Origin of the sequence: Caproicibacter fermentans (assembly GCF_009746625.1) — a bacterium.
GTDB classification, from domain to species: Bacteria; Bacillota; Clostridia; order Oscillospirales; family Acutalibacteraceae; genus Caproicibacter; species Caproicibacter fermentans.
In genome coordinates this window covers 57,672-114,273 of record NZ_VWXL01000106.1, presented here as the reverse complement: position 1 = coordinate 114,273, position 56,602 = coordinate 57,672, and the positions used below count along the sequence as shown (strand labels likewise).

Below are 56,602 nucleotides of genomic sequence, written 5' to 3'. Positions count from 1 at the left end.
CGATTCATTGGAAACATGAAGAGAAACCCGTGCCCCTTCCTCACAGGCGCTGGCAAGAACCGGAGCAAAACATCGTTTCACTGTGTAATGCAGTGCCTTCCACCGGCCGCATCCGTCGATGCCGGACCAAGAGGCGACAGGCCAGCAGTCATTCAGCTGCCAGTAAATCACGCCCATGCACCTTCCGCGGCAGCGTCGCCAGTGTTCCACCCCATACCGAATTCCCTCCGCCTGAATCAGCTGGGAAAGGTAAAGCAGCGAATCAAAGTTGCCGGGATGCCTGAAATACTGAGAAATATAATACAATATTTTTTCATTGCCCGTCCCGCTCTTCTGGTGCGATTCCATAACGCGCGAAAAAATGTTCCACTCCTCCGGAGGAGCAAACGTCCTTACGGTTTTCAGGCTTGGGAAGGATTGGAGGCCGAATTCCGACATGAAGCGCGGAACGACCGACCGGTAATCCGTAAACGGCTTTTTTCCATGCCAGACGTCCCAGTCATGCATATCTCCCCTGTTCTCATCATTAGGAGCATGAAAATCACCGCCCGATGACGGCGAAGATGGCCAATACGGAGTATCGGGATCCAGCCGGGAGACAAATTCCGGCAGACTCTTTTCAAACTGCTCCTGATACTCCATCTGATACCGTTTCAGCGATGTCTCGTTTTTCCAGTTCTGAACCCACATCCATTCCATTTCGTTGTTGCCGCACCAAAGCGCAAGCGACGCATGTCCGCGAATCCGTTTGATATTGTCCTCCAGCTCATGTCTGACACTGTCCCGAAATTGTTCGTCAAAGTCATATACCCCGCACGCAAACATAAAATCCTGCCAGACCAGAAGCCCGTAACGGTCGCACAGCTCGTAAAAATAGTCGTCAGGATAGATTCCGCCGCCCCAGACGCGGATCATATTGAAATTGGCGCGAACGCAGCTTCGGATCAATTTCTCGGTTCGGGCTCTGTTTCTGCGGGAAAGAAGGTTATCCTCCGGAATATAGTCCGCTCCCATTGCAAAAATCCTTACGCCATTGATTTCAAACGCGAATGACGTTCCCCACCGATCCCGCTCCCTGACCAGTTTCAGCATCCTCAGCCCGAGTCGAAACTCTTTTTCGTCCAGCTTGCGTTCCCCCTCATACAGAAAAAGAGAAACACTGTAAAGCGGCTGTTCGCCATAGCCGTTGGGCCACCACAGGCGCGGTTCCTTCACCGAAAGGGTAATGGAATTGCGTTCGTCCAAGCTGACCGTCCGTTTTGTCAGAATACTCCCCTCGGGGGATGTCAGCACGGCTTTGACTTGAAAATCATCCCCGGCCCATTTTTCAAGGGATACGGAGATGTTCAGCACCACGCTTGAACTTTGATGAACCTGAGAAACGGAATAATCCCCGATATACGCACGATCGCGGCCGATCAGCATAATGTTCCGCCAAATTCCCATGTCCGGAATCATCGGGCCCCAGTCCCACCCGAACATATAATGCGCTTTGCGCAGATGCGAAATTCCGCCGCTGTAAGCCTCTTCCGAATTGCGAAGCGGCTGCTCTCGCTGCTTTTCCGCAACGAACCGGGTCGGGGAATGGAAAATAACGTCGATTATATTCTCTCCTGGCCGGAGCATCTTCTTACAGTCAAACTCATAGGTTCTGTGCATATTGTCGGTGTTCGCCAGAAGGCAATCGTTGACAGAAAGCGTGCAAAGGGTATCCAGCCCCTCGCAGCGAAGCTGTACCCTGTCATGCCGAAGCAATTCTTCGTCGACAAGAAACGAGCGCCGATATTCAAAATCGCCGTCGAAAATGTTCAGCGTGTCAGATTCGTTGGTTCCATAAAACGGATCTTTTATGAGACCCGCATCCAGCAAATCGGAACAAACCGAGCCGGGAACCCGGGCGTGCCTCCATTCGGGCTGCCCCACCCTGCGCATCATCCATGATCCGTTTAAATCCAGCACCATGTTACCATCACCGATTTCTTTATTCTGAATCCGGGAAACAAAAAGCATCAGAACCATTGACAAAAAGCCTCAAAACCACTTGGGTTTTGAGGCTTTCAAATCATTTTGGAGGCGTCACCCGGATTCGGACCGGGGATGAGGGTTTTGCAGACCCTTGCCTTACCACTTGGCTATGACGCCAAAAATGGAGCGAACGACGAGGCTCGAACTCGCTACCTCCACCTTGGCAAGGTGGCGCTCTACCAGATGAGCTACGTTCGCATTTTGGTGCCTCCGGGCGGAATCGAACCACCGACACGGGGATTTTCAGTCCCCTGCTCTACCGACTGAGCTACAGAGGCAAATATGGCGACTCGGATCGGGATCGAACCGACGACCTCTAGCGTGACAGGCTAGCGTTCTAACCAGCTGAACTACCGAGCCATCTGAAATGGTGGGAACAATAGGACTCGAACCTATGACCCCCTGCTTGTAAGGCAGGTGCTCTAACCAGCTGAGCTATGCTCCCGGCTGTTCGCACCGTTTCATCAGCGACGTGTTATATAATACAATATTTATCCGCAGTTGTCAACAGGAAAAACTACTTTTTTTCAAGTTTTTTACCATTTTATTCATTATGCCTCTAAGAAAAATTCATTCGCTCCAGTACTCTGCGCCGGCCTATTTTACTGCAGCGATAACCATTCGGTCCGTCTTATCCGCCGGAGGCAAAAAGCTTTGATCCGCCCAGACGCCCGCAACACGGAGCCCCGCGCGTTTTAGAAGAGAACACAGCGTCTTGGAATCATAAGCCCGCTCATAAAACCGTTCGGAAGAGCGCTCATAGGCGCTTCCGGACCGCTCGAAAAAATCCAGTGAAACGGCAACCCGGTTTGTCTTTGCCTCAAACGCGTTCTGCCACACGCAGAACAGGCTGCCTAAATCATACACAAACGTGTGGCTGCCGAGAATTTCCCGGTGTTTATAAACGGTATTCGCGTCAAAAACAAAGCATCCGCCCGGGTTCAGGCAGGCCGAGACCCGACGAAACGTTTCAAATACCTGCTGCTGCGTTTCCAAATGATTGACGGAATCGAGAGAGCTGACAACCGTGTCCACCGGGCCGCAAAGCTCCAGCTCTTCCATTCTTTGATTTAACAGCAGCACGGAATAACCCGCAGCGGAAAGCTTTTGCTGCGCAAGCGTCAGCATATCGGCGGAAGCATCCAGACCGATGACTTCGACGCCGCGCCGGGCGAGCTCCAAAATCAGGCTGCCCGTGCCGCAGGCAAGGTCCAGCGTAAGGCCCGGCTGGTGCCCAAGGCGGCTGAAAATACTGAAAAGATAATCGGCGCGTTCCCCGTAGGAAACTCCCGCAATCAACGAGTCATAATAACGCGCAAATGTCGCATATTCCATTTTATTTGGCTTTCTCTCTGTCTTCCAGCTTCTGAAAAACCATATTGTATCCATCGCAGCCGTAATGAAGGGAACGGTTTACACGGCTGATCGTGGCCGTTGAGGCTCCCGTAGTCGCAACAATATCGCTGTAAACTTTTTTATTGTTCAGCATGTGCGCAACCCACAGCCGCTGCGACATGGCCTTGATTTCCGGAACCGTGCAAAGGTCTTCAAAAAACGCATAGCATTCTTCCGGCGTCTTCAATGTAAGAATTGCGCTGAATAAAAAATCGACGCTGTCGTCCTTCAACTTTGAGTTCAATTCAACCACTCTCCCAACTTTATCAGAATATCATTTCAGCGCATAAAAGTCAAACAGGATTGATCCTTATCATTGTTTTTCCTCAACATCACAAGCCGACAAAATCCTTTTAAGGATCGCTTCGACGCCTTCCCCATTCACGGCGGAACAGGGTACCACCATGATTTCAGGGCAGGCGGCAAACTCGCTGCGGTACATCTCTTCCTGGGACCTGCGTCCGGTTTTGTTGAGCTTGTCACACTTTGTAGCGGCAATCAGACAGGGAATGCCGCTGTCGGTCAGAAAGCGCACCATTTGAAGATCATCCTGCGTCGGTGCGTGCCGAAGATCCATCAGCTGAACAACCAGGCGGATATCCCTCGTCTGATGAAAATAGCCTTCCGCCAGTTCCGCCCACCGAAGCTTTTCGGATTTCGAAACCTTTGCGTAACCGTACCCCGGAAGATCGGCAAACCGGCAAAATCCCAGATTGTAAAAATTAATGGTGGCTGTCTTGCCCGGAGCCGAGCTGGTCCTCGCCAGAGACTTTCGGGAAAGCAAGCGGTTAATCAAAGAAGATTTTCCCGCATTCGACCTGCCGGAAAAAACAATTTCCGGCAGGGTTGAAGCTGGGAGCTGATCCGCGCGTCCGGCGGATAATTCAAAAAATGCTGTTTCAATACTCATATTTTAATTACCATTACTGAGGAATCGAGGCTGCGCCGGTGGATGGGCGGTCCATGTTTTTCGGCGCCGAAAGCTGCATCGTTTCCGGCGTTTCCGAAGCCTTCTGCGGGATCGGCATCTTCGTCAGCGCAATCTTCAAAACCTGATCAATTTTATCAACAGGCTCAAACTGGATGGAGTTTTTTACCACCGTATCGATCTCTTCCAGGTCGGATACATTCTCCGCCGGAATAATGACGGTTTTGATGCCGGACCGATAAGCCGCCATTGTTTTTTCCTTCAGGCCGCCGATCGGCAGAACGCGGCCCAGCAGCGTAATTTCGCCGGTCATGGCGACGTCGTGCCGAATGGGAATATTGCAGAGTGCGGAGGTAATCGCCGTAGCCATTGCCGTACCGGCGGACGGACCGTCCTTCGGAATTGCGCCTTCGGGCGCATGAATGTGAATATCGTATTTTGTGTAGAAATCATGGCTGATTCCAAGATTGCCGGCTCTGGTTCTGATGCAGCTGATCGCAGTACGCGCGGATTCCTTCATAACGTCGCCGAGCGAACCGGTCAGTTCCAGTTTACCGGTCCCGTCCATAACGGCGACTTCAATCGGCAAAAGGGTTCCGCCGACGCTGGTCCATGCCAGGCCGTTGACCAGACCGACCATATCCTGCTTACTTGCGTTTTCCGGCTTAAACTTTTCGGGTCCGAGAAGCTCCTCGAGCTTTTTCGGGCTGATCGTGATTTTCTTTTTCGCGTCCTCAACAAAATATTTGGCGCATTTCCTGCACAGGGACGCAATGCGGCGTTCCAGAGTTCTGACGCCGGCTTCCCTTGTGTAGCCGTCAATCAGTTTGTGGACGGCCGCCGGGGCAATCTTCAGCTGCGAAGGGCTGATTCCGTGCTTTTTCAACTGTTTTGGAATCAGGTGCTTCACTGCAATATTGTATTTTTCCAGATGCGTATAACTGCCCAGAGTAATGACGTCCATGCGGTCGAAAAGAGGTTCCGGAATTGTGCTCGCGTCATTCGCAGTCGTGATAAACAGCACGTTGCTCAAATCAAAGGGCATATCGATATAGTGATCGTAAAAAGCGTTGTTCTGTTCAGAGTCCAGAACCTCCAGCAACGCGGAGGATGGGTCGCCGCGGAAATTATTGCCCATTTTATCGATTTCGTCGAGCAGGATCAGCGGATTGTTGGTTCCGGCCTGTTTCAGTGCGTTGATAATCCGGCCGGGCATGGAGCCAATATAAGTGCGGCGGTGCCCCACAATATCGGATTCGTCCCGGACGCCGCCGAGCGAAACGCGAACGTACTTGCGCCCGATCGCTTCCGCGATCGAATGAGCAATCGACGTCTTGCCGACGCCCGGAGGGCCTACAAGGCAGATAATTTGTCCCTTGATCTCCGGAGAAAGCTTTTTGACAGCCAAAATTTCAAGAATACGCTCTTTCACCTTTTCCAGACCGTAATGCTCACGGTCAAGAATTCTTCCGGCCTTTTTCAGGTCGATGTGTTCCTTACTCGAAACGTTCCACGGCAATTCCAGACAGGTTTCCAGGTAGCTGACGATCACGCTTCCCTCGTGAGAGCCCTCCGGCATTTTAGAGAGACGGTCGCATTCTTTCATCAGCTTGTCGTGCTGTGCTTTTGGCAGACCGAGTTTTTCAATGCGGTCGCGCAGATCGTCCGCTTCCTGCTGAGGATTGTCGTCTTCGCCAAGTTCATAGGAAATGGCTTTCATCTGCTCGCGCAGAAAATATTCCCTCTGATTGCGGTCGATTTGTTCTTTTGCCTTTTCACTGATCTGCGTTTCTATGGAAAGAACCTGCGTTTCCTTTTTCAGAATTGCGGCAAGCTTCTCCAGCCTGCGAACAGGGTGCAGTTCCTCCAGAATCGTCTGCTTTTCTTCAAAGTCAAACATGATATTGGATGCAATATAATCCGCCAGTTCCCCGCAATCCTTCTTCTGAACCACGCCGATGACAATATCCGGCGGAATGTGGGTATAGTTCTGGATGAACTGTTCAAACAGGTTTTGCGTATAGCGAATCAGCGCCTCCGCCCTGCGGGTAGGACGGAACGGCAGCGTTTCAACTTTATTTAAATTGACCAGCAGGAAAGGACTCACCGATTCATAGGACGAGACGGAAGCCCTGTAAAGTCCTTCAGCAAACAGCCGCACCCCGTCGTCGCTGCGCCGAATGACCTGCTTGATTTTTGCCACGACCCCCATGGAATAGATATTTCCCTCGGCGGGGTCATTGTCCGCAAGATCTTTTTGTGTGACAAGGAAAATCAGTTGATTTTCCTCCATTGCCTTTTCGAGGGCCAAAATGGACTTGCGGCGGCCGACGTCAAACTGCAGCAGCATGCCCGGAAAAATAACGAGCCCTCTCAGTGCAAGAGCCGGAATCTGGCCGGCCCCGTGCTGTATGTCAGTTTCATTCATACTCATAAAAAGCTCCTTGAAAAAAAAGCTGTTGCAGGCGAATCGTTTACCGCGCTGCAACAGGCAAATTGTTTGGTCAGGAAGCGGTGTCCTTTCTTCCCCTTTTACTTGGGGCCGTGATCTTGAGCGCGACCGGCTTTCGCTCTGGGTTATAAGTGATTTCCGGCTTTGCTCCGTTTTCCACTGCATCCTTTGTGATGATTACTTTCTCAACCGTATAATCGGACGGAACATGATACATCAAATCCGTCAGCATATTTTCCAGAATGGAACGCAGGCCCCTTGCTCCCGTGCGCCGTTCAAGCGTTTTTTGGGCGATTGCATTAAGTGCTTCCGGTTGGAACTCAAGTTCAACCTTATCCAGTTGGAAAAGCTTTTTATACTGGTTGACAAGGCTGTTTTTCGGTTCCGTCAGAATCCGGACCAGTGCGTTCTCGTCCAGGCCGTCAAGCGCCGCAATGACAGGCAGCCTTCCGACAAGTTCCGGAATCAATCCGAATCTGACAAGATCGTGCGGAATCACGTCCTTCATCCAGGAGGTGGAGTCCAGTTCGGCTTTGCTGCGCACTTGCGCGCCGAATCCGATGGAGGATGAGGCCGAACGACGCTCGATAATCTTGTTTAAGCCGTCGAACGCGCCGCCGCAGATAAAGAGAATGTTCGTTGTATCAATCTGCAGAAACTCCTGCTGCGGATGTTTTCTTCCGCCCTGTGGAGGAACATTGGAGACCGTACCCTCCAATATTTTCAGCAGAGCCTGTTGCACACCCTCTCCGCTGACATCCCTCGTAATGGATGGATTTTCTGATTTTCTGGCAATCTTGTCGATTTCATCAATATAGATAATTCCGCGTTCCGCTTTTTCAATATCAAAGTCCGCCGCCTGAATCAGGCGCAAAAGAATATTTTCAACATCTTCGCCCACATAGCCGGCTTCCGTCAGAGTCGTTGCATCGGCAATGGCGAACGGAACATCCAGTATTTTGGCAAGTGTCTGGGCAAGCAATGTTTTTCCAACGCCCGTCGGCCCCAAAAGAAGGACATTGCTCTTCGTCAGCTCAATATCGTCTTTGTCGCGGCCGTAATAAATTCGTTTATAATGGTTATACACCGCGACCGATAGGGCAATTTTGGCTTCTTCCTGCCCGATGACATATTCGTCGAGCTGTTTTTTAATCTCCTGCGGCTTCGGCAGCTCCGCGGCTGATTCGCTGTAACTTTCCTTCCTTGTGGAAAGGTTTTTTTCATCGTTCAGGATAGATGTGCAAAGCTCGATGCATTCGTCACAGATGAAAACGCCGGGTCCCGCGATCAGGCGGCGCGCCTCGCTCTGCGGTTTTCCGCAGAAGGAGCAGCAGATTTCTCTTCCTTTATTATCATCGTTATTCGGCATTCAATCACCCTATTTCGTCGAATCTTCGTGGCCTTGTATCACTTTGTCAATCAATCCGTAACGGACCGCGTCCTCCGCAGTCATAAAGTTGTCGCGTTCGGTGTCCCTCATAATCACCTCAAGAGGCTGCCCGGTGCGCTCGGAAAGAATTTCATTCAGCTTTTTCTTGATGTGCAGCATATGATCGGCCTGAATTTTAATATCCGTGGCCTGGCCCTGCGCGCCGCCGCTCGGCTGATGAATCATAATATCACTGTTGGGCAGCGCGTACCGCTTTCCTTTCGCGCCCGCCGCCAGAAGGAACGCCCCCATGCTGGCAGCCATGCCCATGCAGATGGTGGAAACATCGCACTTAATGTACTGCATGGTATCGAAAATCGCGAGGCCCGCCGTAACGGAGCCCCCGGGGCTGTTGATATAAAGGCTGATATCTTTCGTCGGATCCTGGCCCTCCAGATACAATAGCTGAGCGACCACAAGACTGGAGGTCACATCATTCACTTCGTCCGTCAGCATTACGATTCTGTCGTTTAAAAGACGAGAAAAAATATCGTAGGAACGCTCGCCCCGATTAGTTTGCTCAATTACATAGGGCACTAAACTGCTCATTTCTAAAATCCCTCCAGTTGCCAGCAATATTAGAGCATTGGCGAAATCTTATTAATTATTCCGTCATCCGGCATCTTTTTATATATGCAGGCCTTGATATTGCAATTATTCCTTTTCTTCGGCCACCACGGCGCTGCCGCGAACCAAATCAAAAGCTTTTTCCACCGCGATATCCTGAACTAAATCTTCTTTACGGATTAAGGACTTTACCTTATCGGAATCCATCTTGTAACTTTCCGCCAGTTTGGCATACTCCTGCTCAACATCTTCATCGGCCGGAACGATTCCTTCGAGCTCCGCGATTTTTTCGAGCGCAAGGCGCAGCTTGACCTGACGCTCAGCCTGCGGGCGGAACTGACCGCGGATCGCGTCCTTATCCTGACCTGTATACTTCATGTAGGTATCGACATTGAGACCCTGCGACTGAAGACGATAGCTGAAATCGCGCAGATCATCGTTAATCCTGTTTTCATACATTGCTTCCGGAATTTCAGCTTTCAGCCTGGAAACGACCTCGTCGATCAGTTTATTGTCAAGATCGTCTTTGGCTTTTTCTTCCCTTGCCTTAGTCAGTTTTTCGCGGATATCCGCGCGGTAGGCGTCCAGCGTATCAAACTCGCTGACATCCTTGACAAAATCGTCGTCGACCTGCGGGAGCTCCTTCATCTTGATTTCATGAAGCTTTATTTTGAAAACCGCTTCTTTTCCGGCGAGCTCCTCCGCGCCGTAGTCTTCCGGGAATTTTACGTTGACTTCAAACTCGTCGCCGGATTTGTGCCCGATCACCTGATCCTCAAAGCCGGGAATAAACTGACCGGAGCCCAACTGCAGACTGTAATTTTCCGCTTTTCCGCCGGAAAATGCTTCGCCGTCGACATATCCGTCAAAATCGATTACCGCGGTGTCTCCGTTCTGGGCTTCCCTGTCTTCCACGGTTACCATTCTTGAATTGCGGTCGCGCACCTTTTCAATTTCCGCGTCCACATCCGCATCGGCCACTTCTGAAATCTTTTTTGTTGCGGGAATGCCTTTATATCCCTCGATCTCCACTTCCGGCTTCGTAGTGATGGTCGCCTTGAACACAAGCCCTTCCTTATCGGCGGAAACCAGATCGAAATCAATTTTATCCTCAATCATTTCAAGCTTAGCTTCTTCAATCGCCTGTTCAAGCGCGCCCGGATATACGGAGTTGATTGCTTCATCGTAAAACACATTTTCTCCGTAGTACTTTTCGATAAACTTACGGGGCGCCTTTCCCTTGCGGAACCCAGGAATCGTGATTTTTTTGCTTTCTTTATGATAAGCCGCAGCTACGGCTTTTTCAAATTCTTCAGCATCCACAAGAACCTCCAGCTGGTAGCGGTTCTTTTCCACCTGAGTGGTCGATTTTAAACTCATTTTTCATTTCCTCCTGCAAATCTGCGATTGTCTAAGCTATTATATCACATGGAATGTAAAGTTTCTACCTTTCCCTGAAATGTTTTTAATTTATTCATTTTACTAAAATTGGCGAAAATCCAAGGTAATCACAGGAAATAAGATGCATGCGGATACCCCTGTACTCCCCGTCCGGCGCCCGTTTTGCCGCAAGGCTGCCGTGAATATGGCCGAAATAGCAGTCGCTGATTTTATGACTTGTCAAAACGTCCAAAATCTCCGTGCACTCCATTCCGTCGTAAACGGGCGGATAGTGCAAAAACACAACCGGTTTCAGGCCCAGCCTTTCCGCATCGTCCAGTGATGCATTCAGCCGGCCGACTTCACGGCTGACTATTTTTTTGTCCTGCTGACTTTCGGCATTGTAAAGCCAGCCGCGGGTGCCGCAGACAGCCCTGTCTCCCGCCGGCGCGGCGCAGTTGTGTATCAGCCCGATATCCGTAAACCCGTTTTCAGCAAAAAAATGCTCGATTTTTTGTCTGGTGGACCACCAGTAATCATGGTTCCCTTTCAGGATCAGTTTTTTTCCCGGCAGCTCATGGATAAAGCGGAAATCCCGCTGCGAATCCTCCAGCTTCATGGCCCAGGAAATATCCCCGGCAATAACGACGGTGTCTTCCCCGCCGACGACGCTGCGCCAGTTCTTTTGGAGACGCTCGGTATAATTTTTCCAGCCCTCAAACACATCCATCGGCTTGTCGGCACCAAGGGAGAGGTGAAGATCGGCTATCGCATACAATGACATAACGGCACGCTCTCAGACGGATTCAGAATCCAATATTTTCAGCACCGCCGCGCCCATCTCCTCCTTTTTGCAGGAGGAAGAAAAGCGCACCGTCTTCGATTCCAGCGCGGCGATCGGCGCGGGAACCCGGGTGGCGGTCAGTTGTGAAAGGCGGCTCACCGCCTGAAATTCATCGCCGGCCGGGGCATGGTCTTCCAGCGCCCGCAAAACCTCCGGCGCGAATTTGTACGGGCTTGCGGTGGAAACAATCACGGCAGGGGTTTTGCTGTCGCCCGTATCCCGCAGATACTTTTCATAGACGCGGGCTGCAACACCCGTGTGAGGGTCGCAAAGATAATTTTGGTTTGCAAACAGTGATTTTATTTCTTCTCTGGTTTCGTCGTCGCTGCAGAATCCGGCGTAAAACAGCTCTCTGATTTTTGACAGAACCGCTTCGTCCACCTGATATTCACCGGTTTCGTTCAGCCGGCGCATCCAGTCGGCAACCTTTTCGTCGTTTTGGTCCGTCAGATCGTATAACAGACGTTCCAGATTGCTGGAAACAAGAATATCCATCGACGGAGAAATCGTCGTGTAGAATTCGCGGTTTCTGTTGTATTTGCCCATGGTCAGGAATTCCGTAAGCACGTTATTGGCGTTGGAAGCGCATATCAGTTTATGAACCGGCAAACCCATCTTTTTGGCGTAATAAGCGGCGAGAATATCGCCGAAATTTCCCGTGGGAACAATAAAGTTGACCGGTGCCCCCCGCTGAACCGAGTGCCCGGCACACAGGTCGCAGTAAGCGGAAAAATAGTACACGATCTGCGGCAGAAGCCGGCCCCAGTTGATGGAATTCGCGCTCGAAAACATCATGCCCTTTTTCGCGAGGAGCTCCCTCATCTCCGCATCGCCGAAAATCCGTTTGACCCCGGTCTGCGTATCGTCAAAGTTTCCCTCCACCGCACAGACGAAAACATTTCCGCCGCTCTGCGTGCGCATCTGCCTTTCCTGCATCGGGCTGACGCCGTCCTTCGGATAAAAAACAAGGATGCGCGTTCCTTCCACATCCTGGAATCCTTCCAGCGCCGCCTTACCGGTATCGCCGGAGGTTGCGACAAGAATCAGCGCCTCCCGGTCCGACCTGATTTTTTTCAAAGAACGGGTCAGCAGAAGAGGAAGAATTTGAAGCGCCATATCCTTAAACGCACAGGTTGGGCCGTGCCACAATTCCAGATACGAAACATTTTGGTCCAGCTGAAAGACGGGCGCCGGTCCTTCCGGAAAGCGGTCCGGACGGTATGCAAGCTCCACGCATTCTCTCACTTCTTCGACGGTAAAATCAGTCAGATAGCGGGATAGAATGCGCGCGGCGCGCTGCCGATAGCTTTCATTTTCCATCAAAGCCAGTTCCTCTTCGCCGACAGCCGGAAACTGTTCCGGGACAAAAAGGCCGCCGTCCCCGCAGAGTCCCTGAGAAATCGCCTGCGCAGAGGTCGCTTTGCCTGTACGGCTTCTGGTTGACTGATAATTCAATTTCTGTTCCCCCTTGCCAAAATATAGGTTCCGGTTTTGCAGTTTCAATAAAAGGACGAAAAGCAGAATGCGTCTTTGATATGATTCAGGGAGACCACGGAGCGGCCGCTGCCCGAAGTCACAATCCCAATTACGTCAAAACGAGGCTGCAGCAGGGTTTTGTTTTTTTGCAGATACAAAAGGGCCGTCTTTGCGATTTTTCTCTGTTTGCCCGGCGTGACGGCATATTCGGGGCCAACCAAGGAAAATGCCTCTCTTGTTTTGACTTCGGCAAATATAATATACTGACCGTTTTCCGCGATTATGTCGATCTCACCGAACCGGCTATGATAATTCCGTTCCAAAATCCGATACCCGTTTTCGGTCAGATAATCGGACGCAGCCTTTTCCCCAAAGGGCCCTGACGAATTATTCATTGCCGGACCCGGCCAATATCTTTTTTAAAAAGGTTCTGCGGTGCACCGGGCAAGGGCCCTTTTCCCGGAGTCTGTCCATATGCAGCGCGGTCCCGTAACCCTTGTGCTTTGCGAATCCATAGTCCGGATAAATTTCGTCAATCCGGCACATCACCCGGTCACGGCTGACCTTGGCAAGAATGGAAGCCGCCGCAATACTGGCGGAAAGAGAATCGCCCTTTACAATTAGTCTCGTCTCTACGCCGAGGTCAGGCATTCGGTTGCCGTCGACCAGAGCGCAGTCCGGGCAAAGATTCAGCTGATCGAACGCTCGCCGCATGGCGAGGAAAGTCGCCCGAAGGATATTGATTTCATCGATCTCGCCTTCGGTTGCAAATCCGACGCCGTATGCCTGCGCCGTACCGCAAATGACATCATAGAGCTCTTCCCGCTTGTTGGGACTTAACTTTTTAGAATCGTTGAGGCCTTCAATTTGAACCTGCGGCGGGAGGATAACCGCTGCGGCAAACACGGGCCCGGCAAGCGGTCCGCGCCCCGCCTCGTCGATCCCGCACACAAGCGGATAGCCGTCGCGCCGTGCTTCTTCTTCGTAAAAATGCCAGTCAGTCATGCCCTTCACCGGCCTTTTCCAATGTGATCCTTCCGATTTTACCCGCCCGAAATTCATCCAGAAGCATGATGGCGGCACGTTCCGTATCGATTGCTCCGCCGCCCGCGCGCATTCCGCGTTTTCTGCCGATCATCTCCAGCAATTCATAACCGCCAAGGCCCGAAATGTCGTTTTCCAGACAGTACCGCTTCGCCAGAAGCCCCGCATAGCCGGCGGCCAGAACCTCCAGCAGCCGGCATGCCAGAGTTTCAAGATCGATGACGTCATCCTTGATCGCACCGGTAAACGCCAGGCGTTCCCCTACGGCGGGGTCTTCAAATTTCGGCCACAGAATGCCGGGAGTGTCAAGGACCTCCATCTCTTTTCCCACCGGAAACCACTGGCTGCTGCGGGTGACGCCGGGCCTGTCTTCCACCGATGCACGGCTGTTGCCGGAAAGACGGTTAATCAGCGAGCTTTTCCCAGCGTTCGGGATTCCGGCGACAAGAATTCTGATTCTGCGCCCCGCCATCCCTTTTTCCCGCCAGGCCTCCAGCTTTTCCGCAAGGATGCGTTTGGCCAGCGGCAAAAACCCGTTCAGGCCGTTTCCCGAACGGCAGTCCACAGCAATCGCCCCCATGCCGTGCTCCTGAAAAAACGCAATCCATTCTCTGGTAAAGACGGGGTCCGCAAGATCGGATTTGTTCAGAAGCATGATACGGGGTTTTCCGCCCGCCAGCTGATTCAGCTCCGGATTCCGGCTGCTGTAGGGAATCCGGGCGTCGATTACTTCCGCCACAGCGTCAACCAGCTTGATATTTTTTTCCATGAGCCGACGGGTTTTGGCCATATGGCCGGGAAACCACTGAATCGGCCGGCCTTCCTGCATGAATTTACCCCCTTAAGAATTTACTTTTCCAAAGCGGTCAAACGGATAAAGGACCCATTCCGCCTTGCCCAGTATAAATCGCTGGTCCACCATTCCCACGTCGCGGCTGCGGCTGTCGTTGGAAACCAGGCGATTGTCGCCAAGCACAAAGACACACCCTTTCGGTACGGTCAGCGGAAATTGATAATCCGAAGGCTGTTTGGTAATACCGTTTTGAATATACCGGGATTCGTCCAGGCGTTTTCCGTCGACAATGACGGTGCCGGACTGAAAATCAATATTAACCGTTTGGTTTTCAAGCGCAATCACCCGCTTGATAATCGGTTCCGAAAGCCCCTGCGTATGGGTAATGACGACTACGTCGTCCTGCCGGGGTTTGTAAAACCCGCTGAAGAGAAGGATTCTGTCGCCGGAGCGCAGATTGGGCAGCATGGAAGGCCCGCTGACACTTACGATCCTAACCGAAAAGGAGAACAGAAGCACAACAATAATCAGGGAGGTAATCAGCGCCTCGATCCATTCGTAACAGTTAACTGCGAAGCCGTTCGTTTTGGACGGCTTTTTCCCCTTTTCCGCTTCCGGCTCCGCTTTTTCCAACGGGAATTCAACTCCTTACCCAATTACATAACGTTTTATTTTACAATAGAATGGAACGGGTTCAAAAGGAAAACCACCTTGCCGATCACATACCGGCAGTCGATCATTCCCACTTCCTGAAACCGGCTGTCTTCGGAAATGGTGCGGTTGTCCCCCAGAACAAAAATATGGCCTGCCGGAACTTTCTGTGGAAATTTAACGTCATACTGGTCTTTTGTAATTCCGTTTTTAATATACGCGGACTCGTCAATTTCTTTTCCGTCGACAGATACGATGCCGGTCGTAAAATCGATATTCACCGTCTGTCCTCCGGTCGCGATCACGCGCTTGATGATGCGTTCCTTCAGTCCGGTTCCGTTCGCATCGATTACCACAACGTCCCCCTGAGAAAGATTCCTGCTCAGGCAGGATACCAGGACCCGGTTGCCATTATAAAAATTGGGTTTCATGGAATCCCCGTCAACAACGATATTGACGCGGAACAGAGACACAAACAAAATCATGATGACGGAAAGCGAGATAATCAGGGCTTCGATCCACTCATAGCAATTCTCCGCAATCCGGTTCTCAACAGCACCGTTTTCCTGCAGGGAATCGGCATCCGACACATCCTTCATTCTATTTCCTCCGATCAAAAGAACAAAAAAGGGACACCGAAATGTCCCTTCCCATGCGCTGTATGAATTCTCTTACTGGATTTTGCTCTTGACCTTTGCGGCCTTGCCGACCCTGCCGCGCAGATAATACAGCTTTGCCCTGCGGACATTACCCCTGCGGATGACTTTGACTCCCTTTACATTCGGGGAATGCAGCGGAAAAACCCTTTCCACGCCAACGCCGTAGGAAACGCGGCGGACCGTAAAGGTCTCGCCGACACCGGAGCCTTTGCGGGCAATAACGGTTCCCTCAAAAGCCTGAATTCTTTCGCGTTCGCCTTCACGGATGTTAACGTCGATCCGAACGGTATCGCCGATTTCAAAAGCGGGCAGCTCCGCTTTCATCGAATTTTGTGAGATTGTCTTTAAAGCGTCCATGATGAATCCTCCTAAATTTCAGACATTCATGCCGTCGGCAGAGGACTGTCCGTTTCAATGCCATAAAATTTTTTCAGGCATTGAATCCCATCGGATTTCTCCGACGGATCTCAAATGCTTCTCTATCATATCACATTCCTGCGAACCGCGCAACATTTTTCTGACAGGCATGCCTCTATTTTTCGTGCTGCAGAAGGTGGAGCGCAAAACCGCCGAAATCGGGCTCGAGATATACCGCTTTTACCCTTCCGTTTTCGTCACGGGCCAGCGTTTCTTCGTGAAACCGGATACCGGAAGTCTTTAAAAAAGAGTACGCGCGTTCCGCGTCGCGGGTGCCGATTGCAACGTGCCCGCCTTTGTTGTAAAACGGGGCTTTCATCAATTCAAACAGGCTGCCGGAAAAATAACTTTTTTCATATTCCGTCACATTCTGAAACAGCACGGAGGACAGGGCTTCACCGAGCGCCTTCGCCTCGCCGGAGGAAGCGCAGTTGATTCCCACATGCGCGATATGAAAGTCAAGATGTTCCAGAATCGTCTCGCGGACGCTCTGTTCAATTTGGTCAAATCTGCGGTTTTCTATATCGTCGTAGCTGAGCATAAAATCCCCGCCGGCAGCCGCAACCTTCGAACAAGAAAGGTACTCGTTCATTTCTTTTCTGGTCAGATCTCCGGTCGGGACAAATTTGACCTGCGGATACGGGCCTGAGAAAAGCTGCATGGTCTTGAGTCCGCCCATTTGAATGGCGGGGAAGAACTTAAGAACCGTCAGTCCCATGGAAACGGCCCGATGAACCTCCGACGGCGTAATGCAGCCCGGCACCACCGGCAGATTCTCCTTTTGGCAATACCGGATCACTTCTTCGCTGAAATCCGGGGATACAATGAATTTTGCTCCGCACTCCTTCGCTTTTTTAGCCTGTTCCACCGTCAGCACCGTACCGGCCCCGATACAGAAATCCGGCATCTCCGCCGCGATTTTTTGAATACACGCGGCGGCGGCTTCCGTGCGGAACATTACCTCCATCAGCGGAAGGCCGCCTTTCCGAAGCGCTTTCGCAAGCGGCAGCGCGTCTTCCTCCCTTTTGATATTCAGGACAGGGATCATCCCGTAGCTTTCTATCAAATTCAATACCGACCTCATAAAAACACAACCCCTTCTTTTTTTGATTAAGACTTCGTCTTCTCCGATTCTCTTAAAAAAGCTTCGACCTCTTTCATCGTGGGAATGGAACCGGCCGCGCCGCGCCGGCTGACCGCCAGGGATGACGCGGCGGAAGCAATGCGAAGCGCACGAGCCGCGTCGTTGTCTTTCAGTATGCCGGCAAGGTAAAAACCGGTAAAGGTGTCGCCCGCCGCCGTGGTGTCTTCGATCGGCACATCGTATATGCCATGACTTAGCCTTCTGTTTTTGTCGGCATAGACAACGCCCTGTTTTCCAAGCGTAAGTACTATTTTCACCTCAGGATATTTTTTCAGCAGCAGGTCCGGAATCTCATCCAGCTGTTTTGCCCCGCTGATTTGCAGTCCTTCGATTTCATTTAATAAGAGCGTATCGGCCGCCTCTATGGGGCACTCGAAAAGCTGCCGGTTGACGGGGGAAGGATTCAGAAAAATTCTCATCCCCCGTTCCGACGCCTGTTTCATTAAAAACGGAAGCTCTGAAATTTCATTTTGAAGGAGAAGAACATCTCCGTTTCCAAACCCGGAAAGAACCTTACAGATAAAATCACGCGTTATTTCCTGGTTGGCTCCGCCGTAAAGGACAATGCAGTTCTGGCCGCCGCGGTCGACCTGAATCATCGCACTGCCCGTAAACTCATGGCCAGTGTCGAGCAGCGACCAATCCGCGCCGCATTCATCCAATATCTTCTGAAAAACAGGAAGGTCTTTTTCAGCCAGCGCACCGGCGAAAAAAACAGCCGCTCCGGCTCTTGCCGCAGCGACAGCCTGATTAAACCCTTTTCCGCCGGTAGAAAGCGTCATCCGATTGGAGAGAATGGTCTGCCCCGGCAATACAATAGAATCCACTTGAAATACATAGTCAAGATTTAATGAACCAAAATCCAGAATTTTCATAACTTCACATCCGACTGTTCTGTCGATTTTCCCACATGAGGGCCGGTGGAATCTCGAACCACCAGTTCCGCATCCACCAAAACCTTCAATACGGTCTGATCTCCTTCAAATATTTTGTCCATCAGGCGCGACACCGCCATTTTGCCCATGGTCTTCTTATGAATTTTCAGCGTTGTCAGGAGCGGTTCCGAAATGCTGGCAAGCATCAGGTCATCCATTCCAATGACGGAAATATCGTCCGGTACCCGTTTGCCCGCCTGCCGGAACGCCCTGAGGGCGCCGACCGCCAGAATGTCGTTGTCTGCGAAAAAAGCTGTTGGAAAATCCCTTCTGTCTTCCGCGTATTTCAGCAGCATCTCATAGGAAGTATCCAGATCCGGCTGAACATAATACGTATCCGCGGAATTGACCGGAAGATTTTCTTCCTGCATGGCGCGCAGGAAACCCACTTCGCGGGCATGAAAATTGTCCGTAACGTATTCGCTCCGGATATGCCCAATCCGGGTGTGCCCGAGAGATTTCAAGTAGGAAACCGCCGAAAACACCGCGTTTTCATTATTCATGACAACCGCGTCAAAGCTCTGATTTCTCATTTCATTGTCAACCACCACAACAGGGGCCGTCAATTTTTTAAGAAAATCGGAATCCTCCGCGCGGTATTCCGTGCCAAGAAAGATAATCCCGTCATCCTGTTCCGCGTTGATTTCTTCAATCATCCGTTCCAGATTGTCGGAAGTCACATTGGTTATTTTTAAATTAATCCCAGCGGAACGCGCTCCGTCCTCAATGCCGTCAATCACGCGGGTGATAAATTCGCCGTTATGTTCAACCAGAAGACCTTTGTCCTTGTATTTGATAAACCGAATACTTTTCCGGTCCGTGCGGTTGTACGACCTTTTCTGATGGTATCCGGATTCCTCCAGAAACGTCCTTACTCTCTGTCTCGTTTCAACACTGACGCCGTCTTTGTCATTCAGCACCAGGGAAACCGTGGCGGGAGATACGCCCGCCAGTTCCGCTATTTCTCGAATTGTCATCATGAGCAGCCCCTTCGGTATTCGTTTCTATTCACTGTTCTTCATTATAAAGCAACAAAAGAAACATTTCCATATCGTGGAGCCGCATCGATAAATTTTTTCGACTTTCCGCTCCCGGAAATCTTTAAGATTAAGTTGTTTCTCTCTTCCGCTGCACCATTGACTTGACGATCGGGTACAAAAACACCGTAGCAATCAACAGAAGCAGAACCAGCGTAACGGGTCTGGTAACAAATATCGCATAGCTCCCATTGGACAAAACCAGAGCTCTTCTCAAATTGGATTCCAGCATACCGCCCAGCAAAAGTCCGAGAATAAACGGTCCGACCGGAAATCCGCCGCGTTTAAAAGCAAATCCGAGAAGGCCGGCAAGGGACATGACGATCACGTCAAAAATGCTGTTGTTCAGCGCAAAGGAACCGACAATACACAGAACACAGACCGCAACCCAAACCGTCTGAGGCTTTACATTCAGAACCTTCGCAGATGCTTTCGCGGTTAAAAGTCCAAATATCATCATCAGGACGTTGGCCAGGATCATCAGCAGCATGATATTGATGACAAACGGCTTATTGTCCGTAAACATCTTGGGTCCCGGCTGCATTCCGTACATGGTAAGCGAACCGATCAGAATCGCGCTGACGGAGTCGCCGGGAATCCCCAGCGTAAGCATGGTTGTCAGGGCGCCGCCGATTACCCCGTTGTTCGCGGCACAGCTGACGGCCAGCCCCTCCATCGAACCGTTTCCGTATTCTTCCGGATGCTTGGACATTTTTCTGGCCTGTCCCCAGCAGATAATGGAGGCGATGTCTCCGCCCGCCGCCGGGATTGCCCCAACGACCGTTGCGACGAGAGATGCGAAAAAGGTCGGCGCGGCAAGCGCCTTTGCCTCCGATTTATTTGGCAGCACACGTCCTAGCTCCAGATTGGCCGCTTTTTCCCTGGCTTCCCTGTCCTGCTGAGACTGTTTGTATTCAAAAATTTGAGACAGGACCTCTCCGATTCCAAACATCCCGATCATGACAGGCAAGAAGGAGATGCCGGCGAGCAAATCGGTAGAGCCCATTGTGTAGCGCTTGACGGACAGGATCGGGTCCAGACCGACTGTGGAAAGCAGAAGGCCGAGGAATCCGACCGTGACCCCTTTCAAAACAGAAGTTCCGGAAACTGTAATCATCATGGAGATGCCGAACAAAGCGAGGGCGAAATACTCGGTCGGACCGAATCCCACGGCAAACTTTGCAAGGGGAAACGAGAAAAAAATCAATGCTACCGTACTGATAATTCCCGCAATAGCGGAATAAATCACATTGATTCCAAGCGCAAGCCCGCCCTTGCCCTGCTTGTACAGCGCATAGCCGTCGAACGTGCTCGCGATGGAAGCCGGCGTTCCCGGCGTATTAATCAGAATTGCAGAGATCCCGCCCGCAAAGATCGCGGAATTCCAAAGTCCGATCAGCATTGCAAAGCCCTGATCGGCAGGCATCCAGAAAGTGATCGGCGTCAGAATAGCGATTCCCATGGTAGCCGAAAGACCTGGAAGGGCGCCGATGACGGCACCGGCTATTACGCCAATCAGCAGAGAAAGCAGCACCATCGGCTGCATTAATTGTAAAAAGCCTTGAACCCATTCCGTCATAAAGAGCACCCCTTAAATGGCAAATTGAACTTTCAGCCCCAAATTAAAAATACCGTAAATCAAGGCCACGAAAATGATGGAAAACAACAGATTATACTTCCAGCTTCTGTGGTAGATCCAGTTGACAAACATACAAAAGGCCAGCGCGGCAACTACAAAATGGATCAGTTTCCACAGGATAAAGAATGCCAGAATTGCGCAAACAGTCAGCAGTAAAGGACGAATGTTCGGTCTTTGCTCCTCGTCCATCTCAAAATAAGCGAATTTGCCGTTATCTTTTAATCCTTTCACAAAAAGAGCCAGTCCGAACAAAATTACGGCTGACGAAACAATAACCGGAAAAAATCCCGCTCCCGGCACGCCGCTGATTGTAGAAGACGACATGCCAAGACCGATTCCCGGAATAAGAAACCAGACGCCCACCCCGCAAACAAGCAAGCCCGGTATCGTATCACCTTTATACATAAGAAACCTCCGTTTCAAAGGCAGTGCAAAAATCTTTTGCCGGGTGGAAGCCCCCTTCCACCCGACAGAATGGCGTTACTGCTTTACAATTCCCAGCTGCGGGATCAGGGCTGAATAATCGGTCAATTCTTTCTTCGCCTCGGTATCCATGTCGGAACCGCTCATGTACGCGAAGTTATAACCCTTCTGTGACAGAAGCTTTTTCACATCGTCGGAATTGATTGCCGTCTTGGACGCTTTTTCCAGAACGTCTACAATTTCCTGCGGCGTATCCTTTGGAACCGCAAATCCGCCCCAGCCCTGAACACTGACGTCAATGCCCTGCTCTTTTGCCGTTTTGATATCCGGATAAATCGAGGAACGTTCGTCGCCGATGACGGCAAGAATCTTCAATTCGCCGGAATCAACGCTTGACTGAACCTCCGACGGGCTGACTGCCGTAGCATCGATGTTTTTGCCAAGGAGTGCAGCCACGGCAGGAGCCGCTCCGTCAAACGGAACATGGGTGAACTTGCAGCCGGTTTTCTGTTCAATGCTGGCCGCGGCAATCTGCCAGATCGAACCGGTTCCGGAATTTCCAACCTTTACTTCGCCGGGATGAGCCTTCGCATAATCGACAAAATCCTGAAGTGTTTTCCATTTGGAATCGCTCCGAACCGTAATGGCCGCCGGAATCGTCATCGCCCTTGCGATAAATTTGAAATCGTCGGTGGAAAGCGTTGTGAAGCCAAGCGCCTTCAACATCGTGGACTCAACCGGCATGTAGGCAATCGTATATCCGTCCGCCTTGCTGTTTTTTACATACTCCAGACCCACGGCTCCGGAAGCACCTGTCTTATTGGTGACAATAACCGGTTTGCCAAGCACCTGCTGAAGCTGGGAGGCATAGATGCGGGCCACCGTATCGGACGCCCCGCCTGCGGAATAAGGTACAATCAGAGAAATTTGTTTGGTCGGAAAGTCGGTTGCTTTCGAGGCTGCGGCAGACGATGCCGAGCCGGAAGCAGATCCCGTACCGCTGCAGCCTGTAAATAAGGCGGCGGTCATGGTCAGGGCCAGGGTTGCGCTGAGTATTTTTTTTAAGTTTTTCATACGAGCTCCTCCTAATCATCTTTATATCGACAGCATTTCCCATAAATGCCGACAATACCTAAATCATAACGGGCGGTTGTTCACAGATATTTTTGGATCTGTTTGACCAGTTCTGCCTTCTGTTCCTCGTTCAGATCGATCAGCGGTTTTCGCATGTGCCCTCCGTTCAGTCCCCTGTAGTCCAAAACAGTTTTAAAGTAAGCCATATCCGCACCGGAACGTATGATTTCGCAGATTTCGTTTGCGATTTTCTGCTCTTTCAGTGCTGTTTCATAGTCACCTTTGCAAAAGGCCTTATAAACGCTGACGAAGTGTTCCGGCATCGGTCCGGAGCAGCCGGACACGGTCCCCTCCACACCCATGGCAAGCGCTGCGAGAAAAAGCCGGTCCGTGCCAAACAACACGGAAAATTTTCCGTCGTTAATCAATAAATAGTCCTTCACGCGAAGCATATCGGGATAGCTGTATTTGATCCCTACAACATTTTTACACCTGTCGGCTATTTCCTGCACTACATGCGGTTTCAAATCATTGGCCGCGCATTGAGGAATAGAATACAGATAAATTGGAAAATCTGTCGGAAGGCCTTTCGCAATTTCCTCGTAGTACAGCACCATTGCCTTATCGTTAACGCCAAAATAGCTGGGAGTCACAATGCCGACTCCATCGGCGCCGATTTTACAGGCATGTTCCGCCAGCCGAACGGTTTCTTTTAACGTCATGGCGCCTGCATGTATGTAAACAGGCACCCTACCGTCCGCTTTCTTCACGACAGTCTGGGCAACAAGCTCCCTTTCCTCCGGGGACATCAGGTACATCTCGCCCGTCGTACCCGTCGGATAAAGACAGTTGATCCCTTTCTGAATCAGAAATTCGGTCTGCTTTTCCAGAGCGTTGACGTCAACCTGATCATTGCCATCAAAAGGTGTCGTCATCGCGGTGATCACGCCGTACAATTTTTTCAACCCTTTTTCCTCCGTTCTAAAATTAATTTAAAACTCGTTGTTTGTTTATTAAACAATCTGTTTTTGTTCTGCTTGTTTTTTATGGCAGTAGTTTTAATTCTTCTAACCATAATTGACATTTTAATAAATTTTACGAATTGCAGCAACATTAATGTAGCATTATTCAACATCAATGTCAATATTTTTTTATAATATTTTTATATTTATGTGTCATATTGACAACGATTCTCTGAAATGCTATGATGTATCCGTTACTTGATATCTTAATAATTTTTATTAAACATTTAGCTGAATTCTTAAGGAGGACTAAAAATGCAGAGACTTCTGAACCGTCCACAGGATTATGTTGATGAAATGCTCGATGGTATTTATCTTGCTCATCCCACACAGGTTAAATTCATTAACGAAGACAAAAGATGTCTGGTCTCTTCGAAAACAAAAGAAGGTAAAGTCGGAATCATCACCGGCGGGGGCTCCGGGCACCTTCCTCTCTTTTTAGGTTATGTCGGCGAAGGACTGCTGGATGGATGCTGCATCGGCGGTGTATTTCAGTCACCGAGCTCCATGCAGATTCTCGACGTGACAAAAGAAGTGAACCGCGGCGCCGGAGTCCTCTATCTATACGGAAACTACGGCGGAGACATCATGAATTTTGATATGGCAAAAGATATGGCGGAGATGGAGAGCATCGAAGTTCGCCAGGTCGTAGCCGGAGACGATGTGGCTTCTTCCCCCAAGGGTTCGGAAAACAAACGCCGTGGCGTAGCGGGAATCTTTTATGCTTTCAAAATTGCCGGAGCCGCGGCGGAATCCATGCTTCCGCTTGCCGAAGTGGAACGCCTTGCACAGAAGGCCTCCGATCACGTTCGGAGTATGGGGGTCGCCTTGACCCCCTGTACGATCCCGGAGCTGGGAAAAGCGAATTTCAGTATTTCGGACGGTGAAATGGACCTTGGGATGGGAATTCACGGGGAGCCTGGAATCAAAGTAGACAAGCTGAAAACCGCGGATGAAATCGTGGACGAGATTCTGTCCCACATTCTTCCGGATCTGCCCTATTCGAAGGGAGACGAGGTTTCCGTGCTCGTCAACGGACTGGGCGCAACGCCTAAGGAAGAGCTGTATATTGTTTTCCGCCGTGTTGCGAACGTACTGGCTGAAAAAGGCATTTCCCTCTACAACAGTTATGTGGGGGAATTCGCAACCTCCATGGATATGGCGGGTATGTCCATCTCTTTGCTAAAACTTGACAGTGAACTGAAGAACTACCTTTCCATGCCCTGCTCTACGCCGTTTTTTCTTCAGAATCAAATATAAGGAGAACCACTGCAATGAATGTTGTTACCAGAAAGCAGCTTGTTGATTTTGTCTGTGAAGCTTCCCGTCTGATGGAAGAAAAGAAAGAGTATCTGATTGAACTCGACGCCGCGATGGGTGACGGCGACCTTGGGCTGACGATGTCGGCGGGGTTCGGAAAAGCCAGCGAATTTGTTCTGTCTAGCGAAGAAACCGATCTTGGAAAGCTTTTGATGCAGGCCGGAATGGTGTTCGCCCGCACCGTTCCATCGACGATGGGAACACTGATCGCCTCCGCTTTCTTAAAAGCCGGCAAGGGGGCTCTCGGGAAAACAGAGCTTACAGTCGACGGCCTTGCGTGCTTTGCTCAAGATTTTGTTTGCGGCATTATGGAACGCGGAAAAGCCCAACGTGGAAACAGAACGATTGTGGATTCCCTTGCTCCGGCAGCCGACGCGCTTCAAAAGGCGGCGAAAGAAGGACTTTCCGTCGCGGAATGCTGTAAGCGCGCGATGGAAGGCGCCGCCAAGGGGGTTGAGGATACCAAATCCATGCTGCCCGCGTTTGGCAGAGCGGTCTATTTCGGCGAAAAGGCCCTGGGACGTCCCGACCAAGGCGCATTGGTCGGTTATTACCTGTATCAGGCTTTGTCATCGTCTGCACAAGAATAAACCAGACCTTAAAATGCCCGCTTCCGTTCTAACTTCGGAAGCGGGCATTTTAAAAATATTTTCCTTTTTTAAAAACCAGTAAAACCATCAGATAGACGCAGACCAGAAGAAGCGTAAAGTTGCCCGGTGAACGGAACAGCACGAAAAAGCCGATCGCGGAAAGCGGAGCCAAAAACAGAAAGGAAATCACCTGCACCGTTGCCGCCGCTCTGTCCGGCTCCCAACGAGTACACAGCAGCGAATACAAGGCCTGTCCTCCGTCCAAAGGCTCGATCGGCAAGGAATTGAACGCGAATAACGTGAAATCTGCCAGCATCAGATTCTTTGCCGTCGAGTTTTGGAAGGCGGAAAACAAAATTGCGGCCAGAAGATTGGCCGCCGGTCCCGACAAAGAGACGACGGCATCTCTCAGGTATCCGCGATCCGGCCGTGAGGTCCGGATGATGTCAATGCCAAAAACGGTGAACCTGACTGTTTCGGGCAGGCAGCCAAAAGCGTACATTACGCCAAGATGGCTGGATTCGTGAAGAGCCGCCGCTGCCAGACCGGCCGCGGCCACACCGCTTCTGTCAAACAGAAGCAGCAGCGCAATCAGAGCAAAAAAGAAATAACTGAAAGTGACCCGGCAACCGCCGACCGTAAAATTCATGGCGATGCGGAGGAAGAGGGCGCCTTCCCCTGAGAAGAAGGCGAAGCGGAAGCGTTATTTTCCGATTGCGGAGCGGAACCCTGCGCGGATGCTCTATTCGCTTGTGTCTGCGTACCGGATGACGCCGGAGCCGAAGCATTCTCAGGCTGTGAAGGGGTGGAACCCGCTCCGTTCGCTGAGCCTGCCGAGGATGCCTGCGAAGCCGGGTTGCTTGGCTGATCCAGCGCAGAAGACGCTTCCTGGGTATTTTCCGGTCTGGAGCTGGTAATGTTTGACCATAGGTCGATTACCACATGCTTCATATTCTCCATCTGTGAATCAGCTACAATCGAATCGTTCAGCGATTCAAAATACCAGTTTCTCACTTTTTGATAAACCGTTCCGCCGTTCAGGCGCAGAGCTACGGCAGCAATTAAGATGGCCGTGCAGGCGCTGATCTGCACCACAGTCAGCAGTTTGGTGCTTGCCCTGCGGTTAACCGGGTCAGGCTGCGGTTCAAAATCATCGGCCTCGGCAGAATATAATTCCTCATCCGGGTCCGTATTTTCCGGCTCCTCCCATGTTTTGCGCGTCCGGGAGCCGGTCACCACTAAATTTTGGCCTTTCCGTTCCGTTTCCGTTCTTGTATTTCGCTTCATTTGAAATCCTCCTGCAAATCATGTTCGAGTAATCATATGAAAATGATCGCACAAACAGAACCGAACCGGATCAAAAGCGGACAGAGTATCCGTTGATCTCCTCGAATCATTCTTGTAAAATGACCGATTTTTTGTTAAGATATCGATAAGAAAAGAGGGATTTCATATGAATCAAGCTTTAGCACAAATGGAGCAAAAGAAAATCGAGTCGGCGGTAAAGGCACTGAATGCGAATCGCTTTGACGCGCGTTTTGTTGCAAGCCGGGAAGAACTTTTAAAACTCCTCGGTGAAATGGTCCCTGAAAACGCCGTCGTCGCAAACGGAGGTTCCTTTACGCTGGAGGAAACCGGGGTCATGGACTTTATCCGCAGCGGCAGATTTCAGTTTCTGGACCGTTACCGCACAGGGATGACCGCGGAAGAAAAGCGTGAAATCTTTCTCCGCTCTCTGAATTCCGACTGGTATTTCACCAGCGCCAACGCAATTACAATGGACGGACAGCTTTTTAACATTGACGGGAACTCAAACCGGATCGCGGCGATTGCCTACGGCCCCAGAAACGTCGTTGTGATCGCGGGCGCCAACAAACTGGTCCAGGACCTTACGGAAGCCGAAAGCCGTGTGAAAAACTGGTCTGTGGCGGCAAACTGCTTCCGTCTGAACGTTCACACAACCGGCTGTTCTCTGACCGGAAAATGCACCGACTGCAAAAGTCCGGAACGCATGTGCTGCAACACTTTGATCAGCAGTTTTCAGCGCGAACCTGGAAGGGTCAAGGTTTTTCTTCTTCCCGAAACGCTGGGATACTGATTTGCTCACTGCCCCTGCCCGCATCCGCTGCCGCGCCTGCGGGCGGAGCTGCGCAGAGGGTTTCATGCCACAAACAGAAAGACGGCCTCCGCAATCCGCGAAGGCCGTCTTATCTTCTAAAAATTACTGTTTGGACTGAATGTACCGGTCGATCGACCGGGCGGCGTCTTTCCCGCCGCCCATTGCAAGAATGACCGTAGCCGCGCCGCTGACAGCGTCGCCCGCGGCATATACGCCCTCGCGGGATGTCCGCATGGTTTCCTCGTTTACAATAATACAGCCGCGCTGATTTGCCTCAAGGCCCTCGGTCGTTGTACGAATCAGCGGGTTCGGCGAATTTCCGATTGCCATAACAACACAGTCGACCGGAATTTTAAAGTTGGAGCCTTCCACCGGAACCGGCTTGCGGCGTCCGGAAGCGTCCGCTTCTCCCAGTTCCATCCTGATACACTCGATCGACTCCACTTTTCCGTCCTTATCGCCATGGATTGCCACCGGATTGCAAAGCAGATTAAATTCGACGCCCTCTTCTTTTGCGTGGTGGACCTCTTCACGGCGGGCCGGCATCTGCTCTTCCGCACGGCGGTAAACAATATGAACCTGCTCCGCGCCAAGGCGCAGGGATGTTCTGGCCGCGTCCATCGCGACGTTGCCGCCGCCGACCACGGCAACGCGCTTCGGCTCGATCATCGGCGTATCGTATTCCGGTTTATAAGCCTTCATCAGGTTCACACGGGTGAGAAATTCATTGGCGGAGTAAACGCCGACCAGACTTTCACCCGGAATATTCATAAAGCTGGGCAGACCCGCGCCGGTTCCGACAAAGACGGCCTCATACCCCATATCAAACAATTCGTCGACGGAGAAAACCTTTCCAATCACCATGTCGGTCTTGATCTCCACGCCCTTTTGCTTGAGCGCGTCGATTTCCTTCTGTACGATTTCCTTCGGCAGACGAAACTGCGGAATTCCGTACATCAGTACGCCGCCGGCCGCGTGCAGCGCCTCAAAGACCGTAACGGAGTAGCCCTTGGCGGCAAGATCGCCCGCACAGGTCAATCCCGCCGGTCCGGCCCCGATCACCGCGACCTTGTGGCCGTTGTGCTCCGCATGGAATTCTTCGTCCTTTCCGTTCTTTATGTGCCAATCCGCGGCAAAACGCTCCAAACGTCCGATTCCGACCGGCTCGCCCTTGATTCCGCGCACACAGTTGTGTTCGCACTGATTTTCCTGCGGGCAGACACGCCCGCAGACGGCAGGCAGGGAATTCGTCAGTTTAATGGTCTGATAGGCGCCTTCCATATCTCCCTCGGAGATATGCCGGATAAAATCCGGAATATGCACCCCAACCGGACAGCCGGAAACACACGGCTGGTTTTTGCAGTGAAGGCAGCGCTCCGCTTCTTCCTTCGCCATCGCCTCCGTATAGCCCAGAGAAACTTCTTCGAAATTTTTGTTGCGGACGTTCGGTTCCTGCTCCGGAATCGGCGTCTTTTTCGGATTCATATTAGGCATTTTCCACACTCTCCATCAGATGGCATTTATAGTCATGGGCCGCTTTCTTTTCCATTTCCGCATAGGTTCTGGAACGTTTGATCGTTTCGTCGAAATCCACTTCATGCCCGTCGAAATCCGGGCCGTCCACACAGGCGAACTTTGTCTTTCCGCCGACGGTCAGGCGGCAGCCGCCGCACATCCCGGTTCCGTCGATCATGATCGGGTTCATGCTGACAATCGTCTTAATGCCGTATTCCTTTGTCAGGTTGCAGACGGCGCGCATCATAACCAGCGGCCCGATCGCCACGACCAGATCGTAATCCGCTCCCTCTTCGATTCTCTTTTTCAGCGCGTCGGTTACAAACCCCTGGTTCCCGTTGGAGCCGTCGTCCGTCATCACGGTAAGGCTGTCGCTTGCCGCGCGCATCTCGTCTTCAAGTATAATAATATCCTTGTTCCGGAAGCCGGCGATCATGTCCACCTTTGCCCCCAGCTGATGCAGGGCCTTGGCCTGCGGGTACGCAATCGCGCAGCCCGCGCCGCCGCCGACCACCGCCGCCTTATGATAACCCTCCAGCTCGGAAGCCTTGCCGAGAGGCCCGATGAAATCAAGAATCGCGTCGCCGACCTTCAGCTGATCGAGCAGAATCGTCGTTTTGCCGACAATCTGATAAATAATGGTGACCGTTCCCTTTTCGCGGTCGTAATCCGCGATGGTCAGCGGAATTCGCTCTCCGTATTCATTGACGCGCAGGATAATAAACTGACCCGCTTTTGCCTTTTTCGCGATATAGGGAGCGTCAACCACCATTAACGTCATGGAGTCGTTGAGTTTCCTTTTTTCTATAATAGAAAACATAATTTCACTCCTGTTAGATTGATAATATTTATACAAACATTATGACATATCACATCGGTTTTTGCAATAGAAAGTTTACCCTAAACTGTCACGGCCATCCTAATCGGATCAATCAAAATTTTTCAGCAAAAATGCCGAATGACATAAAAAGAGTGCCTGCTTTTCAGCAGACACCCTGACCATGATTGGTAATGCTACAAAATAATGCAGATCAGCCCGTTGCAGCCCTCGTTGATAATTCTTTCAATGGTTTCGCGGACTTTATCGCGCGCGTCGTTCGGCATTCGCGTCAGCTTGTTGTGAAGCCCTTCATTGACCAGTTCGTGCAGACTTTTCCCAAAAATGTTGGATTCCCAAATCTGCGACGGATTGGATTCGAACTCCTTGAGGATGTATTCCACCAGCTCCTGCGACTGCTGCTCGGAGCCGACAATCGGGGTAATCTCCGTCGTGATTCGCGTCTTCATCATATGGATGGACGGAGCCGCCGCCTTCAGCCGGATCCCGTACTTTCCGCCCTGCCGGATGATTTCCGGTTCTTCCAGACTGAGCTCTTCCACCGTGGGCATAACGATTCCATATCCGTTTTCTTCCACATCCCGGTAAGCGTCCTTGATGCGGTCGTACTGTTTTTTAACATCGGCCATCTTCAGCACCTGATCCATCAGGCTGCCTTCGTCGCCGATTTCCAGTCCTGTCTTTTCCCCCAGCACCTTATAAAACAGATTCGGCTGAAGCGACAGGCCGATTCTTGCGTGCCCGTTGCCAAGCTCCACGGATTCGGTTTTCGCCGCATTGACATATTCGCACTGCCCGACTTCCCCGATAATATTCTCCACTTCGCGGATTCGGCCGACCTTTGAAGCCGCCGCCTGTATCGTGGAATATACGCTGCTTCTCAGCCAATGATCCTTTTCCAGACCGGAAAGCCATTTTGGCATGTCGACGCGGATTTCCTTCACCGGAAATTCAAACAGGATCTTTGCCAGAATCATTCGGATTTCTTTTTCTTCCATCCGCAGACAGTTGACGGGCAAAACCGGAACCCCGTATTTTTTTTGCAGTTTTTCCGCAAGCGCGGCTGCTTCCGCCGTGTCCGGATCAATGCAGTTCAGCAGAACAATAAACGGTTTATCGATCTTTTTCAGCTCGTCGATCACGCGCTCTTCCGCTTCCTCGTACTCTTCACGCGGAATGTCGCTGATACTGCCGTCCGTTGTAATCACCAGGCCGATGGTCGAATGCTCCGTAATGACCTTTTTGGTGCCGATTTCCGCCGCCATGTTAAACGGGATCGGATCGTTGTACCACGGGGTCATGACCATGCGGGGATTATCGTTTTCGATGTACCCCAGCGAGCTGGGAACAATGTAGCCGACACAGTCGATCATTCTGACGGAAAACGTTGCCGTCTGGTCGATTTTAACGGTAACGGCCTGCTCCGGAACAAATTTCGGCTCCGTTGTCATGATTGTGCGCCCAGCGGCCGACTGAGGCATTTCGTCGACCGCTCGGTCCCGTTTATAATCGGAATCCATATTTGGAATCACGATCGTGTCCATGAAGCGTTTAATGAATGTGGATTTGCCGGTTCTGACCGGGCCGACTACTCCTATGTATATATCCCCGTTGGTGCGTTCCGAAATATCCTTGTAGATATTGCTGCTGTGTTCTTCCATTTTACCTCCCCCTCAAGGCTGAGATCATTTTATGCCGGTACCGGGATTTCGCTTTTTACATGGGAATCAACAGCATTCCTCTGTTTTCCATAACGTCGCCGGCTATGCCGTTTTCCTGTTTGATGGTAGTCATTGACGTTCGGTAATCGCGGGCAATGTTCCAAAGGTTTTCCCCTGCTTCGGCATAGTAAATGCATAATGCCGCGGAATTGTCGCGGGCGACCGGCTTCTCTTCGTCCGCCGTGACATCTGTAATCGCTTTAAACGAGTACCGGCTGAAAATTTCCGCGGTTAAACGCAGCTCGGTCTTCGCCTCTATCCCGCTGCCCATAATCCGGAAGCTGATCCCTCCGACTGCAATCTGTGCTTCGCATTTCGTATTGTCGCCGGAGCTGCTGCAGGCACGGGTATATTCAAAATCGAGCAGGCGCTCGAAATAAAACGGTTTGCTTTCCTCATCCAGCGCCAGTACGCACAGGCTGTATTTCCCTTTAAAAGTAATCTGGCCGCCCTGAATTTCCGCGGAGACGGTGCTCATTTCATTCCAGACGTCAATCACCCGGGAAACGGTGTTGTCTTCGACGGACAGAGTGCTTTTGTGCACCGTGGTATCCCCGACCAATTCCGCCAGGTTATCCACCGTTTTCTGTTTTGACTCAATATTCATGTCGAAATCCTTTGAATAAGCGTCGTTGACTACCGTAACTTCCGATCCCTGATAAGCCGCCGCGCTGGCAAACAATCGAATCTGGGTATCAAAAAACGTCTTGTCGCCGGAGTAATCGTTTTTAATCTGAGCTTCCACCCCGATGACGCTCAGCTTGACATCGCAGAGGCAGTCGTCCGTTACGCTGGCGCAGTCAAGCATCTGACTGAACGGAATGGTAAACTCCATGGCCTCCGGCATACTGTTTTCTTCCGTCCCGTCATACAGGAATTTGACGCAGGCCTCGCCCTTGACCATCAGCTTCCCGGCCGTAACCTTAAAGTCCTGGAGAACGGCAAAGGCGTCCGTACGCATGATGCTGTCGGCCGGAGGCTTGCCGCTGCCAAGCTCAAGGATTTCATCCACGCTGAACTGTTGCTGGCAGAATCCGACCAGATTGTTGATCTTCATTGTTTTTTTCTGCTGCTCAACATCGGAACCGACGATGTTGCTGACAACATCGCTGTGTCCCTGGACAACCACTTTCGCACACACCGAAAAGGCGCCGTGAATATCCAGGCGCCGTGGACTCGTCGCGCGGCAGTTAATATATTCCACTCGCGGGAACGCATAAATCTGCGCGTTTTCAGCCGCCTGTTTTAAAGAGATCTCCGATGAAAAAGTGTCGGTGCTGTCGCAGAACCGGATCCGCATTCCGCCAGGGTCGAGATAAAAGACCTTTACGGTAAAGCCTCCCTCCAGCATCAGGCGGTCGCCGGAGATCGACCGTGACCCGATTTTCGGGTAAATCTGGCATTTTAAAATGCGCTGTATATCCGGGCAGTAATCCGGAAGGCTGATGTTCAGGTCGACTGGCTGCTCCTGGCAGCCGTCGAAAATAACTTCTCCGACTGCCATCGCCTCGCGGTCAAGCATATAATCCATAGAGGCCCTCTCCTTTTTTTAATTCTACGTAATTGTTATTCCGGTCTTGTCTTATTTATACCATGTGAATGGAAAAAATCGACGGGCAAGGATGCCTGAATGGAAGAAAGAGCAAAAAAACGCCCCCGGTTTTCCGGGGGCTGAATTTATTGTTCCTTTTTAATGTTAAACATCCTGCGAAGCAAAAAACTCCAGAATTTCGAACTGTGTACAACGACTACCTTCATGGTTGTATCCCTCCCGGAATTATGTTCAGCACCCCTTAAACAGTGCGATGCCCAGCGCAATGATGATAACAGACGCAAAAAACATGATCAGCCCAATGGGGCAAAAACAGGACAGCAGCAACCCAAAGCCAAACGCCACAATATAATGCGCCCAGCATTTCACGTCACATTTATGCCTGCCTCCCATACGATCACCGCCCTGCCGCAGTTTTAAATTCTATTAACAGTATATACCGGGAGGGTAAAATGTGTGCAAAACAGAATTTAAGATTGGACCAGGATCAAAGCGTCACCGTCGTGGACGCTGACGCGGGCCTCCTCCGCCTCAATGCGGTTGCTGACTCCGAGAGGATCGTCGGAATGAAGAACCGCTTTGGTCAGCGGATATTTCATTCCGATATAGCTGACGCGGCATGCCGGGCACCCGAACGGGAACACGGAAACGGTTGCTCCCCTCATTCCGTTCAAAGTCAGCCGCCCGCCGCAGATTAAAAATACTCTGCAGGATTCACCGACAAGAACCGATTTGCATCCCTGGCGGCTCAAATACTGAAGAACGCAGAGATTCGCATAGGAGTGGTCGAAACGCTCGCCGCCCAGGACGCCGAACAGCGCAAATTGACGGAAGCCCCGCCGTATGCCTTCCTTTACCGCCGCAAGCGTGTCCGTCTCATCCTTTTCAACGGCCAGCCGGATAGTTTCCACCTGACCCGGCAATTCGCCCCGATAGGAGTCGAAGTCGCCGATCAGAAGATCGGGGCGGACCTGAAACCGGTTGGCGTTTTCAAGGCCGCCGTCGGCACAGATGACGAAGCAGTCCTCCGGTTTATATTCCCCGAAATTTTCCGCGCTGTCAATCGGAACCGATCCGATCACCATACAGATTACTTTTTGTCCCATTCCCTGATCCCATCCATTTCCTGATACATTGCCACATAGCTTTCATGTCTTGTTTTGCTGATTTTTCCATCCCTGGTCGCCTGCAGCACGGCACAGCCCTTTTCGCAGGTATGCGAACAGGAGGAAAACCGGCACTGATTCAGGTACGGGGCGAATTCCGGGAAACAGAACGGCAGATTTTCCTTTGAGATGCGGTCGCTCTTTTCCAACGTTATGGAAGAAAACCCCGGCGTATCCGCAACATAGCCGCCGTCCTCTAGCTTCAGAAGCTGAACCTTGCGGGTTGTATGACGGCCTCGGCCCAGCTTGCGGCTGATTTCGCCCGTTTGAAGGTTCAGGTCATGAAACATACTGTTTAAAAGAGTGGATTTTCCAACGCCGGAATTCCCGGTAAAAGCCGTTGTTTTCCCAGGCAGAATCCGCTCCACTCTCTCCACGCCCTCTCCCGTTTCACAGGAAACGCTGAAAGAGCGGAAGCCGGCGGCGGAATAGATTTTCTCAAGCGGTTCCACCGGCATCAGGTCCGTTTTGGAAAAGACAAGCACGGGTTCAATTCCCTTGTCCACAGCCGCGGCAATCTCACGGTCCGTATTCAAAAGGTTCGGTGAGGGGTCGCAGGCCGATACGACAATCACCAGTTGGTCCAGATTCGCAACCGGAGGACGAAGCAGAAAATTCCGGCGCGGCTGAATTTCTTCAACGGCGCCGGTTCCGTCCGGTTCTGCGGAAATGGTCACATAATCGCCGGCAAGCGGCGTAATGCCGTTTTTACGGAAAATTCCCCTTGCCCTGCACTCGTAAATCCGGTCGGCGGTCTCCACCGAATAGAAGCCCCCGATTCCCTGTAAAATCAATCCCTGAACCATCATTTTCAATCGCTCGGCGAGACGGACCCGCCGGACGGGATCTCGCTGGAAGAGGAGGAACTGCCGGTCGGCTCCACATAAGCGGTAGACCACTGGAGCTTGCCTTCGCCCGTGTCAAAATTCAGGGAATAAATGTTGTACTTGCTTCCGTCCAGCGTAATGGTAAGAGTCTGAATCCCGTCGGTTCCGGTAAACTCAAGCTGACACACGTCATTATAAGACGGATTGACCGTTTTGGTAACATTCAGGTCACTGCCGAGATAAGCCCTCAGCACGATATCGTGCGACACATTCTTTGGAAGCTGGACATAGATGGTAACTTTTTTCTGCGCAGGCCCGGAGCTGACAATCAGATTGACCGTGGTGCCCTGGTCAACCTTTACGCCGTTGAGAGGGTCGGTTTCAATCACGGTCCCTTTCGCCTGATCACTTGCCTGCTCTTTCGTGGTTCCGACCGTAAGCCCTGCGTCCGTTATCATTTTTCTCGCGTCGTCAACCGTTTGCCCGGCTACGTTCGGCACGGGGATTTTCTGGATATCCTTTCCGGAGCTGACGTAAACATTAATCACATCCGTACCGGCTGTAACCTCGGTTTTCGCCGGGGGCTCCGTTCTGACGACGATTCCCTTGTCTACCGTATCGCTGGCAATCGGCAGAATTTTATAATCCAGATTCAGCTTTTTCAGCGCGGCTTCCACATCCGCCTGAGAACTGCCGGAATAATCGTCGAGAGTAATCGTCGCGCCCCCGCTGCTCACCGTCAGGGTAATGGTGGTGTTTTCCTTCACCATCGTGCCGGCTTTCGGGGTCTGGTCTAAAATCGTACCCTTTTCCGCCGTTGGGTCGCTCTTTGGCTCTTCCTTGATCGTAAAGCTGTAAGTGGGGTCGCTGTTGATCTCGTTCTTCACTTCGTCGATGTTTTTGCTGACATAGTTGGGCATCGTAACATCCTTCGGCCCGGAGTTGAGGCTGTGAACCAATGCCGCGACCCCGAAACTGATGGTCACAATCAGGAACGCCGCCGCGATTCCGGCAACGATCAGAATGGCAACCGGCTTTTTCTTTCTTGCCGGCTCTTCGTCGGGTTCTTCCTCATAATCATAGTTGTCGTTGTAATTGGGCTGATCGTTGTTTCTGACCGAGTTGATCGCATCGATATATTTCGTCGGTTTTTCATCAATAAAATATTTATACTGGAATTTCGTACTCGGATTTCTTTTAAATATTTCAATATCACGCAGCATTTCGGCGGCTGACTGATACCGGCGCTCCGGATTCTTCTGCATCGCCTTCAGCGTGATCTCCTCCAAGCCTTCCGGAATGGAGGGATTCAGCTCGCGCAGCGGCTTCGGGTCGGTCTGCAGCTGCATGATGGCTACGGAAACGGCGCTGTCCGCTTCAAACGGAAGCTGACCCGTCAGCATTTCATACAACATGACGCCGACGGAGTAAATATCTGTTTTTTCGTCCGTCCTGTCGCCCCGCGCCTGTTCGGGCGCGATATAGTGAACCGAACCGATCGCCTTGTCCGTCATGGTGCGGGTCTCGCTTCTGGAAAAGCGGGCGATTCCAAAATCCGTCACCTTAATGGTTCCGTCCTGAAGCAGCATGATATTCTGCGGCTTGATGTCCCGGTGAACGATTCCTTTTTCGTGAGCGTGCTGGAGCGCGCGCAGAATCTGGACGGAGAAATGGATCGCTTCTTTCCATTTGATCCGTTTCTGCTGATCCAGATATTCCTTGAGTGTGATTCCGTCGATATACTCCTCGACAATGTATTGAATTCTGTCCCCAAAGCTGACATCGAATACTTTTACGATGTTGGGGTGGGAAAGAACAGCAATCGCCTTCGACTCATTTTTAAAGCGCCGGATAAACTCTTCGTTGCCCAAAAACTCGTCTTTCAGAATTTTGACGGCCACGGCGCGGTCGTCAATCGTATCGTAAGCGCGGTAAACGACCGCCATACCTCCGACTCCGACCAATTCATGTATCTCATAGCGGCCGTCAAGCCGTTTGCCGGTGTATTTATCCATGCAATCAACTCCTTAGCGGCTCAGTTTTCTACGACGGTTACAGTGATATTGTCGCTTCCCCCAGCCTTCTTAGCCAAGGCAACAAGCCGTCCGGTCAAATCATCCGCGTCCAATTCCTGAGCAAGTCGAAAAATCTGCTCCTCATCAACATAGTTTGTAAGGCCGTCCGTACAAATTAAAAGCCGGCTGCCTTCCGGGAACGGAACCTCACAGTAATCAGCTTGAAGAAAGGAATCGACTCCGAGCGCCCGGGTGATAACGTTCTTCTGCGGGTGCTTTTTCGCTTCCTGAACGGTCAAATCTCCTTTATCCACCAGCTCCTGAACCATGGAATGGTCGGTGGTCAGCTGCCGAATTCCGTCCCGGGTAATCAGATAGGCTCGGCTGTCGCCGGCATGCGCGATACGCGCCACGCCGCGGGACACCACCGCGACCACAACCGTGGTTCCCATTCCGCTCAGAGCTTCATCGGTGCCGGCACGGGCGTGAACCTCGTCGTTTGCGTTCAGGACCGCTTCCGAAATCAGGTTTTGAATCTCCTCTTCACTGATTTCGGCGGAATAGCCGGTCAAAATCTGTTCGGAAATGCGGTCGACGGCAATCCCGCTGGCAACGTCGCCGCCGTTCGCTCCGCCCATCCCGTCGCAGACGACAGCCCAGGCCGCCCCATCGGGAAGAATCCCGCTTTTGCAGGCATCCTCGTTTGATTTTCTGACAAGGCCAATATCACTTTTACTAAAAATCCTCAACATTGGCCACCTCCTCTTTGAATCTGCGCTTCAACTGCCCGCAGGAGGCCTGAATGTCCGCCCCCAGCGTTCTGCGCACCGTCGCGGTAATTCCATGATTCAGCAAAGTCGATTCGAAAGCACGCAGCCGTTCCAACGAACTTTTATGAAACGCAAAGCCTCCCACATGGTTCACCGGAATCAGATTGACATGGCAAAGAATTCCGCGCAGCCTGCGTGCAAGCTCTTCGGCATTCTCCGTACTGTCGTTGACTCCTTCTATCATGGCATATTCAAAAGAAATACGGCGCCCTGTCAATTCGATATAGGTCCGGCATGCGCGGAGAAGCTCGTTCAGATTCCACCGGCTGTTGACCGGCATGATGCGGGAACGGATCTGATCGTTCGGCGCGTGCAGAGAAACCGAAAGCGTCAGCTGGTATTTCTTTTCTGCTAAATCATAAATTTTGTCCACGATTCCGCAGGTGGACAGAGAGATATGACGCATCCCTATATTCATTCCCTCTTTTGAGGAAACAAGATCCAAAAAGCGGAGCACCGCTTCGTAATTATCCAGAGGCTCTCCCATGCCCATTAAAACAATATTGGAAATTCTCTCCCCCGCGTCCATCTGTGCGGTCTGGACCTGCGAAAGGATTTCTGAGGCCGTCAGGTTGCGGGAGAAACCGCTCTTTCCGGTGGCGCAGAACGCGCAGTTCATTTTACAGCCGACCTGAGTGGAAATACAGACGGTACGGCCGTGGTGGTAGCTCATGAGTACGCCTTCCACCATTTCCCCATCGTTCAAGCGAAACAGGTACTTCACCGTATCGTCCAGTTCGGAGCAGTATTTTCGCTCGATTCGGGCGGCGGCTATGTAATACTCGGCCGCCAGTAGGTCGCGGAATTTTTTAGGCAGATTCGTCATTTCCTCGAAATCGGAAACGCCCCTGTGAAGCCAGCGGTAAATCTGTAACGCGCGAAAAGAGGGCTGGCCGGCAAAAGCCGTTTTCATTTCATCCAGCGTCATCGATTTCAGGTCCGTACGATTCAAAGTATCCTCCTATTTTTTGCGAAACGCCGCAACAAAAAATCCGTCCGTGCCGTGAACATGCGGCAAAAACGTCATCTGATTTTCCGGCTCCGCCACAGCACGCGGAAAACTCTCCGGCAATGAAATCGCCTTTGGCAGAAACCCCGGATGCTCGGAGAGAAAGCGGTCGGCAACCCGCCCGTTTTCCGCCGGATTCAGCGTACAGGTACTGTAGAAAAGGGTTCCGCCGTTTTGTACGAGTTCGGAAGACTTACACAGAATAAGGTACTGCAAATCAGGCAAACTGTCAATAGGACCCGGTAATTTAAAACGTATCTCCGGTTTACGCCTGATCACGCCGAGACCGGAGCACGGAACATCGCACAGAACCCGATCCGCCTTTTCCGGGTTTTCCTCGGGATGCGCGGCGTCCCGAACCGAAGCCCTGACGCAGGAAAGGTACAGCCGATGCGCCCCCTCGCGGACTAACTTGACCTTTTGCGGATATTTATCATAGGCGAAAATTTTTCCGCGGTTCTCCATCCGTTCCGCAAGGGTAAAGGTCTTGCCGCCCGGCGCGGAGCAAACGTCCGCCAACGTTTCCCCCGGCTGAGGATCAAGCAGGGCACACAAAATCTGGGAGGAAAGGTCCTGAATATGGAACAGCCCGTCCCGGTAGCAGCCGCTTTCCGCAACGTCGATACCCTTTAGAAACCGCAGCGCATGATCGGGCCACAAGACGCTTTCCGCGCCCGTTCCCTCTTCCCGAAGCCTTTCGATTAATTGTTCCTCCCCGACGCGGGTATTATTCACCCGGGCGAAAAGTTCAGGCTTCTGCGCCATACCTTTCAATAGTCCCAGCGCCGTTTCATCTCCGTACGACCGGCTCCACAGCGAAATCATCCATTCCGGACACGAGTATTCCACGCTGAGCCTCCGAACGGAGTCCGTTTCCGGCGCAAGCGGGGGGATTTTCGCGCCGCTTCTGAGAAAGTTCCGAAGGACGGCGTTGACAAAGCCGGACGCCCGCCGCGCCCCGCAGGTTTTCGCCAGATTGACGGACTCGTTGACCGCTGCCGACGGTGGAATCTTTGACAGATATAAAATTTGATATACGCCGATCCGGAGAAGTTCGAGCGCGACCGGCATGATTTTTTTCAGCGGAGTGCTGGAAAAACGGCTGATCACATAGTCCAGCGTGATTCTTTTTTCCAGTACTCCGTAGAAAATCGTTGTTGCAAGGGACCTTTCCCGCGGCTCCAGGCGCAGGCCGGTAAGAATATGATCCAACGCCAGATTGGAGTAAGCCCCTTCCGAGTCGACGCGGAGAAGAGCTTTCAGCGCCGCTTCACGCGCGCTTGTCATCAGCGGCGGCCCCTCCTGTTGCCGGCGATCAAGACAAAACGGAGAAGCGTAAGCAACGCCGTAAAACTTGCCGCCAGATAAGTCATTGCGGCTGCGCGCAAAACCTTTTTTGCTCCCTCCAACTCATCCGGGTAAAGAATTCCGGCATCGTTCAGCGCGCGAATCGCGCGCGAGCTCGCGTTGAATTCGACCGGCAGGGTGACAAGCTGAAACAAAACGACAAGGCTGTACAAAATGATTCCGGCATAAACGATAAAATCGTACTGAACGGGCAGAATCAGCCCGATAATGATCAGCGGCATGGAAAGATGAGAGCCGAAATTGGTCACAGGCACCAGCGCCGCCCGGATTTTATTCGGGAAATAGCCTTCCGCGTTTTGAATCGCGTGGCCCGCTTCGTGCGCCGCAACCCCGACCGCCGAAATGGATACGGAGGAATAGACGGATTCCGACAAACTGATGGTATCGTTCCGCGGATCGAAATTGTCGGTAAGATTTCCCGCGACCCGTTTGATGAAAATCCGATTGACTCCGCCGAAACGCGCGACGCGCTCCGCGGCCTCTTCGCCGGTGATCTGATTCATCGTGCGCACGCGGGAATACTTCGCGAAGGTCGAATTCACCCGCGATTGTGCGATCATGGTGACGATGAGCGCGGGCACCATGATCCAGAAGTATGTAAAATTGAAAAAATAAAAACCATACATTCCGGCATCCTCCTTTATCCGTTTCCTAAAATCACGCCTTCAGCGGGATGTCCCCGCAGAAAATCCGAACCCTTCATTCTTTTGCCGCCCTCCGGCTGAACCTCCAAAAGCTCAAGCACAGTACCGCCGCCGCAAACGGCCTTCAGCTCCGCTCCCGGAAGAATCTGCCCGGGAACGCCGCTGCTTTTCCCCGCCGCACGGGTTTTGTGTAGCTTCAGCTTTTTCCCTTCAAAAAGCGTACTGGCACCCGGCCACGGAGACAATCCCCGCACCTGGTTGTGAATCCGGTCCGCCGGCCGGCTCCAGTCAACCGGAGACAGCTCTTTACTCAGCATCCCGGCATAGCTGGATTCCCGATCGTTCTGCGCGACCGGAGCAATGCCGCCCTTTTCCAGAGCGTCCAGCGTGCGGACGATCAGCCGGGCCCCAATTTCGGCAAGCCGCGCGGTCAGTTCGCCGGATGTCTCATCCGGGCCGATTTCCGTGCGGTCCTTCATCAGAATATCGCCGGTGTCCAGCCCTTCCGCCATTTGCATCGTTGTAACGCCGGTCACCGTTTCGCCGTCCAGAACCGCCTGCTGAATCGGCGCCGCCCCGCGGTACTTCGGCAGCAGGGAAGCGTGGACATTTACGCAGCCCAGGCGCGGAAGCTCCAAAATGTTTTTCGGCAGAAGTTTTCCGTATGCCGCAACGACGATAACATCCGGCCTGAGACGGGCAATCGCAGTCTGCGTTTCCTCTCCCCGGAGAGTATCCGGCTGGAACACCTGAATTCCGTTTTCAACCGCCAGAACCTTAACGGGCGGCGCCTGCAGAATCTGTTTTCTGCCGACCGGTTTGTCTTTCCGGGTAAAGACCGCCGCGATTTCATGTCCTGCTCCGATCAGCGCCGAGAGAGAGGGAACGGCAAATTCCGGGGTTCCCATAAAAACAATCCTCAATTTCAGCCCTCCGAAGAATTCATATGTTCCAGTTCTTCCTTCGTCAGCATCCTAATCACATGGGTCAGGAATAAAATTCCATCCAGATGGTCGATTTCATGGCAGGAAGCCGTCGCCAGAAGGTCTTCCCCCTCATATTCAAAAAACTTTCCGTTGCGGTCCTGCGCGCGAACTTTTACGTGCTTGGGGCGCTTTGTGATCCCCCATTTCCCGGGGATGGAAAGGCAGCCCTCCATAGGCTCCTGCTCCCCCGATTTTTCAAGAATCACAGGGTTGATCAGCTCGCGCCCCCCCCTGCCGTCGCCAATGTCAATGACTACGGCCCTGCGTAGTATTCCAACCTGAATTGCCGCCAGCCCCACGCCGTTTTCTTCGCGAAGCGTATCCGCCATATCGTCCAGCAAAGTCCAGAGACGTTTGTCGAACTTTACAACCGGGCGGCATTTCTTATGAAGAAACGGATCTTCATCCGTTATGATGTTCCGTATTGCCAATGTTATTCCCCCATCTTATAAAATTGTTTCCGGGTTCATATCCGGAAATACCGTCACATCCGAATAGCTCCTGTCGGATGAAAAGCGAATCAGCAAATCGGAAATCATTCTGCGGATCCGCTTATTGTCGCGGCATTTTAATATCAGCTTATAACGATACCGGTTGCTGACGCGCCCGACCAGAGCGGGAGACGGGCTCAGCACCCGCAGCGGCTGGTCCGCGTAATCATCCCTCGCCGTCGTACATAACAGCGTAAAAAAAGCTTCGCTCGCCGCGCGGACCTTTTCCTCTCTCCTTCCGACAAATCCGATCACGCAGATGTCGGAAAAGGGAGGATACAGCAGCGACTTTCTCAAAGCGATTTCCCTTCTGTAAAACTCTGCGTAATTCTGGTCCGCCGCGAGGCGGATAATATCGTTTTCCGGGGTAAAGGTCTGGATGACGGCTCTTCCGGTAAATTTTCCCCGTCCCGACCGGCCGACTACCTGCGTCAGCAGGTCAAACGCCCGCTCGTAGCTTCGGAAATCGTCGCCGTACAGCGATTGGTCCGCCGATAAAACCCCTACTAAAGTAACATTTTCAAAGTCAAGCCCTTTCGCGACCATCTGGGTTCCGACAATGATATCATATGCTCCTTCGGAAAACTGTTTCAGCTTTTTGTCATAGGCGAACCGGGTCATCGTCGAATCCGCGTCCAGCCTTAAAATCCGGGCTTCCGGCAGCAGCTCCGCCAGCTGCTGCTCCGCGCGCTGAGTTCCGAACCCCGAATAGCGCATCTGCTCTTCACGGCAGTTCGGGCACTCCCGCGTGAACGGAACCGAATATCCGCAGTAGTGACACATCAGGCGGTTGTTCGCCGCATGGTATGTAAGAGAGATGCTGCAGTTCGGACAGGTCGCAACATGCCCGCACGACCGGCAGGAGACAAATGTATTATACCCCCTTCGGTTCAGCAATAAAATGGACTGCATCCCGTTTCGAAGGTTTTCCCGCAGCGACTCCGCCAGAAAGCCGCTGAGGATTCCGGCGTTGCCCTGTTCCGCCTCCCCGTTCATGTCGACCACGTCGACCTCGGGCAGGTGCGCGGAACCGTAGCGCTCGGAGAGGACATTCAGGGTATATCTGCCCGCCTGCGCGTGATAGTAGCTTTCAACGGACGGCGTGGCGGAGGCCAAAACCAGCAGGCACTTGTGGTAGGCGCAGCGGTATTTGGCGGCCTCGCGGGCATGATAGCGAGGAGACGATTCGGATTTGTAAGTGCCCTCCTGCTCCTCATCCATGATAATGAGCCCGAGATTCTGAAACGGCGCGAATACCGCGGACCGGGTGCCTACGGCGATGGAGGCGTCCCCGTTCCGGACGCGCTTCCACTCATCCAGCCTTTCGCCGAGGGAGAGCCCGCTGTGGAACACCGCGACCCCCGCGCCGTACCGGGCATGGAACAGGGAGATCGTCTGCGGCGTCAGAGAAATCTCCGGAACCATGACGATGACGCCCCGTCCGTCTTCCAGAACGCGGTCGATCAGCCGCATAAAAACCTGCGTTTTCCCGCTGCCCGTGACTCCGTACAGAAGCGAAACCCCTCCCTGACCGGCGCGGTACTGACTGTACAGGTTTCGATACGCCTCGTCCTGTTCTGCGGTCAGCTTTGCCGGCGGTGAAGATGACCCCTCCGGAACGTCGCCGTACGGATTTCGGTATACCTCCGCGTCAAAATACTGGGCGGCTCCCTTTTTGACCAGAGCGTCCACCACCACTGGTGTAACGCCGGAAAAATAACAGATTTCCTTTAACGAGGCGCATCCGGCGCCTCGCAGTACTTCAAGAGCGCATTTTTGCCTTGGGGTCAGTTTCGGCAGCTCCTGCGGATCCGTAAAGCGAACCATCTTCCGGGTGGCGTCCCCAACCTTTCGGAACGTCACGCTGTTTTTTTGAAGCAGGCCCTTTCGAAGCATTCGCTCCGGAAGGCTGCTGTCCGCAGCAAGCCCAACGTCACGCAGAAGCTTATCGCGCCGGACCGCCCTTCTCCGGGACAGATACGCGACGATTCTCGCTTCCTCTCCCTCCCCCGCTTTGGCGGCAATTTCGCCGGCGGGCCCGGCCAGAAGGTATTCCGTGCTGACCTGAAAAAGGATGCCCGCGGGAAAAAAGAGCCTTGCCGCGTCAAAGAGCGTGCAAAAGGTATGCTCACCGATCCAGGGAATCATCTGAAGCGCCTCCGGCGTCAGGAGAGGTTCCTTATCCAGTACGGATTCAATGGGTTTCAGCTTCTGGTCCGGCTCCCCCTCCTGTTCCGTCCTTTCCAGAATCATTCCCTGCCGTTTGGAATTTGCAGTGCCGAACGGAACAAGGACACGGCAGCCTTCTTTTGCCTCGGACAGAAGAGAAGTCGGAATGCGGTAATCAAACAATTTATCAAAATGATAAACCGTGTTCTCCACCGCGACTTTTGCGACGGCCACGGACATCCTCACCTTTCAGGCATTTTTCAGTCATCCGTGTCGTCGTTCTCCGTTGTTTTTTCAATCATGGTAAACTCATGGTTCACGTATTCCTGAACCGCTATCTCCACCGGTTTTTTCTCCAGAACTTCCCGGTTTTTTTCCGCAGTCTCCGCAATTTCACGCGCTCTTTTCGCAATGGCGACCACAAGGGAGTAACGGCTCTGGTCCGGCGTCAGAATTAAATCGGCAATCGGCTTAATCATTTCTTCAGGATCCTTTCAATCAGTTCTTGATTTCTGCTGGTTTTGTTTTTTTCCGCGTGGATGATTGCTTGAATCTGTGCCACCGCGGATTCAACCGTATCGTTGATGACAATATAATCGTAGTGAACGGCTGCCTGAATTTCCCGGCGCGCAGCCTGCAGACGGCCCCGGATTCCTTCTTCCGTTTCCGTTCCGCGCTGACGCAGGCGGTGCTCCAGTTCCTGCAAGGAAGGGGGAAGAATAAAAATCCCAACCGCATCCGGCCTTTTTTGCTTTACCTGCGCGCCACCCTGAACTTCAATATCCAAAACGACGTCCAGGCCCTGAGCAGTCCACTCTAAAATGGGTGTGAGCGGCGTACCGTAGCAATTCCCGCAATACTCGGCGTTCTCCAGCATTTTTCCATCGGCGGTTATTTCATGAAAGCGTTCCCGCGTCAGAAAAAAATATTCCTTCCCGTCCGTTTCGCCCGGCCGCGGCGCGCGCGTTGTGGCGGAAACGGAAAAGCGGATACTCGGATCCCCCGCCATAAGGTTTTTCACCACCGTTCCCTTCCCCGTGCCCGAGGGGCCCGAAAGAATCAGCAGGAGCCCTTCATTCGTCATCCTCGTCGAGCTCCTCTTCCGAAAGTTCGTCGCGGTCATTCAGTCGGTTGGCCACCGTTTCCGGCTGAACGGCAGACAAAATCACATGGTCGCTGTCCGTGATGATAACCGCTCTGGTTCTGCGGCCGTAGGTAGCGTCAATCAGTGCTCCGCGCTCCTTGGCGTCCTGAATAATACGCTTGATCGGAGCCGATTCCGGGCTGACAATGGCAACCAGGCGATTGGCAGAAACCATATTGCCAAAACCGATGTTGATCAACTTCATAATAATCCCCTTTTGCTTTTTCTATTCGACGTTCTGAACCTGTTCTCGGATTTTTTCTATTTCGGCCTTCATGTCCACAACCAGATGTGCAATTTCGGCGTCCACACATTTGGAACCTATGGTGTTCGCCTCCCGGTTCATCTCCTGGACCAAAAAATCAAGCTTGCGGCCGATTGCCTCACCGGTTTCCAGCATGGAATGAAACTGGCTGATGTGGCTGCGCAGACGAACCGTTTCCTCCGCCACGGAAACCTTGTCGGCGAAAACCGCGGCCTCCGTCAGAATCCTCTGCTCGTCAATGTTCACGTCCGTCAGCATCTCATGCAGCCGCTGGAGAAGTTTTTCCCGGTATTCCGTCACCGTTTTCGGCGACCTTTCCTCCACCTGACCGACAAGCTCCAGAATCGTTTTTGTCCGCTTGAGGAAATCGTCTTTCAGATGGCTCCCCTCCGTCTGCCGCATTGCGGAAAAGGACTGGAACGCTTCTTCGGCAACCCCCCGGACGGCCGTCCAAATTTCCTCTTCATCTTCTGGAGCCTGATGCACTGTAAAAAGGTCGGCATAGCGGGCCACCGTCATCACCGACAGGTCGTCGCGCAGACCGTAGCGCTTTTGCAGGTCGCGCAGAGCGGCAATATAACCCGACGCCAGGGAATGATTGACCAGCACTTCGGCATCGGCGCTTTCCAGCGTTTCAACCGAAACATAAAGATCGAGTTTTCCCCGCGCGACCCTGTCCTGGAGAAAAGACTTCAGCTTGGCGTCCAAAAAACCGTACCCGCGGCTGATGCGGGAAGAATAATCGAAATACCGGTGATTGACGGATCGGATTTCAACCGCGATATCCCGCCCTCCGACGATTTTCTCACTTCTGCCAAAGCCGGTCATGCTCTTAATCAAACTTATCATCTCATCTCTTTATTCTTCCTAATAAATCATAGTGATAATAAAAAAACTTATTCAGAAACAAATCATAATCCTATTTATTTTATCAGCTTTCCGACCATATTGTCAACTGCGGTTCCAAAAAGCCGGAATATAAAAAAACAGCCCCGTGAAAAAGAAACACGGAGCTGAAAAATCAAAAAATCAGACGGGGTGGATCATTTCCTTCCGATCGGCATGTTTTCCGTCAATCCCGTACTTTTTTTCGGCACGTTTTTTAAAGAAGTCCGTCGCAACCTTTGGGAACTGCGCGTAGGACAGCACGTCTTCTTCCTGCTCGGTCCACTCGGCGCATTCCTTTCTCAGGCTTTCGAGTTCCGGCTTGAGAAGATCCGCCGGACGACAGGTGATCCGCGGAGCGTCCCCGATAATTTTCTTGACGAATTCGTCGTCGACAGGGACAGGGGTCGTCCCGTATTTCCCGGCAACCAGATCTTTGAATTCGTTGGTGCACATCTTATACCGTTCTCCGGTAATTACGTTAAACACCGCCTGTGTGCCTACAATCTGGGAGGTCGGCGTGACCAGCGGTGGATACCCGGCGTCTTTGCGAACGCGCGGAACCTCTTCCAGAACCGCTTCGAACTGGTCCTCCTTGCCCGCCTGTTTTAACTGCGACAGCAGGTTGGACAGCATCCCGCCCGGCACCTGATAAACCAGAGCCTTCGTATTGGTCGCAAGCATTTTGGGGTCAATGAGACCGCTTTTGATATATTTATCGCGCAGAATCATGAAATACTCGCGGATTTCATTGAGAAGAATCAAATCAAGTCCCGTGTCGTACGGCGTGTCCTTGAGAGCGGCGACCATGGATTCCGTCGGCGCATGGGACGTACCCAGCGCGAGCGGAGACATGGCGGTATCCAGCAGATCCACTCCGGCCTCCACGGCTTTGAGTTCACACATGGAAGCAAGACCGGACGTATAGTGCGTATGCAGCTGAACCGGAATCTTTACCGCCGATTTGATTGCCTTGACCAAGTCATAGGTCTTATACGGCGTCAGAAGGGCGGCCATGTCTTTAATGCAGATGGAGTCCGCGCCGGCGTCCTCGATTCTTTTCGCGTAATCGACATAATACTCTTCGGTAAATACCGGGCCCGTCGTATAGGAGATTGCCACCTGGGCATGGGCGCCTTCCTTTTTTGCGGCCTTGATAGCTACGTTGAGGTTTTTGATGTCGTTGAGCGCGTCAAAAATACGGATAATATCGATGCCGTTGGCAACCGAACGCTGTACAAAATACTCCAGAACATCATCCGCATAATGACGGTAACCAAGCATATTCTGCCCGCGGAACAGCATCTGCAGCTTGGTGTTGGGGCAGTTTTTACGGATGATTCTCAAACGCTCCCACGGATCTTCATTCAGAAAGCGAAGGCAGGCGTCGAAGGTAGCGCCGCCCCAGCACTCCAGAGAATAGAAACCCACCTGATCCATTTTGCCAAGGATCGGCAGCATGTCGGAAAGCGGCATGCGGGTTGCCAGCAAAGACTGATGCGCGTCGCGCAGAACAACTTCTGTAATTCCAATTTTCTTATTCATTGCTCGGCCCCCTTACTGGAGGGTAACAAGGGGGGTCCCGCTCTCAACGCTGTCCCCTTTATTCACCAGAACGGATGCGACCTGCGCGTCATGCGGCGCCATAATCTCGTTTTCCATCTTCATGGCTTCCAGAACAACAAGGACGTCGCCCTTTTTGACGCTTTGCCCCGGTTTTACGTTTGCCGAGACAATGGTCCCGGGCATCGGGCTGGAAATCGTCTCTCCGCCGGCAGGCGCCGCTGGCTTCGGAGCAGGCGCGGACTTTGCCGGAGCGGGAGCGGCCGCTTTGGATGCGGGAGCGGCGGCAGGGACCGCCGCGGGAGCAGGTGCAGCCGGTGCGGGCGCCGCAGTTGCGCCAAGCTCTTCCACCTGAACGTCGTACGCCGTACCATTTACCGTAATTCTAAGATTTTTCATACTGATAGATCCCCCTGTCCTTCTCAATTAAAGCTGAATATCGGCATGCTTTTTCGGCAGGGTGGATACCCGTTTTCCGCTGAGCATGTCCAAACCCGCCAGAATTTCCGCGCGTGTTTCTTCCGGAGCAATAACCGCTTCAATGATCCCATCCGCTGCGGCTTTTTGCGCGGATGCTTCTGTTTTTCTGTACTCTTCAATCAGTTTTTTCCGGTCTTCCACCGGATTTTCCGACCCGGCAAGACGGTCGTTCCAAAGGAAAACCGCTCCCGTTTCCGGAGAAATTGCCGAGACGACGGCGTCCGGCCATGCCAGTGTAAAGTCCGAGCCGGCCCCTCTTCCCGCAATGGCGATATAAACGGGGCCGTACGCCGAGCCGGTCACAACCGTGATCTTTGCGGTCGTGGCTTCCGAATAAGCGCTGGAAAGCTTGGAAGCTTCCCGAAGCGATTCAAATTTTTCCGCGTTCACAATCGTAATAGCCGGAATGGAAAATGAATCGCAAAACCGCAGAAAACGCGCGGCCTTGGAGCAGGAATCTGGATCTATCACGCCCGAAAGGGCCGTAAAGCCCGCGACGGAACCGCCCATATAGGCCAGCCCCGTTACTGCGGAACAGCCGAATTGGGGGCTAAGCTCCAAAAATTCCCCGCCGTCGCAGATGGAGCCGATCAATTTACCGGCATCCGTTTCGCCCGCGGAGGGAGTCCCCGCAGGAGCTCCTGCGCCCTCGGACAGCAGCGCGGAGGACAGATTGTTGGATGGAAGCATGGAAAGAAGTCTGTGCGCGGCCTTGATTGCTTCCGTTTCATCCGCCGCGGCAATCTGGCACAGGCCGAGCTTTTCCGCTTCTTTTGCCGTACCGCCCTCGCCGTTCGTCGCGATGGTGAGTTCCCCCTTGTCCGACATCACGACAAAGTCCGCTCCGGCAGCGATCATCGCCGACGTGCCCGTGCAGGGACCCAGGATCACAGAGATCTGCGGCACCACGCCGGAAAGATTGTTTGCGTGCAGCAGAATTTCACCGTACGCCTCGAGGATGTCTCCATTCTCGTTCAGGCGCCCTCCGGCGGAATCAAAAATTCCGACGATCGGAGTTCCTGTTTTAACAGCCAGATGATAAATCTTTTTTATTTTGGAGGCCTGTGCTTTCGACATGGCTCCCCCATCTACATCGCTGTTCTGAGAAAAGACGCAAACCGGGCTTCCCTCCACAGTGCCGTAACCAGCCACCGCTTCCGCATACCCGCCCTGGGATTTCGCAAGGCCGTCTACCTCATGAAAGCTTCCATCGTCAAGCAGCGAAACAATGCGCAGATAGCCCTTGGTGTGCTTCACATCCTGCCCCGACTGCGCTGTTTCGGCATGACCGACATTCTTCATTTCCATTCCTCCGTTTTCGAGATTTCCCACCTGTTCAAGAAAAAAATAATTGTATTCATTATAAACGATTCCCAGTTAATTGGCAAGTCATTCTTGCCCCGGGAACGGATTTAACGGCCTTTCCCGCCTCTTGAATCTTGATTTCTTTTCTCGCGCGTTCCGCGCGAAGTTTTTAAAGCGGAGGCCGCTTTCCGGATCGGAGCAGCCGGCCCTGTCAGGCGCCGAACCTCTTCACCGGTCAGCAGACGCCACTTTCCGGGCGGAAGCATGCCCAGCTTTAAAAAACCGACCGCGGTACGGCGCAGACGTGCGACCTCCAGTCCAAGCTGCTCGCACATTTTCCGGATCTGGCGGTTCCGTCCTTCTCTGAGGATAATTTCCAGCACGGCTCGTCCGGGTTCCTGAGAAAGAACATGCACCACGGCGGGCGCCGTTTTTCTTCCGTCGATCACCATGCCGGTTGACATCTGAACCAGCTGTTCTTCCGTCACTGAAGGACGCACGGTTACACGGTATACCTTCGGAACATGATGCGACGGATGCATCATCGAGTTGGCAAACTCACCGTCGTTCGTCATCAGAAGAAGTCCCTCCGATTCCCGGTCGAGCCTGCCGACCGGGAATACGCGTTCCGGCACGTCCCGCACCAGTTCGGCCACGCATTTGCGGTCCATTTCGTCACTCATCGTGGTGATGTATCCCCGAGGCTTGTGGAGCATCAGATACACCTTCTCTACTTTGGTTTCAAGCGGTTTTCCATCCACGGTAATCCGGTCTCTGCCGGGGTCCGCCCGGCCGCCTATTTCAGCGACAATACCGTTCACACGGACTTTGCCCGCAAGAATCAATTCTTCCGCTTTCCTGCGGGAAGCGACTCCGGCTTCCGAAAGCAGTTTCTGCAGTCTGATTTTTTCGCCCAATCGATTTGCACATCCTTCAGACCGAAAACAAAACGCGGATCCGGTCCCATAGTTTTTCAAAGATATTCTTTTTCACCGCTTGGCGGGAAACGTTCCCGCCGGCTAACAGCTTTGTGGTCGCAACCGTGCCGGTTTCGTTTTGATACCGGACAAGCCCGAGAACCTGCCCCCGCTTGACCGGAGCATATAAAAACCGCGGCAATTCAACCGTGCGGCGAAGGTTCTGCACCTCGTCGGACGGCAGGAGCGCGGCTGCGCCCGCCGTTCCCAAAACCGAAACGCTGCCCGCGGTCCCGCCGACCACGGGGAGATTCAGACGGAATTCGGAATCATCCGCCTGAAAACAGGTCAGTCTGGAAAAACCATAATCCAGCAGTTTTTCGTGATCCTCCCAGTCGTTCGGATCGCTGAGGGTAACGGCAACCAGCTGAACGCCGACGCGCTGCGCCGCCGAAACAAGGCAGCGTCCAGACTTTTTCGTAAAACCTGTTTTGACCCCGTTGCAGCCGTCGTACATGCTTAAAAGCTTATTATGATTCGTATAGGTCACGGTTCGGTCGGGGTCGGAAAACCGGACCTGTATTTTTTTCTGCGATACGATCCTTGCGAATTCCGGATTCTTCAGCGCGGCCGCGGTCAGCTTCGCCAGATCCCCCGCAGAGGAATAATGCTCCGCATTATCCAGCCCGGACGGGGTGACATAATGTGTTTCGGACAGGCCGAGCTGAGCCGCCTTTTGATTCATGAGCGCAGCAAATCTTTCAGTGGAGCCGCCCACGGCGATCGCGGCGGAATTTGCCGCGTCGTTTCCCGACACGGAAAGCATCCCTTCCGCAAGCGCGGTCAGAGTGAGCTTATCACCGGCTTTCAGCCCCATGGATGATCCTTCCACCCGAATCATTTCCGGTGTGATCAGCACCGTCCTGTCATTTCGTGACGCGGCTTCCAGGGTAAGAAGAGCCGTCATGATTTTTGTCGTGCTTGCAATCGGAAGCTTTTCACGACTGTTTTTTTCATACAGGACCCGCCCGTCGGCAGCGCTGATTACCACAGCCGATTTTGCCGACACGGAGGGGGAAGCCTCGGCGCCGGCCGGACAGGAAAAAGAAGCCGCCGTCAGGGCGGCAAGAAAAATGGAAATCGCTTTTTTTAACAAATCAAACACCTGCCGGTTTATTTATATGCAGGCGGTTGATGCGCTACCATTCAATTTTAGATTTGGGGATCCCCGGCCATTTCTTCAGCCGGAACGGAATGCTTTTCCGTCTTCTCCTTTTTGCCGTCCTTATGAAACACGGAGGATACCTTGTCGATCAGCTCGGGGGCCAAATCGATCATGCGGTCTACCGACGTGTTGCCGGGGTCGACGCGCAGCAGCTTGACGCCCCCGTTCGAAATTGTTAAAAACGCCACCGGGTTAATGGTGACGCCGGCACCGGACGCACCGCCAAACAGCTGTTTTTCTGGGGCTTTCCCCGGAAAATCGGACCCGCCGGACGCAAAACCGTAACTGATTTTTGAGATAGGGACGATCACCGTCCCGTCCGGCGTCGTAATCGGGTCGCCGATCACCGAATTTACATCTACCATTTGCTTAATTTTTTCCAGCGTTGTATCCATCATGCCTTCGATCGGATGGTCAGCCATTTAAAGCACCGCCTTTTCTTTCTGATCCGGATGTCCGGATTTTTTTCCATATTTTAAATATACTTTGATAAAGCCAGTCAGAGCCGACAGCGCGGCGGAAAAGAGAAAAAACAGCCTGACCGTGGCCCGGACGCGAAACCTTACTCTGTTTTCTCCCTTTTGAAAATCCGGAGCAACGGTAACATTCCGCTCTTTGCAGTTTGCGACGGAAAGCAGAGCCGTCAGCGCGGTCGATACGGCGCCGCATGCTCTTCCGTAATTCAAAGCCGTTTGCGCAGCGTCGTCTCCGCCGACGGTAAGATCAAGGGAGAGTTTTCGGACCACCGTGTGGGAAAGCAGTTTCTTCGCGCCTGTGTACGCCACACGGGTAAACGCCTTCAGAAGTTCCAGAAAACCGCCAAGGCCCTTCTGGTGAAAGAGCTCTTTTATTTTAGAGGGCTTTTTTTCCGGCGCTGGTTTCTCCTTTTTTTGTATCTTTGGTCCGGTCGGCTTCTCCTCCGGACGGGGCAGGAGGCGGTAGTGCAGAAAAAGGAATCCAATCCGCGCGGAAAATTCTTCTTCGAAACTTGCCTCAACAAAAACGGAGCAAAAGAGCAGCACCGCAAGCAGAGAAAAAACGACTCCTGTTATGATCAGTCCGGTCATTCGGCTGTTCCTTCTCCCTGCTGAAGAACTTCTTCCCGGCTGCCCTCAGCGTCCGTTTCCTCCTGATGCTGCTCCTTCTGCGGCTGCGGCAGCTCGGCAAGGGAAGAAATTCCGAGACACCGCAAAAAATCCGTGGTGGTGCCGTAAAGAAGCGGACGGCCCGGCAGTTCCAGCCTGCCCCGTTCTTCGACCAGGCCCTTTGAAACAAGGCCGCTGATAACCGCGGAGCAGTCCACCCCGCGCACCTGTTCCACAAACGCCTTGGACACCGGCTGGTTATAAGCAACGACAGCCAGCACCTCCAGCGCGGCCTGAGTCAGCGGCATATTGCGGCGGATTTCAAGCGCGGCGCGCACCGCAGCGGCATGTTCCGGGTTCGTGCACATCTGATACCCGCCTTCCAGCCGTACGATACGGATTCCTCCGTGTTCGGTGCGGTACCGGTCCGCAAGGTTCTCCAGCATCTTGCCCGCCGTCGACCGGTCTATTTCCAACGCTTCCGCGATGCGGTCAAGAGAAACCGCTTCCCCGCTGGCGAACAGAATCGCCTCAATGGCTCCCTGAAGCTTTTTAATCTCCATGCCTTACACCGCCGTTTATCAGTTTTATTTCCGGATTTTGTTCCCCGTTCAGGTGAACCCGCTTCCCTTTGATCAGTTCCAGAATGGCAAGAAAGGTTGCCACACGCTCCGAGTGATCCAGGATGCCGTCAAATAAAGCCGTATAGCTTTGAACGCTCCTCTGCCGGAGCCTGCGCAGCACAAAAATGATGCGGGAAGATACGGAAACAATCCTGTGGGAAACAATCGCGGTAAAAGCCTCCTGGGGCGGAGGAAGGAAGCGTTTTCCCCGGCCCGCCGCGCTCAGATACGCCGCATAAAGCTCCTGCGGAGTATGGTGGCCCCGGTATCTGCGGTCCGGTTCAATTTTTTCCGGCTCACGGGGATAAGAGTCAAAACTGAACCGCTCCCCCAGCATGGCGGCCACGCGTTTGCAGTCCCTGTACTCAATCAGCTGACCGCTCAGCTCTCGTTTGAGCTGTTCAGCCTCCTCATGCTTCGGCAAAAGCGAAACGGTCTTGATATAAATCAGTCTTGCGGCCATTTCCAGAAATTCGCTGGACACGTCCATTTCCTGTTCCTGCATCGCCTGAACCTGCTCCAGATACTGATTCACCAACTCTGTAATTTGTATGTCGAAAATGTCGAGCTTGTTTTTTGCAATCAACGTTAACAGCAGATCAAGAGGGCCCTCGAACGTTTCCAGTTTATAACATATTTTATCCATCATTGCGCAATATATTTATACAAGTCCGAATAACCGGTACGGAAGAAGCGAAAGCCACTCAACGCCGCCCATTCCCAAGTTTACCAGCGCCCAGATGGGCCCGTCGAGCATTCCGCTGAACAGGACGACAAACGCAACCATAACGATGATATTCTGGTAACGGTAATAATTATAAAGGGCGCGGCTGGAAAGAAATGCGCCGAGGATTTTCGATCCGTCAAGCGGAGGAATGGGCAAAAGGTTGAAAACCGCCAGCGCAACATTGATATTGATGTATGCCGAAAAGAAAATATACAGGAAATTCGGCATGGCGACTTTGCCCACAAAGATCAGGCCGAAATAAATCAGTCCGCCGGCCCATGCCGCCAGAAAATTGGCGAGCGGCCCGGCCACGGCGGTCAAAGCCATATCTCGTTTCGGATTTTTAAAATAGCGGGAATCGACCGGAACAGGCTTGGCCCATCCGAAGCCGAACAGAAGAAGGAAAAGCGAGCCGATCGGGTCAAAGCTCGCAAGAGGATTCATCGTCAGGCGTCCGCTGTATTTCGCGGTGTGGTCGCCCAGTTTTCCGGCAGCCCAGCCATGCGCGAATTCATGCAGGGGAAGGATGCAGAAAATAATAAACAGCGTTGCAAGAATCTGGGAAATGACAGACATCAAGTCCACGGATCCGCCGGAAAAAAGACTTCTTAACAGATCAATCAGCATAAACATTCTCCTTACTTTGCTTATGATTATAATACGGAGAGGATAAAAAGGCAAGCGGCGCATGGATTTTCGGGCAAAACCGGCAAAAACACTTTTTTCAGCGTAAAACAGGAAAAAAAGCTTGCATTTGCAGGATAAATCTGATAACATAATACTGTTGCGATGAAAAGCCCTTTAAAGGAGGTGCAGACCTATGGCAAAATGTGAAATCTGCGGCAAGGACATTGCTTTCGGCATTAAGGTATCCCATTCTCACAGACGTTCCAACCGTACCTGGAAGCCCAATGTAATGCGTGTCAAGGCGATCGTGAACGGTTCTCCCAAACGTATTTACGCCTGCACCCGTTGCCTTCGTTCCGGCAAAGTGACCCGCGCCGTCTGATGCCTGACCTCGTTTTTCTAAATAAATAATAGAAAAGTAAAAGGAACCGTGATTGCGGTTCCTTTTTTCCATGCCCGTTGCCCCTTGGAAGTTCCTTCGGGAGTGCGAATAATTTCATAGCCGATGAACCCCGGGTTCTCATCCATTTTTTAATAGAAGGCTGTGTCGGCAGAAACACCTGCCGACGCGGCCTTTCTAAACAGATCAATACCGTCCGTGTCGCGTCAAGGGGCATGGCGCCGTTCTATTTTTCGCCGCGCTCGTGGATCAGGAAACGGATCGGGGTTCCCTCGAAGCCAAAGGTATCCCGGATCATATTTTCCAGAAAACGCTGATAGGAAAAATGGAACAGTTTCTTGGAATTGACAAAAAACACGAAGGTAGGCGGCTGAACGGAAACCTGGGTCATATAATAAATCTTCAGCCTGCGTCCCTTGTCCGTCGGCGGCTGGACTCGAGCGACCGCCTGTGCCAGCACTTCATTCAGCATCCCGGTTGCAACGCGGCGGGTATTGGACGCCGCCGCCTCCCGAATGGCCTGGAACAACCGATCCAGCCTCTGGCCTGTCTTCGCGGAAATAAAAAGAATCCCGGCGTACGGCATAAAGGAAAAATCTTCCCGCAGCTTTTTCTCGTACGCGTTCATAGTATAACCGTCTTTTTCCACCGCGTCCCATTTGTTCACGGCAATGACGCAGGCCTTGCCCGCCTCATGAGCCATGCCGGCAACCTTGGAGTCCTGCTCCGTAAATCCGACGGTGCCGTCGATCATAATGACGCACACGTCCGAGCGTTCCACCGCCATCTGCGCGCGCAGCATGCTGTACCGTTCAATATTGTCGTCCACCCTGCTTTTGCGGCGAAGGCCCGCGGTATCAAT

Annotated in this window: 59 protein-coding genes and 5 tRNA genes (2 of these 64 only partly in view); 4 read left to right on the top strand and 60 right to left on the bottom strand. The window is 52.4% G+C overall.

Annotated features, from left to right (window positions below):
• The 28 genes from CAFE_RS18550 to CAFE_RS18415 all read right to left on the bottom strand — a co-directional run.
• Window positions 1-2,019, bottom strand: the 5' portion of a protein-coding gene (locus CAFE_RS18550; RefSeq protein ID WP_207708902.1) for a beta-mannosidase. The gene continues 513 nt to the left of window position 1, outside the view; the window shows 2,019 of its 2,532 coding nt (coding positions 1-2,019); its start codon is at window positions 2,017-2,019; the stop codon falls past the left edge of the window.
• 49 nt (window positions 2,020-2,068) lie between these two features.
• A tRNA-Cys gene (locus CAFE_RS18545) sits at window positions 2,069-2,142 on the bottom strand.
• A 5-nt stretch (window positions 2,143-2,147) separates the two neighbouring features.
• A tRNA-Gly gene (locus CAFE_RS18540) sits at window positions 2,148-2,223 on the bottom strand.
• Between the two features lie 4 nt (window positions 2,224-2,227).
• Window positions 2,228-2,303 (bottom strand) — tRNA-Phe (locus tag CAFE_RS18535).
• 5 nt (window positions 2,304-2,308) lie between these two features.
• Window positions 2,309-2,385, bottom strand: a tRNA-Asp gene (locus CAFE_RS18530).
• Window positions 2,386-2,393: 8 nt separating this feature from the next.
• A tRNA-Val gene (locus CAFE_RS18525) sits at window positions 2,394-2,470 on the bottom strand.
• A 152-nt stretch (window positions 2,471-2,622) separates the two neighbouring features.
• Window positions 2,623-3,360 carry a class I SAM-dependent methyltransferase gene (locus tag CAFE_RS18520; RefSeq protein WP_156991411.1) on the bottom strand — a complete coding sequence of 246 codons (738 nt, stop codon included), beginning with the start codon at window positions 3,358-3,360 and terminating at the stop codon, window positions 2,623-2,625.
• Window position 3,361: 1 nt separating this feature from the next.
• Window positions 3,362-3,664, bottom strand: a complete 303-nt coding sequence (locus CAFE_RS18515) for a YerC/YecD family TrpR-related protein (protein WP_156991410.1) — start codon at window positions 3,662-3,664, stop codon at window positions 3,362-3,364.
• 69 nt (window positions 3,665-3,733) lie between these two features.
• On the bottom strand, window positions 3,734-4,330 hold the full coding sequence (gene yihA, locus CAFE_RS18510; protein WP_066644125.1) for a ribosome biogenesis GTP-binding protein YihA/YsxC: 597 nt from the start codon (window positions 4,328-4,330) through the stop codon (window positions 3,734-3,736).
• A gap of 13 nt (window positions 4,331-4,343) precedes the next feature.
• Window positions 4,344-6,782: an endopeptidase La gene (lon, locus tag CAFE_RS18505; protein ID WP_156991409.1), complete on the bottom strand. Its 2,439-nt coding sequence runs from the start codon at window positions 6,780-6,782 to the stop codon at window positions 4,344-4,346.
• 70 nt (window positions 6,783-6,852) lie between these two features.
• Window positions 6,853-8,169, bottom strand: a complete 1,317-nt coding sequence (clpX, locus tag CAFE_RS18500; RefSeq protein WP_066644124.1) for an ATP-dependent Clp protease ATP-binding subunit ClpX — start codon at window positions 8,167-8,169, stop codon at window positions 6,853-6,855.
• 9 nt (window positions 8,170-8,178) lie between these two features.
• Complete coding sequence (gene clpP / locus CAFE_RS18495; RefSeq protein WP_066644123.1) at window positions 8,179-8,778, bottom strand: ATP-dependent Clp endopeptidase proteolytic subunit ClpP; 600 nt, start codon at window positions 8,776-8,778, stop codon at window positions 8,179-8,181.
• A 105-nt stretch (window positions 8,779-8,883) separates the two neighbouring features.
• Complete coding sequence (tig, locus tag CAFE_RS18490) at window positions 8,884-10,176, bottom strand: trigger factor (RefSeq protein ID WP_066644122.1); 1,293 nt, start codon at window positions 10,174-10,176, stop codon at window positions 8,884-8,886.
• A gap of 94 nt (window positions 10,177-10,270) precedes the next feature.
• Entirely contained in the window at window positions 10,271-10,960 is a 690-nt protein-coding gene (locus CAFE_RS18485) for a metallophosphoesterase (protein WP_066644121.1), read from the bottom strand.
• A gap of 12 nt (window positions 10,961-10,972) precedes the next feature.
• A complete protein-coding gene (gene thrC, locus CAFE_RS18480) occupies window positions 10,973-12,475 on the bottom strand; it encodes a threonine synthase (RefSeq protein WP_156991408.1) in 1,503 nt (500 codons plus the stop codon).
• Between the two features lie 44 nt (window positions 12,476-12,519).
• Window positions 12,520-12,891, bottom strand: coding sequence for a YraN family protein (locus tag CAFE_RS18475; protein WP_066644119.1), 372 nt, complete (start codon window positions 12,889-12,891; stop codon window positions 12,520-12,522).
• Complete coding sequence (locus CAFE_RS18470) at window positions 12,884-13,501, bottom strand: ribonuclease HII (RefSeq protein ID WP_156991407.1); 618 nt, start codon at window positions 13,499-13,501, stop codon at window positions 12,884-12,886. Before CAFE_RS18470 ends, CAFE_RS18475 begins: the two co-directional genes overlap by 8 nt.
• Entirely contained in the window at window positions 13,494-14,369 is an 876-nt protein-coding gene (gene ylqF, locus CAFE_RS18465; RefSeq protein ID WP_156991406.1) for a ribosome biogenesis GTPase YlqF, read from the bottom strand. The genes CAFE_RS18470 and ylqF overlap by 8 nt, the downstream gene beginning before the upstream one ends.
• Before the next feature lie 12 nt (window positions 14,370-14,381).
• Entirely contained in the window at window positions 14,382-14,966 is a 585-nt protein-coding gene (lepB, locus tag CAFE_RS18460; protein WP_156991405.1) for a signal peptidase I, read from the bottom strand.
• Between the two features lie 35 nt (window positions 14,967-15,001).
• The gene (gene lepB, locus CAFE_RS18455; RefSeq protein WP_066644115.1) at window positions 15,002-15,583 is read right to left on the bottom strand and encodes a signal peptidase I; all 582 of its coding nucleotides are present in this window, start codon (window positions 15,581-15,583) and stop codon (window positions 15,002-15,004) included.
• Between the two features lie 72 nt (window positions 15,584-15,655).
• Entirely contained in the window at window positions 15,656-16,000 is a 345-nt protein-coding gene (gene rplS / locus CAFE_RS18450) for a 50S ribosomal protein L19 (protein WP_066644114.1), read from the bottom strand.
• A gap of 175 nt (window positions 16,001-16,175) precedes the next feature.
• Entirely contained in the window at window positions 16,176-17,144 is a 969-nt protein-coding gene (locus CAFE_RS18445) for a bifunctional 4-hydroxy-2-oxoglutarate aldolase/2-dehydro-3-deoxy-phosphogluconate aldolase (protein ID WP_156991404.1), read from the bottom strand.
• Between the two features lie 26 nt (window positions 17,145-17,170).
• A complete protein-coding gene (locus CAFE_RS18440; RefSeq protein ID WP_066644112.1) occupies window positions 17,171-18,079 on the bottom strand; it encodes a PfkB family carbohydrate kinase in 909 nt (302 codons plus the stop codon).
• Window positions 18,076-19,119, bottom strand: a complete 1,044-nt coding sequence (locus CAFE_RS18435; protein WP_066644111.1) for a LacI family DNA-binding transcriptional regulator — start codon at window positions 19,117-19,119, stop codon at window positions 18,076-18,078. The genes CAFE_RS18440 and CAFE_RS18435 overlap by 4 nt, the downstream gene beginning before the upstream one ends.
• A 127-nt stretch (window positions 19,120-19,246) precedes the next feature.
• Window positions 19,247-20,755, bottom strand: a complete 1,509-nt coding sequence (locus tag CAFE_RS18430) for a tripartite tricarboxylate transporter permease (RefSeq protein WP_066644110.1) — start codon at window positions 20,753-20,755, stop codon at window positions 19,247-19,249.
• 12 nt (window positions 20,756-20,767) lie between these two features.
• Window positions 20,768-21,220: a tripartite tricarboxylate transporter TctB family protein gene (locus tag CAFE_RS18425; RefSeq protein WP_066644109.1), complete on the bottom strand. Its 453-nt coding sequence runs from the start codon at window positions 21,218-21,220 to the stop codon at window positions 20,768-20,770.
• A 75-nt stretch (window positions 21,221-21,295) separates the two neighbouring features.
• Complete coding sequence (locus CAFE_RS18420; RefSeq protein ID WP_083209996.1) at window positions 21,296-22,312, bottom strand: tripartite tricarboxylate transporter substrate binding protein; 1,017 nt, start codon at window positions 22,310-22,312, stop codon at window positions 21,296-21,298.
• A gap of 80 nt (window positions 22,313-22,392) precedes the next feature.
• Window positions 22,393-23,277: a dihydrodipicolinate synthase family protein gene (locus CAFE_RS18415; protein WP_066644108.1), complete on the bottom strand. Its 885-nt coding sequence runs from the start codon at window positions 23,275-23,277 to the stop codon at window positions 22,393-22,395.
• A gap of 312 nt (window positions 23,278-23,589) precedes the next feature.
• Here CAFE_RS18415 and CAFE_RS18410 point away from each other — a divergent pair, with 312 nt between their 5' ends.
• Window positions 23,590-24,594 (top strand): dihydroxyacetone kinase subunit DhaK, encoded by a 1,005-nt coding sequence (locus tag CAFE_RS18410; RefSeq protein ID WP_066644107.1) that lies wholly within the window; start codon window positions 23,590-23,592, stop codon window positions 24,592-24,594.
• A 14-nt stretch (window positions 24,595-24,608) separates the two neighbouring features.
• A complete protein-coding gene (locus tag CAFE_RS18405) occupies window positions 24,609-25,244 on the top strand; it encodes a dihydroxyacetone kinase family protein (protein ID WP_066644106.1) in 636 nt (211 codons plus the stop codon).
• 49 nt (window positions 25,245-25,293) lie between these two features.
• Here CAFE_RS18405 and CAFE_RS18400 read toward each other — a convergent pair whose 3' ends face one another.
• Entirely contained in the window at window positions 25,294-25,893 is a 600-nt protein-coding gene (locus tag CAFE_RS18400) for a zinc metalloprotease (RefSeq protein ID WP_066644105.1), read from the bottom strand.
• Entirely contained in the window at window positions 25,890-26,531 is a 642-nt protein-coding gene (locus CAFE_RS18395; RefSeq protein ID WP_066644104.1) for a hypothetical protein, read from the bottom strand. The genes CAFE_RS18400 and CAFE_RS18395 overlap by 4 nt, the downstream gene beginning before the upstream one ends.
• 166 nt (window positions 26,532-26,697) lie before the next feature.
• Here CAFE_RS18395 and CAFE_RS18390 point away from each other — a divergent pair, with 166 nt between their 5' ends.
• Window positions 26,698-27,342, top strand: a complete 645-nt coding sequence (locus CAFE_RS18390; RefSeq protein ID WP_066644103.1) for a lactate utilization protein — start codon at window positions 26,698-26,700, stop codon at window positions 27,340-27,342.
• A gap of 123 nt (window positions 27,343-27,465) precedes the next feature.
• Here the strand turns inward: CAFE_RS18390 and gltA are convergent, their stop codons facing one another.
• The 29 genes from gltA to CAFE_RS18250 all read right to left on the bottom strand — a co-directional run bounded on the left by gltA (window position 27,466) and on the right by CAFE_RS18250 (window position 55,340).
• Entirely contained in the window at window positions 27,466-28,857 is a 1,392-nt protein-coding gene (gene gltA / locus CAFE_RS18385) for an NADPH-dependent glutamate synthase (protein ID WP_066644102.1), read from the bottom strand.
• On the bottom strand, window positions 28,850-29,698 hold the full coding sequence (locus CAFE_RS18380) for a sulfide/dihydroorotate dehydrogenase-like FAD/NAD-binding protein (RefSeq protein WP_066644101.1): 849 nt from the start codon (window positions 29,696-29,698) through the stop codon (window positions 28,850-28,852). Before CAFE_RS18380 ends, gltA begins: the two co-directional genes overlap by 8 nt.
• Before the next feature lie 194 nt (window positions 29,699-29,892).
• Window positions 29,893-31,377 carry a stage IV sporulation protein A gene (gene spoIVA / locus CAFE_RS18375; RefSeq protein WP_156991403.1) on the bottom strand — a complete coding sequence of 495 codons (1,485 nt, stop codon included), beginning with the start codon at window positions 31,375-31,377 and terminating at the stop codon, window positions 29,893-29,895.
• Between the two features lie 55 nt (window positions 31,378-31,432).
• Window positions 31,433-32,968 carry a DUF3794 and LysM peptidoglycan-binding domain-containing protein gene (locus CAFE_RS18370; protein ID WP_066644099.1) on the bottom strand — a complete coding sequence of 512 codons (1,536 nt, stop codon included), beginning with the start codon at window positions 32,966-32,968 and terminating at the stop codon, window positions 31,433-31,435.
• Window positions 32,969-33,220: 252 nt separating this feature from the next.
• The gene (locus CAFE_RS19715; RefSeq protein ID WP_166525184.1) at window positions 33,221-33,382 is read right to left on the bottom strand and encodes a hypothetical protein; all 162 of its coding nucleotides are present in this window, start codon (window positions 33,380-33,382) and stop codon (window positions 33,221-33,223) included.
• A gap of 77 nt (window positions 33,383-33,459) precedes the next feature.
• Window positions 33,460-34,095, bottom strand: a complete 636-nt coding sequence (locus CAFE_RS18365; protein ID WP_066644098.1) for a thiamine diphosphokinase — start codon at window positions 34,093-34,095, stop codon at window positions 33,460-33,462.
• Entirely contained in the window at window positions 34,080-34,964 is an 885-nt protein-coding gene (gene rsgA, locus CAFE_RS18360; RefSeq protein WP_066644097.1) for a ribosome small subunit-dependent GTPase A, read from the bottom strand. The genes CAFE_RS18365 and rsgA overlap by 16 nt, the downstream gene beginning before the upstream one ends.
• A 2-nt stretch (window positions 34,965-34,966) precedes the next feature.
• Window positions 34,967-36,997: a Stk1 family PASTA domain-containing Ser/Thr kinase gene (pknB, locus tag CAFE_RS18355; protein WP_066644096.1), complete on the bottom strand. Its 2,031-nt coding sequence runs from the start codon at window positions 36,995-36,997 to the stop codon at window positions 34,967-34,969.
• 20 nt (window positions 36,998-37,017) lie between these two features.
• Window positions 37,018-37,749 (bottom strand): Stp1/IreP family PP2C-type Ser/Thr phosphatase, encoded by a 732-nt coding sequence (locus CAFE_RS18350; protein ID WP_228725083.1) that lies wholly within the window; start codon window positions 37,747-37,749, stop codon window positions 37,018-37,020.
• Window positions 37,733-38,779, bottom strand: coding sequence for a dual-specificity RNA methyltransferase RlmN (gene rlmN / locus CAFE_RS18345; protein ID WP_066644095.1), 1,047 nt, complete (start codon window positions 38,777-38,779; stop codon window positions 37,733-37,735). Before rlmN ends, CAFE_RS18350 begins: the two co-directional genes overlap by 17 nt.
• A 9-nt stretch (window positions 38,780-38,788) precedes the next feature.
• A complete protein-coding gene (gene rsmB, locus CAFE_RS18340) occupies window positions 38,789-40,123 on the bottom strand; it encodes a 16S rRNA (cytosine(967)-C(5))-methyltransferase RsmB (protein WP_066644094.1) in 1,335 nt (444 codons plus the stop codon).
• Window positions 40,123-40,830, bottom strand: a complete 708-nt coding sequence (locus CAFE_RS18335) for a zinc metallopeptidase (protein WP_066644093.1) — start codon at window positions 40,828-40,830, stop codon at window positions 40,123-40,125. Before CAFE_RS18335 ends, rsmB begins: the two co-directional genes overlap by 1 nt.
• Window positions 40,831-40,844: 14 nt before the next feature.
• Window positions 40,845-41,771, bottom strand: a complete 927-nt coding sequence (fmt, locus tag CAFE_RS18330; RefSeq protein ID WP_066644092.1) for a methionyl-tRNA formyltransferase — start codon at window positions 41,769-41,771, stop codon at window positions 40,845-40,847.
• A 2-nt stretch (window positions 41,772-41,773) separates the two neighbouring features.
• A complete protein-coding gene (def, locus tag CAFE_RS18325) occupies window positions 41,774-42,265 on the bottom strand; it encodes a peptide deformylase (RefSeq protein ID WP_156991402.1) in 492 nt (163 codons plus the stop codon).
• A 15-nt stretch (window positions 42,266-42,280) separates the two neighbouring features.
• Window positions 42,281-44,734 (bottom strand): replication restart helicase PriA, encoded by a 2,454-nt coding sequence (gene priA, locus CAFE_RS18320; protein WP_156991417.1) that lies wholly within the window; start codon window positions 44,732-44,734, stop codon window positions 42,281-42,283.
• A gap of 20 nt (window positions 44,735-44,754) precedes the next feature.
• Complete coding sequence (locus CAFE_RS18315; protein WP_066644089.1) at window positions 44,755-44,973, bottom strand: DNA-directed RNA polymerase subunit omega; 219 nt, start codon at window positions 44,971-44,973, stop codon at window positions 44,755-44,757.
• A complete protein-coding gene (gmk, locus tag CAFE_RS18310; RefSeq protein ID WP_156991401.1) occupies window positions 44,970-45,578 on the bottom strand; it encodes a guanylate kinase in 609 nt (202 codons plus the stop codon). Before gmk ends, CAFE_RS18315 begins: the two co-directional genes overlap by 4 nt.
• Window positions 45,568-45,849 (bottom strand): extracellular matrix/biofilm regulator RemA, encoded by a 282-nt coding sequence (remA, locus tag CAFE_RS18305; RefSeq protein WP_066644087.1) that lies wholly within the window; start codon window positions 45,847-45,849, stop codon window positions 45,568-45,570. The genes gmk and remA overlap by 11 nt, the downstream gene beginning before the upstream one ends.
• 15 nt (window positions 45,850-45,864) lie before the next feature.
• Window positions 45,865-46,743 carry a YicC/YloC family endoribonuclease gene (locus CAFE_RS18300; protein WP_066644086.1) on the bottom strand — a complete coding sequence of 293 codons (879 nt, stop codon included), beginning with the start codon at window positions 46,741-46,743 and terminating at the stop codon, window positions 45,865-45,867.
• 189 nt (window positions 46,744-46,932) lie between these two features.
• A complete protein-coding gene (locus CAFE_RS18295) occupies window positions 46,933-48,333 on the bottom strand; it encodes an oxaloacetate decarboxylase subunit alpha (protein WP_066644085.1) in 1,401 nt (466 codons plus the stop codon).
• 12 nt (window positions 48,334-48,345) lie between these two features.
• Window positions 48,346-48,750, bottom strand: a complete 405-nt coding sequence (locus tag CAFE_RS18290) for a biotin/lipoyl-containing protein (protein ID WP_066644084.1) — start codon at window positions 48,748-48,750, stop codon at window positions 48,346-48,348.
• Window positions 48,751-48,777: 27 nt separating this feature from the next.
• Window positions 48,778-50,133, bottom strand: coding sequence for a carboxyl transferase domain-containing protein (locus tag CAFE_RS18285; protein WP_156991400.1), 1,356 nt, complete (start codon window positions 50,131-50,133; stop codon window positions 48,778-48,780).
• A 110-nt stretch (window positions 50,134-50,243) separates the two neighbouring features.
• A complete protein-coding gene (locus tag CAFE_RS18280; RefSeq protein ID WP_083209994.1) occupies window positions 50,244-51,053 on the bottom strand; it encodes a pseudouridine synthase in 810 nt (269 codons plus the stop codon).
• A gap of 16 nt (window positions 51,054-51,069) precedes the next feature.
• Entirely contained in the window at window positions 51,070-52,218 is a 1,149-nt protein-coding gene (locus CAFE_RS18275) for a D-alanyl-D-alanine carboxypeptidase family protein (protein WP_330594093.1), read from the bottom strand.
• A 47-nt stretch (window positions 52,219-52,265) separates the two neighbouring features.
• Complete coding sequence (gene ytfJ / locus CAFE_RS18270) at window positions 52,266-52,700, bottom strand: GerW family sporulation protein (protein WP_066644081.1); 435 nt, start codon at window positions 52,698-52,700, stop codon at window positions 52,266-52,268.
• Entirely contained in the window at window positions 52,701-53,345 is a 645-nt protein-coding gene (locus CAFE_RS18265) for a DUF2953 domain-containing protein (RefSeq protein WP_066644080.1), read from the bottom strand.
• Window positions 53,342-53,926: an SMC-Scp complex subunit ScpB gene (gene scpB / locus CAFE_RS18260; protein ID WP_066644079.1), complete on the bottom strand. Its 585-nt coding sequence runs from the start codon at window positions 53,924-53,926 to the stop codon at window positions 53,342-53,344. Before scpB ends, CAFE_RS18265 begins: the two co-directional genes overlap by 4 nt.
• Entirely contained in the window at window positions 53,916-54,635 is a 720-nt protein-coding gene (locus CAFE_RS18255) for a segregation and condensation protein A (protein ID WP_228725084.1), read from the bottom strand. The genes scpB and CAFE_RS18255 overlap by 11 nt, the downstream gene beginning before the upstream one ends.
• 12 nt (window positions 54,636-54,647) lie before the next feature.
• On the bottom strand, window positions 54,648-55,340 hold the full coding sequence (locus tag CAFE_RS18250) for a site-2 protease family protein (protein WP_228725085.1): 693 nt from the start codon (window positions 55,338-55,340) through the stop codon (window positions 54,648-54,650).
• A gap of 193 nt (window positions 55,341-55,533) precedes the next feature.
• On the opposite strand from CAFE_RS18250, the gene rpmB reads away from it, so the two are divergent.
• Window positions 55,534-55,722, top strand: a complete 189-nt coding sequence (gene rpmB, locus CAFE_RS18245) for a 50S ribosomal protein L28 (protein ID WP_066644078.1) — start codon at window positions 55,534-55,536, stop codon at window positions 55,720-55,722.
• A 244-nt stretch (window positions 55,723-55,966) separates the two neighbouring features.
• On the opposite strand, the gene der is transcribed toward rpmB, so the two are convergent.
• Window positions 55,967-56,602, bottom strand: the 3' portion of a protein-coding gene (gene der / locus CAFE_RS18240) for a ribosome biogenesis GTPase Der (protein WP_066644077.1). 684 nt of this gene lie beyond the right edge of the window; the window shows 636 of its 1,320 coding nt (coding positions 685-1,320); the start codon falls outside the window, past its right edge; the stop codon is at window positions 55,967-55,969.

Excerpts from the sequence above, each read along its gene's own strand:
- CAFE_RS19715 (WP_166525184.1), bottom strand. The coding sequence starts at position 33,382 with ATGGGAGGCAGGCATAAATGTGACGTGAAATGCTGGGCGCATTATATT.
- rsmB (WP_066644094.1), bottom strand. The coding sequence starts at position 40,123 with ATGACAAGCGCGCGTGAAGCGGCGCTGAAAGCTCTTCTCCGCGTCGAC.
- CAFE_RS18370 (WP_066644099.1), bottom strand. The coding sequence starts at position 32,968 with ATGGATTATATGCTTGACCGCGAGGCGATGGCAGTCGGAGAAGTTATT.
- rsgA (WP_066644097.1), bottom strand. The coding sequence starts at position 34,964 with ATGATGGTTCAGGGATTGATTTTACAGGGAATCGGGGGCTTCTATTCG.
- spoIVA (WP_156991403.1), bottom strand. The coding sequence starts at position 31,377 with ATGGAAGAACACAGCAGCAATATCTACAAGGATATTTCGGAACGCACC.
- CAFE_RS18425 (WP_066644109.1), bottom strand. The coding sequence starts at position 21,220 with ATGTATAAAGGTGATACGATACCGGGCTTGCTTGTTTGCGGGGTGGGC.
- CAFE_RS18485 (WP_066644121.1), bottom strand. The coding sequence starts at position 10,960 with ATGTCATTGTATGCGATAGCCGATCTTCACCTCTCCCTTGGTGCCGAC.
- scpB (WP_066644079.1), bottom strand. The coding sequence starts at position 53,926 with ATGGAGATTAAAAAGCTTCAGGGAGCCATTGAGGCGATTCTGTTCGCC.
- lepB (WP_066644115.1), bottom strand. The coding sequence starts at position 15,583 with ATGAAGGATGTGTCGGATGCCGATTCCCTGCAGGAAAACGGTGCTGTT.
- CAFE_RS18420 (WP_083209996.1), bottom strand. The coding sequence starts at position 22,312 with ATGAAAAACTTAAAAAAAATACTCAGCGCAACCCTGGCCCTGACCATG.
- pknB (WP_066644096.1), bottom strand. The coding sequence starts at position 36,997 with ATGGATAAATACACCGGCAAACGGCTTGACGGCCGCTATGAGATACAT.
- CAFE_RS18290 (WP_066644084.1), bottom strand. The coding sequence starts at position 48,750 with ATGAAAAATCTTAGAATTACGGTAAATGGTACGGCGTACGACGTTCAG.
- CAFE_RS18470 (WP_156991407.1), bottom strand. The coding sequence starts at position 13,501 with ATGACTGACTGGCATTTTTACGAAGAAGAAGCACGGCGCGACGGCTAT.
- CAFE_RS18350 (WP_228725083.1), bottom strand. The coding sequence starts at position 37,749 with ATGTTGAGGATTTTTAGTAAAAGTGATATTGGCCTTGTCAGAAAATCA.
- tig (WP_066644122.1), bottom strand. The coding sequence starts at position 10,176 with ATGAGTTTAAAATCGACCACTCAGGTGGAAAAGAACCGCTACCAGCTG.
- CAFE_RS18475 (WP_066644119.1), bottom strand. The coding sequence starts at position 12,891 with ATGAATAATTCGTCAGGGCCCTTTGGGGAAAAGGCTGCGTCCGATTAT.
- CAFE_RS18395 (WP_066644104.1), bottom strand. The coding sequence starts at position 26,531 with ATGAAGCGAAATACAAGAACGGAAACGGAACGGAAAGGCCAAAATTTA.
- ytfJ (WP_066644081.1), bottom strand. The coding sequence starts at position 52,700 with ATGGCTGACCATCCGATCGAAGGCATGATGGATACAACGCTGGAAAAA.
- gltA (WP_066644102.1), bottom strand. The coding sequence starts at position 28,857 with ATGCCTAATATGAATCCGAAAAAGACGCCGATTCCGGAGCAGGAACCG.
- rpmB (WP_066644078.1), top strand. The coding sequence starts at position 55,534 with ATGGCAAAATGTGAAATCTGCGGCAAGGACATTGCTTTCGGCATTAAG.
- CAFE_RS18405 (WP_066644106.1), top strand. The coding sequence starts at position 24,609 with ATGAATGTTGTTACCAGAAAGCAGCTTGTTGATTTTGTCTGTGAAGCT.
- yihA (WP_066644125.1), bottom strand. The coding sequence starts at position 4,330 with ATGAGTATTGAAACAGCATTTTTTGAATTATCCGCCGGACGCGCGGAT.
- CAFE_RS18255 (WP_228725084.1), bottom strand. The coding sequence starts at position 54,635 with ATGATGGATAAAATATGTTATAAACTGGAAACGTTCGAGGGCCCTCTT.
- rplS (WP_066644114.1), bottom strand. The coding sequence starts at position 16,000 with ATGGACGCTTTAAAGACAATCTCACAAAATTCGATGAAAGCGGAGCTG.
- CAFE_RS18520 (WP_156991411.1), bottom strand. The coding sequence starts at position 3,360 with ATGGAATATGCGACATTTGCGCGTTATTATGACTCGTTGATTGCGGGA.
- gmk (WP_156991401.1), bottom strand. The coding sequence starts at position 45,578 with ATGACGAATGAAGGGCTCCTGCTGATTCTTTCGGGCCCCTCGGGCACG.
- CAFE_RS18365 (WP_066644098.1), bottom strand. The coding sequence starts at position 34,095 with ATGGGACAAAAAGTAATCTGTATGGTGATCGGATCGGTTCCGATTGAC.
- clpP (WP_066644123.1), bottom strand. The coding sequence starts at position 8,778 with ATGAGCAGTTTAGTGCCCTATGTAATTGAGCAAACTAATCGGGGCGAG.
- clpX (WP_066644124.1), bottom strand. The coding sequence starts at position 8,169 with ATGCCGAATAACGATGATAATAAAGGAAGAGAAATCTGCTGCTCCTTC.
- CAFE_RS18285 (WP_156991400.1), bottom strand. The coding sequence starts at position 50,133 with ATGAAGAATGTCGGTCATGCCGAAACAGCGCAGTCGGGGCAGGATGTG.
- CAFE_RS18445 (WP_156991404.1), bottom strand. The coding sequence starts at position 17,144 with ATGAGGTCGGTATTGAATTTGATAGAAAGCTACGGGATGATCCCTGTC.
- CAFE_RS18295 (WP_066644085.1), bottom strand. The coding sequence starts at position 48,333 with ATGAATAAGAAAATTGGAATTACAGAAGTTGTTCTGCGCGACGCGCAT.
- CAFE_RS18400 (WP_066644105.1), bottom strand. The coding sequence starts at position 25,893 with ATGAATTTTACGGTCGGCGGTTGCCGGGTCACTTTCAGTTATTTCTTT.
- CAFE_RS18430 (WP_066644110.1), bottom strand. The coding sequence starts at position 20,755 with ATGACGGAATGGGTTCAAGGCTTTTTACAATTAATGCAGCCGATGGTG.
- CAFE_RS18410 (WP_066644107.1), top strand. The coding sequence starts at position 23,590 with ATGCAGAGACTTCTGAACCGTCCACAGGATTATGTTGATGAAATGCTC.
- CAFE_RS18390 (WP_066644103.1), top strand. The coding sequence starts at position 26,698 with ATGAATCAAGCTTTAGCACAAATGGAGCAAAAGAAAATCGAGTCGGCG.
- priA (WP_156991417.1), bottom strand. The coding sequence starts at position 44,734 with ATGTCCGTGGCCGTCGCAAAAGTCGCGGTGGAGAACACGGTTTATCAT.
- CAFE_RS18250 (WP_228725085.1), bottom strand. The coding sequence starts at position 55,340 with ATGCTGATTGATCTGTTAAGAAGTCTTTTTTCCGGCGGATCCGTGGAC.
- lon (WP_156991409.1), bottom strand. The coding sequence starts at position 6,782 with ATGAGTATGAATGAAACTGACATACAGCACGGGGCCGGCCAGATTCCG.
- CAFE_RS18335 (WP_066644093.1), bottom strand. The coding sequence starts at position 40,830 with ATGTATGGTTTTTATTTTTTCAATTTTACATACTTCTGGATCATGGTG.
- ylqF (WP_156991406.1), bottom strand. The coding sequence starts at position 14,369 with ATGCAGGAAGGCCGGCCGATTCAGTGGTTTCCCGGCCATATGGCCAAA.
- CAFE_RS18440 (WP_066644112.1), bottom strand. The coding sequence starts at position 18,079 with ATGAAAATTCTGGATTTTGGTTCATTAAATCTTGACTATGTATTTCAA.
- CAFE_RS18380 (WP_066644101.1), bottom strand. The coding sequence starts at position 29,698 with ATGTTTTCTATTATAGAAAAAAGGAAACTCAACGACTCCATGACGTTA.
- CAFE_RS18315 (WP_066644089.1), bottom strand. The coding sequence starts at position 44,973 with ATGATTAAGCCGATTGCCGATTTAATTCTGACGCCGGACCAGAGCCGT.
- CAFE_RS18435 (WP_066644111.1), bottom strand. The coding sequence starts at position 19,119 with ATGATGACAATTCGAGAAATAGCGGAACTGGCGGGCGTATCTCCCGCC.
- CAFE_RS18265 (WP_066644080.1), bottom strand. The coding sequence starts at position 53,345 with ATGACCGGACTGATCATAACAGGAGTCGTTTTTTCTCTGCTTGCGGTG.